Source organism: Rhodocista pekingensis (assembly GCF_042665545.1).
Classification (GTDB): Bacteria; Pseudomonadota; Alphaproteobacteria; order Azospirillales; family Azospirillaceae; genus Rhodocista; species Rhodocista pekingensis.
The window spans coordinates 110,987-168,657 of sequence record NZ_JBHTCM010000028.1 but is presented as its reverse complement, the minus strand read 5'-3'; the positions used below and the strand labels follow the sequence as shown (position 1 = coordinate 168,657).

The 57,671-nt window shown below is 71.3% G+C and carries 38 protein-coding genes (2 of these 38 running past the window's edge); 17 read left to right on the top strand and 21 right to left on the bottom strand.

Translation table 11 applies throughout. The features are described from left to right. The 6 genes in view from ACFQPS_RS19270 to ACFQPS_RS19245 are tightly spaced (at most 56 nt apart) and all read right to left on the bottom strand, a layout consistent with a single transcriptional unit that may run on beyond the window. Window positions 1-1,884, bottom strand: partial view of a hypothetical protein gene (locus tag ACFQPS_RS19270; RefSeq protein WP_377360864.1) — the 5' portion only. It extends 99 nt beyond the left edge of the window; 1,884 of the gene's 1,983 nt are visible here — the first part of the coding sequence; the start codon lies at window positions 1,882-1,884; its stop codon lies off the left edge, out of view. Beyond that, a complete protein-coding gene (locus tag ACFQPS_RS19265) occupies window positions 1,881-3,260 on the bottom strand; it encodes a glycosyltransferase (protein ID WP_377360862.1) in 1,380 nt (459 codons plus the stop codon). Before ACFQPS_RS19265 ends, ACFQPS_RS19270 begins: the two co-directional genes overlap by 4 nt. A gap of 44 nt (window positions 3,261-3,304) precedes the next feature. After that, the gene (locus tag ACFQPS_RS19260) at window positions 3,305-4,591 is read right to left on the bottom strand and encodes a putative O-glycosylation ligase, exosortase A system-associated (protein WP_377360860.1); all 1,287 of its coding nucleotides are present in this window, start codon (window positions 4,589-4,591) and stop codon (window positions 3,305-3,307) included. Window positions 4,592-4,647: 56 nt separating this feature from the next. Beyond that, entirely contained in the window at window positions 4,648-5,565 is a 918-nt protein-coding gene (locus ACFQPS_RS19255; protein WP_377360858.1) for a P-loop NTPase family protein, read from the bottom strand. Window positions 5,566-5,599: 34 nt separating this feature from the next. Next, a complete protein-coding gene (locus ACFQPS_RS19250) occupies window positions 5,600-7,186 on the bottom strand; it encodes an XrtA system polysaccharide chain length determinant (protein ID WP_377360856.1) in 1,587 nt (528 codons plus the stop codon). A 51-nt stretch (window positions 7,187-7,237) separates the two neighbouring features. Then, window positions 7,238-7,858: an XrtA/PEP-CTERM system exopolysaccharide export protein gene (locus ACFQPS_RS19245; RefSeq protein WP_377360854.1), complete on the bottom strand. Its 621-nt coding sequence runs from the start codon at window positions 7,856-7,858 to the stop codon at window positions 7,238-7,240. Between the two features lie 357 nt (window positions 7,859-8,215). On the opposite strand from ACFQPS_RS19245, the gene ACFQPS_RS19240 reads away from it, so the two are divergent. Further along, a complete protein-coding gene (locus tag ACFQPS_RS19240) occupies window positions 8,216-10,252 on the top strand; it encodes a TIGR03016 family PEP-CTERM system-associated outer membrane protein (RefSeq protein ID WP_377360852.1) in 2,037 nt (678 codons plus the stop codon). On the opposite strand, the gene ACFQPS_RS19235 is transcribed toward ACFQPS_RS19240, so the two are convergent. From ACFQPS_RS19235 to ACFQPS_RS19220, 4 genes are all read right to left on the bottom strand, one after another. Further along, window positions 10,249-12,579 carry a VWA domain-containing protein gene (locus tag ACFQPS_RS19235; protein WP_377360850.1) on the bottom strand — a complete coding sequence of 777 codons (2,331 nt, stop codon included), beginning with the start codon at window positions 12,577-12,579 and terminating at the stop codon, window positions 10,249-10,251. The two genes, ACFQPS_RS19240 and ACFQPS_RS19235, sit on opposite strands and share 4 nt — an antisense overlap. A 32-nt stretch (window positions 12,580-12,611) precedes the next feature. After that, the gene (locus ACFQPS_RS19230; RefSeq protein WP_377360848.1) at window positions 12,612-13,421 is read right to left on the bottom strand and encodes a CbbQ/NirQ/NorQ/GpvN family protein; all 810 of its coding nucleotides are present in this window, start codon (window positions 13,419-13,421) and stop codon (window positions 12,612-12,614) included. A gap of 93 nt (window positions 13,422-13,514) precedes the next feature. Beyond that, the gene (locus ACFQPS_RS19225; protein WP_377360846.1) at window positions 13,515-13,874 is read right to left on the bottom strand and encodes a ribulose bisphosphate carboxylase small subunit; all 360 of its coding nucleotides are present in this window, start codon (window positions 13,872-13,874) and stop codon (window positions 13,515-13,517) included. A gap of 31 nt (window positions 13,875-13,905) precedes the next feature. After that, window positions 13,906-15,324 (bottom strand): form I ribulose bisphosphate carboxylase large subunit, encoded by a 1,419-nt coding sequence (locus ACFQPS_RS19220; RefSeq protein WP_377360844.1) that lies wholly within the window; start codon window positions 15,322-15,324, stop codon window positions 13,906-13,908. A 170-nt stretch (window positions 15,325-15,494) separates the two neighbouring features. Here ACFQPS_RS19220 and ACFQPS_RS19215 point away from each other — a divergent pair, with 170 nt between their 5' ends. Beyond that, window positions 15,495-16,427 (top strand): LysR family transcriptional regulator, encoded by a 933-nt coding sequence (locus tag ACFQPS_RS19215; protein ID WP_377360842.1) that lies wholly within the window; start codon window positions 15,495-15,497, stop codon window positions 16,425-16,427. Between the two features lie 62 nt (window positions 16,428-16,489). Then, the gene (locus tag ACFQPS_RS19210) at window positions 16,490-17,278 is read left to right on the top strand and encodes an APH(3') family aminoglycoside O-phosphotransferase (protein WP_377361077.1); all 789 of its coding nucleotides are present in this window, start codon (window positions 16,490-16,492) and stop codon (window positions 17,276-17,278) included. Here ACFQPS_RS19210 and ACFQPS_RS19205 read toward each other — a convergent pair. From ACFQPS_RS19205 to ACFQPS_RS19180, 6 genes are read right to left on the bottom strand one after another with little or no spacing between them, the layout of a single operon-like run. Next, window positions 17,251-18,519 carry a glycosyltransferase gene (locus tag ACFQPS_RS19205; protein ID WP_377360840.1) on the bottom strand — a complete coding sequence of 423 codons (1,269 nt, stop codon included), beginning with the start codon at window positions 18,517-18,519 and terminating at the stop codon, window positions 17,251-17,253. The two genes, ACFQPS_RS19210 and ACFQPS_RS19205, sit on opposite strands and share 28 nt — an antisense overlap. Beyond that, window positions 18,516-19,676 (bottom strand): glycosyltransferase, encoded by a 1,161-nt coding sequence (locus ACFQPS_RS19200; RefSeq protein ID WP_377360838.1) that lies wholly within the window; start codon window positions 19,674-19,676, stop codon window positions 18,516-18,518. The genes ACFQPS_RS19205 and ACFQPS_RS19200 overlap by 4 nt, the downstream gene beginning before the upstream one ends. A 2-nt stretch (window positions 19,677-19,678) precedes the next feature. After that, a complete protein-coding gene (locus ACFQPS_RS19195; RefSeq protein WP_377360836.1) occupies window positions 19,679-21,601 on the bottom strand; it encodes an XrtA/PEP-CTERM system amidotransferase in 1,923 nt (640 codons plus the stop codon). Window positions 21,602-21,635: 34 nt separating this feature from the next. After that, a complete protein-coding gene (locus ACFQPS_RS19190; RefSeq protein WP_377360834.1) occupies window positions 21,636-22,727 on the bottom strand; it encodes a FemAB family XrtA/PEP-CTERM system-associated protein in 1,092 nt (363 codons plus the stop codon). Further along, window positions 22,691-23,578, bottom strand: a complete 888-nt coding sequence (locus ACFQPS_RS19185; RefSeq protein ID WP_377360832.1) for an XrtA system polysaccharide deacetylase — start codon at window positions 23,576-23,578, stop codon at window positions 22,691-22,693. The genes ACFQPS_RS19190 and ACFQPS_RS19185 overlap by 37 nt, the downstream gene beginning before the upstream one ends. Further along, window positions 23,575-24,465: an ExeA family protein gene (locus tag ACFQPS_RS19180; protein WP_377360831.1), complete on the bottom strand. Its 891-nt coding sequence runs from the start codon at window positions 24,463-24,465 to the stop codon at window positions 23,575-23,577. Before ACFQPS_RS19180 ends, ACFQPS_RS19185 begins: the two co-directional genes overlap by 4 nt. A 218-nt stretch (window positions 24,466-24,683) precedes the next feature. Here ACFQPS_RS19180 and ACFQPS_RS19175 point away from each other — a divergent pair, with 218 nt between their 5' ends. Beyond that, window positions 24,684-25,937, top strand: a complete 1,254-nt coding sequence (locus tag ACFQPS_RS19175) for a TIGR04063 family PEP-CTERM/XrtA system glycosyltransferase (protein ID WP_377360830.1) — start codon at window positions 24,684-24,686, stop codon at window positions 25,935-25,937. Window positions 25,938-25,976: 39 nt separating this feature from the next. Here ACFQPS_RS19175 and prsT read toward each other — a convergent pair whose 3' ends face one another. Further along, on the bottom strand, window positions 25,977-28,745 hold the full coding sequence (gene prsT / locus ACFQPS_RS19170) for an XrtA/PEP-CTERM system TPR-repeat protein PrsT (protein WP_377360829.1): 2,769 nt from the start codon (window positions 28,743-28,745) through the stop codon (window positions 25,977-25,979). Between the two features lie 497 nt (window positions 28,746-29,242). On the opposite strand from prsT, the gene ACFQPS_RS19165 reads away from it, so the two are divergent. The 3 genes from ACFQPS_RS19165 (at window position 29,243) to ACFQPS_RS19155 (ending at window position 34,098) form a co-directional block, all read left to right on the top strand. Next, window positions 29,243-30,523: a nucleotide sugar dehydrogenase gene (locus tag ACFQPS_RS19165; RefSeq protein WP_377360828.1), complete on the top strand. Its 1,281-nt coding sequence runs from the start codon at window positions 29,243-29,245 to the stop codon at window positions 30,521-30,523. Between the two features lie 192 nt (window positions 30,524-30,715). Beyond that, window positions 30,716-32,338, top strand: coding sequence for an FAD-binding dehydrogenase (locus ACFQPS_RS19160; protein WP_377360827.1), 1,623 nt, complete (start codon window positions 30,716-30,718; stop codon window positions 32,336-32,338). Window positions 32,339-32,364: 26 nt separating this feature from the next. Further along, window positions 32,365-34,098 (top strand): thiamine pyrophosphate-binding protein, encoded by a 1,734-nt coding sequence (locus ACFQPS_RS19155; RefSeq protein ID WP_377360826.1) that lies wholly within the window; start codon window positions 32,365-32,367, stop codon window positions 34,096-34,098. Here the strand turns inward: ACFQPS_RS19155 and ACFQPS_RS19150 are convergent. Then, window positions 34,028-35,002 carry a LysR family transcriptional regulator gene (locus ACFQPS_RS19150; RefSeq protein WP_377360825.1) on the bottom strand — a complete coding sequence of 325 codons (975 nt, stop codon included), beginning with the start codon at window positions 35,000-35,002 and terminating at the stop codon, window positions 34,028-34,030. The two genes, ACFQPS_RS19155 and ACFQPS_RS19150, sit on opposite strands and share 71 nt — an antisense overlap. A 170-nt stretch (window positions 35,003-35,172) precedes the next feature. On the opposite strand from ACFQPS_RS19150, the gene ACFQPS_RS19145 reads away from it, so the two are divergent. Then, window positions 35,173-35,334, top strand: coding sequence for a hypothetical protein (locus ACFQPS_RS19145; RefSeq protein ID WP_377360824.1), 162 nt, complete (start codon window positions 35,173-35,175; stop codon window positions 35,332-35,334). A 95-nt stretch (window positions 35,335-35,429) separates the two neighbouring features. Here the strand turns inward: ACFQPS_RS19145 and ACFQPS_RS19140 are convergent, their stop codons facing one another. Beyond that, on the bottom strand, window positions 35,430-36,176 hold the full coding sequence (locus ACFQPS_RS19140) for an SAM-dependent methyltransferase (RefSeq protein WP_377360823.1): 747 nt from the start codon (window positions 36,174-36,176) through the stop codon (window positions 35,430-35,432). 516 nt (window positions 36,177-36,692) lie between these two features. On the opposite strand from ACFQPS_RS19140, the gene ACFQPS_RS19135 reads away from it, so the two are divergent. From ACFQPS_RS19135 to ACFQPS_RS19125, 3 genes are all read left to right on the top strand, one after another. Next, the gene (locus ACFQPS_RS19135) at window positions 36,693-39,548 is read left to right on the top strand and encodes a cation-transporting P-type ATPase (RefSeq protein ID WP_377360822.1); all 2,856 of its coding nucleotides are present in this window, start codon (window positions 36,693-36,695) and stop codon (window positions 39,546-39,548) included. After that, the gene (locus ACFQPS_RS19130; RefSeq protein WP_377360821.1) at window positions 39,442-40,329 is read left to right on the top strand and encodes a universal stress protein; all 888 of its coding nucleotides are present in this window, start codon (window positions 39,442-39,444) and stop codon (window positions 40,327-40,329) included. Before ACFQPS_RS19135 ends, ACFQPS_RS19130 begins: the two co-directional genes overlap by 107 nt. 380 nt (window positions 40,330-40,709) lie before the next feature. Next, the gene (locus ACFQPS_RS19125; protein WP_377360820.1) at window positions 40,710-42,080 is read left to right on the top strand and encodes a TIGR03013 family XrtA/PEP-CTERM system glycosyltransferase; all 1,371 of its coding nucleotides are present in this window, start codon (window positions 40,710-40,712) and stop codon (window positions 42,078-42,080) included. Window positions 42,081-42,174: 94 nt separating this feature from the next. Here the strand turns inward: ACFQPS_RS19125 and prsR are convergent, their stop codons facing one another. Both prsR and prsK read right to left on the bottom strand, forming a co-directional pair. After that, window positions 42,175-43,581: a PEP-CTERM-box response regulator transcription factor gene (prsR, locus tag ACFQPS_RS19120; RefSeq protein ID WP_377360819.1), complete on the bottom strand. Its 1,407-nt coding sequence runs from the start codon at window positions 43,579-43,581 to the stop codon at window positions 42,175-42,177. A 4-nt stretch (window positions 43,582-43,585) separates the two neighbouring features. Beyond that, window positions 43,586-45,670 (bottom strand): XrtA/PEP-CTERM system histidine kinase PrsK, encoded by a 2,085-nt coding sequence (gene prsK, locus ACFQPS_RS19115; RefSeq protein ID WP_377361076.1) that lies wholly within the window; start codon window positions 45,668-45,670, stop codon window positions 43,586-43,588. A 215-nt stretch (window positions 45,671-45,885) separates the two neighbouring features. On the opposite strand from prsK, the gene ACFQPS_RS19110 reads away from it, so the two are divergent. The 6 genes from ACFQPS_RS19110 to ACFQPS_RS19085 all read left to right on the top strand — a co-directional run. Further along, window positions 45,886-47,181, top strand: coding sequence for a TIGR03087 family PEP-CTERM/XrtA system glycosyltransferase (locus tag ACFQPS_RS19110; protein ID WP_377360818.1), 1,296 nt, complete (start codon window positions 45,886-45,888; stop codon window positions 47,179-47,181). Between the two features lie 7 nt (window positions 47,182-47,188). Next, window positions 47,189-48,688 carry an exosortase A gene (gene xrtA, locus ACFQPS_RS19105; RefSeq protein WP_377360817.1) on the top strand — a complete coding sequence of 500 codons (1,500 nt, stop codon included), beginning with the start codon at window positions 47,189-47,191 and terminating at the stop codon, window positions 48,686-48,688. A 71-nt stretch (window positions 48,689-48,759) separates the two neighbouring features. Beyond that, window positions 48,760-49,740: an NAD-dependent epimerase/dehydratase family protein gene (locus ACFQPS_RS19100; RefSeq protein WP_377360816.1), complete on the top strand. Its 981-nt coding sequence runs from the start codon at window positions 48,760-48,762 to the stop codon at window positions 49,738-49,740. A 242-nt stretch (window positions 49,741-49,982) separates the two neighbouring features. Beyond that, window positions 49,983-50,654, top strand: a complete 672-nt coding sequence (locus tag ACFQPS_RS19095) for a PEP-CTERM sorting domain-containing protein (RefSeq protein ID WP_377360815.1) — start codon at window positions 49,983-49,985, stop codon at window positions 50,652-50,654. Window positions 50,655-51,103: 449 nt separating this feature from the next. Next, the gene (locus ACFQPS_RS19090) at window positions 51,104-57,319 is read left to right on the top strand and encodes a hypothetical protein (protein ID WP_377360814.1); all 6,216 of its coding nucleotides are present in this window, start codon (window positions 51,104-51,106) and stop codon (window positions 57,317-57,319) included. Between the two features lie 305 nt (window positions 57,320-57,624). Beyond that, window positions 57,625-57,671: the start of a lysophospholipid acyltransferase family protein gene (locus ACFQPS_RS19085; protein WP_377360813.1), read on the top strand. Its footprint extends 781 nt past the window's final position; only the first 47 of its 828 coding nucleotides appear in the window; it begins with the start codon at window positions 57,625-57,627; its stop codon lies beyond the right edge, outside the window.

The following is a 57,671-nucleotide window of genomic DNA, read 5'->3' as shown; positions in this document are numbered from 1 at the left end:
GGGACCGCCCAGCCGGTTCGTCACCAGCACGCCCTTGGGATGGCTGGAGACGATCCTGTTGCCGGCGATCTCCGCCCGGTTCTCGGCATGCTCCGGCGCCCGCGGGTCGCGGATCTCCAGCGCCAGCCCGATGGCGTCGCTGTTGCCGCCACGGTCGTGATAGAGCGTGTTGCCGGTGATCCCGATCACCCCGCCCTGCGGGATGTCGATGAGGCGGGAATAGGTCGCGCCGCGCCCGTCCAGCGTATTGCCCTCCAGCACGGTCCGGCGGGCCCGGCTCTTGATGTAGTGGCCCTCGTTGCGTTCGCCCGTGAAGCTGCTGGAGCGGACCACCAGCCGCTCCGGGCAGCCGCCCAGATGGTCGCAGGAAGAGTAGATGTTGTGGCCGAGATCCGCTCCCGGCCGGCCGATCCGGTCGAAGCGGCTGTCCTCGATCAGGGTGTCGCCGCGTTCCCCGGTGATCAGCACGCCCATCTCCGCGTCCGCGCAGTCGAGCCGCCGGATCACCAGATCGCGCCCCCGTTCGTTGAAGCGGACACAGGCGCCGTTCCCCCCGACCGCCACCTCGGCGACGGACAGGTCCTCCAGGGTCACGCCGCTCGCCTTGACCACGATCGTGGCCTTGGACTCCGCGACCGCCCGGCGGAAGCGCACCGTTCCCGGCGTCCGTGCCCGGACGGTCACGCCGTCGGCGGTGATCACCATGGGTTCGTAATAGGTGCCCGGCGGAATCTCGATCACGCTGCCGGGTGCCGCCTCCGCTGCCGCCCGGGCCGGGCTGAAGAAGGTCGGGTCGCGCCCGTCCCCGCCATCGGGCCGGTACAGCCAGACATTTCCCGCCGCCCGGGGATAGGCGACGAAGATGTCCGCCGCGGGCAGGTGGAAGAAGCGGGAATAGACGTGGGACTGCGGCGGCGGCCCGTCCTCCGGCGTATGGTCGCGCACGCTTCCCGTCTCTGGATCGATGCTGTGCATACGGCGGTCGCCGCTCCAGAGCCACAGGAGTCCGGCACGGTAGACAAGGCCGCCGGCCACGTTCAGATAGCCGGGAAGCTGCGCGATCACGCTGCGGACGGCACCGCTGGAGAGATCGACGGCCAGCAGGCTGCTCCCCGCCAGCAGGAACAGCTCCCCCCGGTCGGGCGCCAGTACGGCACTCCCGGCTCCCAGCCAGGGCAGTTCCGCCACCGGATGCAGGCGCCCGCCGGGCACGTCCAGCGCCACGAGGCGGGTCCAGCCGATCAGATACCAGCGCTTCGCCACCGGGTCGTAGGCGGACTTGATCTCCCCGGGCGACTGCCGGTCCGCGACGACGGTGGACCAGCGCCGGGTCGCCGGATCGAAGCGGTGGACTGCGTTGTCCGGGCAGTAGCTGTAGCCGTAGGAGCCGGCGACGTAGAGGATACCGTCGATCACCGCCATCCCGTCATAGGTATGGGTGCTCCGCGGGGCAGCGGGATCGGCGGGGCGGCCGGCGGTGTCGGTGGCAAGCTGGCGGGGGCAGGGCGGGTCCGTCGGGTCCGGCGCCAGCGCCGTCGGCATGGTCAGCCGCTCCCAGGCCAGCCGCTCCAGGTCGAAGCGGTAGACCTCGTTGCCGGAATAATCTGTGTGACCGCCGCCATGGAAGTACCAGAACCGGCCGCCGTCCCAGGCGGCCCCGCTGTAGGCGTCGATCGCGGCGTCCGAGCCCATCACCCCGCCGTCGAGCGGCGCCTGGTCGCGCGGCAGCAGCACGCTACGGGCGGAGGTGGCGGGGATTTCCGCCCAGTGGCCCGGCGCCGGCCGGTGCGCCAGCAGGGCGGAGAGGTCGGGCGGCTCCGCCCGCGCCGGAACCGCCGCAACGCAGAGGAGCAGGGCTAGGATCGTCCGCACGCAGGCCGTCATCGGGGGGAATCCTCCAGCAGCGGGGCAGGCCCGGCGGCCGCCGCACCGGCCGCCGGACCGGACAGGTGGCGCAGGCTGCGCAGGAAGGGGGCGATCCGGGCGAACTGTTCCGCCCGGCTGAACCCGGCTGCGGCGCCGGGCGGGGTCGGCGGGATGCCGGTGCGCCGCTTCTGCGCCAGCCAGAGGCGGAGCTGTGCCGCGATCGCCCCGACGCTCTCGCCCAGGATGCCGGCGCCGCGCTCGCGCAGGAGGGAGTCCGGCACGCCGCCCGCCAGCCCCAGCAGCAGCACCGGACGGCGGGCGCCGAGATACTCGAAGAACTTGCCGGGGACGTTGCCGTCCTCCCGCGGGTCGGGCCACTGCATCAGCAGCAGCACGTCCGCCGCCCGCTGGATCGCCACGGACTGCCGGTGCGGCACGGCGGGCAGGACCGTGACGCTGCCCAGGACGCCGTGCCGCTCTGCCAGCGGCCGCACCATCGCCGGGTCGGTGCCGTAGAACACCACCCGGACGGACGGCGCGTCGTCCCCCAGCGCGGCGATGGCGGCGAACAGGGGGGAGGGGTCGCGGCGGCCGGGATAGATGCCCCCGGTATAGACGATGGTCAGGACCGGTCCCGGTGGGGTCGGCAGGGGTTCGTCCGCGCCGTCCGTGCCGTCCGCGTCGTAGCCGTTGCAGACGACCTCCACCGGCCTGCCGAAGCGGCGCCGGTAGGCCGCGGCCCAAGGTTCGGAAACGGTGACGATCCCGGCCGCGCGGCCCAGCACCTGCCGCTCCAGCAGCCGGTCCAGCGCCAGACGCCAGCCCGGCGGCGGATAGTAGGGGTCGTCGGACCAGCGGTCGCGCATCTCGCAGACCAGCGGGGCGCCGGTGTGCCGGCTCAGGGCCAGCCCCGCCAGCAGGCCGGTGAAAGGCGGGGCGGTGGCATAGACCACGTCCGGATGCCAGCCGCGCACCAGCGCCTTTCCCGCCCGGACGGCCCCGGGCAGCCAGCCGATGCGGCTGTCCGGCAGGTTGGTGGCATGCTGGTAGACCTCTCCCGCCCAGCGCCGCAGCCGCCGGGCCGGCCCCGGTGCCGATGGAACGGCCGGCGCCTCCGCCGGGGGGCCCCCGGCAGCCCCCGGCCGTCCGCCCGACCGGCGGAGAAGCCGCTCCGGCAGGTCGTTCACGTCCCACCAGGGGGCGCGGGCGACGCGCGCTTCCGGCACCATGGGGTCCAGCGTGGCGGGACAGGGCAGGCCCGCCGCCGTCAGCACCCGGACATCGTGGCCCTCCGCCAGCAGCGCCTCGGCCATCCGCCCGATCCGCACGGCGGCGATCGTGTTCGCCGGCGGGAAGTACCAGGACACCAGAAGGATGCGCAGGGAACCGGTCATCGCATCGGGGCTCCTGTCGGAGAGGGCGTCCGTCGCGGAGATCATCAGGCCGCCGCGCGCAGCAGGGGGCTGGCGGGGGAAGCAGCCGCCGACCGGCCGGCGTCCGCCTGGATCGCCCCGGCGATGACCAGGATCGCCGCCACGTTGTAGACCAGGTCGAAGAACGCCAGATTCTGGAAGGCGCCGGAGACCGCATAGGCGACGAGGCTGACCTGCGCCATGCGGGCGAGGTCGCGCAACCATACCTGCTCCGGATCGCCACGGGCGCGGCGGACGATCTGTTCGGCCTTCAGCCAGCAGGCCAGCCCGAAGGCGGCGAACAGGCCCAGGCCGACGAAGCCGTGATCGCCCAGCACCTCGAAATAGACGCTGTGGTAGGCACGCACGCGCATCGCGTCGGGCACGTAGGCGCGCAGGCGCTCCTCGTCGAGGTAGGAGTGGAAGCCGCCGCCCAGGACCGGCCGCTCCAGCGCCAGCCGGTAGCCGTACTCCCAGGCCCAGAGCCGCTCCTGCGCCGACATGTCCTGTTCGTAGGTGCGGATGGTGTTCATGCGGTCCATCCAGCTCTGCGGCACGAAGGCCAGGGCGCAGAGGCCCAGGGCCGCCATGGTCAGCAGGCCGCGCACCTTGTGCCGGGTCAGCAGCACGTAGAAGACCGCCATGGCGACCCCGCCGACGAAGGCGCCGCGCGACTGCGTGCCGATCACCGCCAGCCCGATCAGGACGATGCCGACGCCCAGGGCCCGGCGCACCGCCTTCGATGCGCTGGAGAGCTGGAGGTAGCGCGCCAGCGGCAGCGTCATCAGCAGCGCCAGCCCCAGCGCGTTGTTGTCCGCGATGAAGCTGCCGGGCGGACCCCAGACCCGGTCGGCGCCGCCGGTCAGAAGCGTGAACAGCCCGCCCTTGATGCCGTAGAACCAGAGCGACAGGACCACCATCCAGACCATGGCCTGGAGGCGCTCCCGCGTGTGCATGACGGCGATCATCAGGACGGTGAAGACCAGCATCTTCATGGACTGGTCCCACTTCACGACCGCATCGTCGGGAAACAGGGCGAAGGCCGTCGTTACCGTGATCCAGGCCATGATCAGGCCGATGGTAACGGTGATGCCGTCCACCGGTACGCGCCTGGCCTCCCGCGACAGCAGGAAGCCCAGGATCGTCGCGGTCCCGACCAGCATCGCCAGCGGCAGGCTGTAGGCGAAGCCATAGGCCAGCCGGTGCGGGTTCATGTAGGCCAGCCAGCACCACAGCAGCACGCCGATCGACGGCCGCCAGATGATGAAGGGCAGCGACAGCCCAACGCAGCCGACCAGGAACAGGTCACGCATGGCCTGCTCTCCCGGCGCCTGTCGCCTGTCCGGCCGCCGTGCCGGGGCGCGTCCCGTCAGGTGCGTCCGTCACGGGGGCCGCCGTAATAGCTTTCATAGTCGTAGCCGTAGCGGCTGCCGGCGCCGCGTTCCCCGATGACGTGGCGGCACTTGTTCAGGACCAGCGAGACCTTCGCCGGGTCGCCCAGCAGTTCCAGCGATTCCGTGACGTCCCGGCCGCGCGTGGCGTTCGCCTCGACGACGAACAGCACCTCTGCCATGTGGTCGAACAGGGCTGCCGGCAGGGTCGTCGCCAGCACCGGCGCCGTGTCGAAGATCAGGACATGGTCGGGGAACCGCCGCCCGATCTCCGCGATCAGGTCGGCCATACGCTGACTGGTCAGCAGTTCCGTGCTCAGGGCGTGCGCGGGTCCCGGCGGCAGCAGCCGCAGGCCCGGGATGCTGGTGTCGCGCACACAGGACCCAGCATCCAGGGCCGCGTCCTCCAGCAGCGAACTGAGCCCGGGCAGGTCCGGTGCCTCGACGCCCAGCAGGCGCAGCAGGGAGGGGCGCGCAAGGTCGGCATCCACCAGCACGACGCCGAGGTCGCGTTCGTTGGCGATGCTGATGGCGAGGTTCGCGGCGAGCCAGGTCTTGCCCTCCCCGGGAAGCGCACTGGTCAGCATCAGCGCCTTGCCCGCCGGGCCGCCGTTCTGGGACAGGCGCGCCAGCAGCAGGCGCTTGATCAGGCGGACCTCCTCCGCCAGCCGGGTGCGCAGCCGGTCGGGGGTGAGTACGCCGGCCGCCTGGAGCACCGTGCGGTCCAGGTCCAGGAGCCCCGGCCGCGCCGTCGGTCCGCGGCTGCCGCTGCCGGTCGTGCCGGTGCCAGTTCCGGCCGCATCGGCTCCGGAGCGGATGCCGAAATCCAGGGCGGCCGCGGCGCGCTCGATCAGCGTGGGCTCCGGCGGCAGCGGAAGGGCGAGGGATCGGTCCATGGCGGATCTTCCTGAACGGGACGGGCAGCCGGGTTCACAGGCCCAGGGCGGCAAGCGCGCGGTGCAGACCGGGGCCCGGCCCGTCCTGCATCAGCAGCCCCCAGCCGAGCGCCCCCTCCACGGCCAGCAGTCCCGCGAACCCGGCCGCCAGGACCAGCAGCAGGCCGGCGAAGGCGGCGGGTTCCAGGTGCCGGGCCCGGCCGCCGCCGTCGGGCAGGGTGAGCGACAGCGCACCCACCACGGGCACCGTGTAGTGGCTGCGGAGCTGCCGCACGCTCATGAAGGTGTCGTCCACCAGGCCGCGCAGGAACGCGGCTCCAACGCCCGCCGCGCAGCCGGCCACCAGCACGGCGGGAAACAGCAGCAGCCGGTCGGGGCCCGACGGCATCAGCGGCACCAGGGGCGCCTCGATGGTGCGGAAGGAGACCTTGCCGCCGCTCGTCTCCCGGTTCTCCGACAGCCGGGCGGATTCCCGCCGCGACAGAAGCTCCTCGTACTTCTCCTTGATGACGCCGTAGTCACGGGTGAGCTGCATCATCCCGGTCTCGATCTCCGGAACCGACCGGCGCACCCGCTCCAGCTCGGCCAGATCCTCGTCCACGCGGGCGATCCTGGCCTTCGTCGTCTGCCCCAGGGAGGCGAGGCGGATCACTTCGAGCTGGAGCTGTCCGTAGGTCGGATTGGGCAGGCTGCCGGGTGCCGTCGGGGCCGGGGCGTCGCCCCGGCTCGCCGGCATCTGCCCGGCGAGCAGCGCGTCGAGGCGGCGCCGGGCGGTCACCACGTCGGGATGCTGCTCGGTGTAGCGCGACAGCAGCTCCTGAAGGGTGTGCTGCAACTCCATGATCTGGACGTCGGCATCGGTCGGCGGGCCGCTGCCGGCGGCCCCGGCATAGAATTCCGGCACGCCGCGCATCGCCTCGCGCATGGCGTCGTGCTGCGCCTGCACGTCCTTCAGTTCGGCTTCCAGCTTCTGCTTCTGGGCGCGCGCCGCCTCGATGCGGGCCTGGAAGGTCTGACCGCCGGCCAGCAGGTCGATGTGCTCCTGCTTGAACTCCGCAAGGCGCCGCTCCGCGAGGCTCAACTGCTCTTCGTACTCTTCGATCTGCCGGTTCAGGAACCCCTGGGCGTTCTCGAAGTCGCTCCGCTTGGCGCCGAGATTGTTCTCGACGAAGACGGTCATCAGCGCATCGACCACGGCCTGGGCACGCTGCGGCGACGGGGATTCATAGGAGATGGTGAACAGGTTGGACTGGTCGGCGCGGATGCGGACTTCCTTGCGCAGGCGGCCCAGCAGGTGCTCGTGGTCCTCCGGCCTGCGCGTCTCCAGGCCCAGGTCGGCCATGGCCACGACCTTCTCCAGGTTCGGCCGGGCCAGCAGCGTCCGCCGCATCAGGTCCACCTGGCCCGCCACGTCGCTGTCCACGGCCAGCCCGCTCAGAAGCGGGCGCAGCACGTTGCCGGTATCGACATAGAGGCGGGCGAAGGACTCGTAGCGGTCGGGCAGCAGGATGACCCAGCCCCAGCCCGCCAGCCAGACGGCCAGCGCCACCCAGAGCGCCAGCCAGCGGCGGCGCCACAGCCGCGTGACCTGCTCCAGCACGATCTGGATCTGCTCGTTCAAGGATGGCCTCCCGACGGGGACAGGGGCTGCGCGCGCCTCGGAAGAAGCGCTTCAGAAGAAGCTCTGGGGGATGATGACGATGTCGCCCGGCAGCAGCGCCACGTTGGCGTCGATGTCGCCGTCGCGGACCAGCCGGTCCAGGCGGACGCGGTACTTCGACTGCCCGTCGCCCTCGGTGCGGACCAGCACGGCCTCGTCGCCGGCGGCGAACTCGCTCAGCCCGCCCACGGCGATCATGGCGTCCAGCAGGGACATGTGCGCCCGGTAGGGGATCGCCTGCGGGTTGGCGGCGGCGCCGACGACGCGGACCTGCTGCGAGAACGGGCCGACGAAGTCGCTGACGACGACGGAGACCCGCGGGTCCTGCACATAGGCACCGAGCGCTTCCTCGATGTCGCGGGCGAGAACGGTCGGCGTCTTGTCCGCCGCGACCATGTCCTCGATCAGGGGGACGGTGATCCGCCCGTCGGGACGCACCCGCACCTCCGACGACAGCTCCTGATTGCGCCAGACGACGACCCGCAGGGCATCGCCAGGGCCGATCCGGTAGTAGGGGCTGGCCGCTGCGCCGTCGATGGACGCGGGTGGCGGCTCCATCCCGCTGGCGCAGCCGGTGAGCAGGGCGAGGGCGGCGAGGCTGCCCATCAGCCGTGTGCGACGCACGTCCGACACTGTCGCTTCTCCCCTGTGAGACGCCGCCGGCGGTTCCGCTCCGGTCTTCGGCGGCGCACCTGGACGGTGCTTGTCCGGCGACTATGGCGGCGGGCCGGGGCCGGTCCAAATGGGCAGATGGCGCCGGTCCGGTCCAAGGGCGGTTCCGCGGAAGGGGTAGGGGCGCGCGGGCGGGGAGCGCCGGAATCCGGCGGATTGTCCGGTGTCGGCGGCCGGTTCCGGCCGGGGCACTCCCGGCATTACCCCTTTCTTGCGGACGATCCGCCCCTGCGCGCGGGCGACGCCCGTGGCGGCGGGGATGTACAGGAAAGCGCAGGCAAACGGTCCCGTCTCCCGATCCCTCGGGGGCGGGCAACGATGACGGACAAGGGGGGCCACGCCGGCATGCAGCCCGATACCGGTCGCCCGCCCGCCGGGGCGCGGCGTGGACAGAGCGCTCCCGCCCGCGCCGCGCTGCGCCGGCTTCTGCCGGCCGGGATCGCCCTGGCCGCCGTCATGACCGTCCCGCTTCCCCCTCCGGCCGCAGCGGCGGCGGACGTCCCGGCGGGCTACCGCATCGGTCCGGGCGACGGGCTGGAGGTCGAGGTCTGGCGGCAGCCCGACCTGTCCACCGCCGTCACGGTCCGGCCGGACGGCTTCGTCACCCTGCCGCTGGTGGAGGACCGGCCGGCCGCCGGCCGCACGCCGGAGGAGCTTGCCCGCGCGCTGGAGGAGGCCCTGGCCGCCTATGTGCAGGAGCCGCGGGTCAGCGTCCGCGTCGTCGCCCTGGTCGGCGATCCCACGCAGCAGGTCCGTGTCGTCGGTGCGGGCGTGGCGCGGCCGCAAGCGCTGCCCTTCCGCGAGGGGATGACGCTTCTCGACGTCGTCGGCGCCATCGGCGGCCTGGGGCCCCGCGCCAGCGGCAACGCTGCGGAGATCCGTCGGCGGGAGGACGGCCGCACGGTGGTCGTCCCGGTCCGGCTGGCCGACCTGACGGAACGCGGCGACCTGGGCGCCGACCGGCCCCTCAGGCCCGGTGACGTGGTGGTGGTTCCCGCCGGCTTCCTCAGCGGCGACTGGCGGCTGGAGCAGGAGGGGCGGGTCACGCTCTCCTACACCGACAATGTCCGGCTGGCCCCGTCCGGGCAGCGGGACCCGGCCCTGATCGCGCAGGTGCAGCCCGTCGTCCGGCTGTCCGGGGACAGCGCGCGTCTGGTCGGGGCGTTGGAGGGCTCGCTCGCCCTGCGGCAGCGGCTGCTCCACGACTCCGACCTGGAGGTCGTGCCGCTGCTGGAGGCCAACAGCACGGCCGAACTGGTGGAGCGGACCCTGTTCCTGGATGCGGGGGCCAGCCTGCGCGAACAGTCGGACAGCCGGGACGATGCGGAGTCCGTGGTCGAAGGCAACGGCCGGAACCTGGGGCAGGTCCGCACGGTCTCCCTCAGCCCCTACCTGATCAACCGCTTCGGGCGGGTGGCGACCTCGACCGTCCGCTACACGGCCGGCCATGTCTCCGGCGAGACCGACGCTCTGGAAGACTCGCTGTTCCAGGAACTGTCGGCGCGGCTGGCCGCCGGCCCGTCCTTCCGGCGGTTGCGCTGGAGCCTGGACGGCCGCGCCTCCGTGCTGGAGCGTTCGGGCCGCGAGGACCAGACGCGCTACGAAGCGGAGGCATCCCTTGAGTATGCCCTGTCGCCGCGGCTCGATCTGCTGGGCAGCATCGGCTACGAGGATTTCGACGATGCGGACAGCGGCTTCAGCGGGGGGACCTGGCTGGCGGGCCTGCGGCTGGCCCCCCTGGCGAGGACGACGCTCTACGCCGCGGTGGGCCGGCAGGACGGGGACGATACCGCCCGCCTCGCCCTGGACTGGTCGCCGGGCGCCACCACCACCCTGTCGTTGAGCTACGATGAGACGGTGGACACGGGACAGGGCCGCCTGCTGCGTGCGATCCGCCCCCTCGATCCCGGCGCTCCGGGCGGCTTCCGGCCGGAAACCGGCCTGCCCGGTCAGGTGACCCTGACCGATGCGGCGACGCGGCTGGAGAGCTGGCGCCTCGCCGTCAGCACCCGGCAGGGCCGCACCTCGCTCTCGCTCTCCGGCCAGATCGTGGAGGAACGGGCGCTGTCCGGGGCCGGCCTGGACGAGCGGGACCGGGAAGTCCGGACCGACATCGCCCATGCCCTGAGCCCCCGCACCACCCTGACCGCCTCCGCCGCCTACGAGCAGACCCGGGAGCGGGGCGGCCTGCCGTCGGAGGACTGGCGGGTGCGGGTCCTTCTCGGCGTGCAGGTCCGCCTGTCCGAAGACCTGCTGGCCAGCCTCGGCTACGCCTGGCAGAAGCGCGACAGTGACCTGCCCGAGCGCGACTTCCGGGAGAACGGCCTGGTGCTGGGCCTGCGGATGCGGTTCTAGCGGGTCAGGGCGGCGAACAGGCCCGGCAGCCGTTCCGGCAGGCGGCGGACATGGTCGATCACCGTGTAGCCGTTGATGCCGAAGATGCGGGCGACATAGCGGTCGGCCAGCGGGTCCAGCGTCAGGCAGAAGGGACGGATGCCCTGGGCGCGCAGTTCCTCCACCGCCCGGCGGGCGTCCTGGCGCAGATGCTGCGGGTCGCGCTCGTCCACGTCGGCCGGCTCGCCGTCGGTGACCACCAGCAGCAGGCGGTGCGCCTCGGGGCGACGGCCCAGATGGTGCGCGGCGTGGCGCAGCGCCGTGCCCAGGCGGGTCGAAAGCCCGCCCTCCAGCCCGGCCAGCCGGCTCCGGGCGTCGCCGTCGAACCGCTGCTCGAAGTCCTTGATCCGGTAGTAGCGGACATCCTGCCGCCCGTCGGAGGCGAAGCCGTGGATGGCGAAGGGATCGCCGATGCCGGAGACGGCCGTCGCCAGCAGGGTGCAGGCGTCGCGGGTCAGCTCCAGGATCGTGGTGTCGCCGCCGCGCACGGGATCGTTGGTCGAGGCCGACAGGTCGAGCAGGACCAGCACGGCGAGGTCGCGCCGGTGCAGGACGGAGCGGCGGGTGATGCGGCTGTCGGGCTGGAGCCCGGCGCGCAGCATCACCATGGCGTCCACGGCGGGGCCGATGTCCAGCTCGTCGCCGTCATCCAGGCGCCGGCGCCGCTCCACGCCCTGCGGCCGCAGCCGGTCCACGATCCGGCGCACCTGCGCCGTCACGCCCCGGTGCCGCTCCAGCACCGCGTCGATGGTGGCGGGATCGCCCCGGGCCGGGCGGTGCTCGCGCAGCGTCACCCAGTCGGGCCGGTAGTGCTGCCCGCGGTCGTCCCATTCCGGGTAGCGGACGGGATCGGAGACGGGCGGCCGGCCCTCCCGCTCGTTGAAGGAGATGCCGTCATCCTCATAGGGGAACAGCTCGGTTCCCAGGACCCAGATCTCCTGCGCGTCCTCCCCGGCATTCTCGACGTCGGTCTCGTTGATGAACTCCATCAGGCCGACGCGGCGGCGCACCTGTCCCGACGCCTCCTCTCCGCCCGCCGGATCGGCGAATGTCTCGAACGCCTCCGCCGTCCAGAGCAGGTGGTTGTCGTCGCGGTAGGCGAGGCGGTGACTCTCCAGGATTCGCAGGCTGGGCAGCAGCCGGCGCGCCGAGAGAAGATCGTGCAGGTCATGGCCCAGGGTGAGGGCGAGCGTCTCCTCCGCCCCCGGCTGGCCGGCTCCGGCATGGAAGCGGTCGACCAGGGCGTCGAGTGCGGCATCGCCGGTGCGCCGGGCGGGGTCCAGCAGGGCGCGGGCCGCGGCCTCCACCAGATCCATGCCGGGATGGCCGGGGAAGGGAGGCAGGTTCGCGGCCAGCAGCGGCGCCCAGAGGCGGCGCAGGCCGGGGAAGCGGGCCAGGGCCTCCCGCTCGACCCGGGCATCCTCCACCAGCCCGACCATGAAGCGGGCGGCCGGGGCGGACCCGTCCACCGGCAGCGGCCGGCGCCGGTAGAGCAGATGGGCTGCCATGTGCGCCGCCATGGCGCGCAGCACGTCCAGCCCGCCCAGACCGCCGGCCGCGTCCACCGCGTCCGGCAGGTGCAGGGCGCCGGCATCGACGAAGGGGCGGAAGCCGGGGCTGTCGGATGCCGCCGGCCGCAGCCGGAAGTCGCGGCCCCAGAGGGCGCGCAGGAAGGCGCTCAGCCGGCGCTGGCTGTCCACGAACTGCGTGCCGCGCCGTTCCCGTTGCAGCACCGACCGGCTTTCCGGCGAGGTGAGGCCGAAATAGGCGACCTGCGCCGCCACGTCGCCGCGGTGGGTCTCGGCCCCGAACTCCACCCAGCGGCGCAGGCCGGAGAGCGTGAGCCGGCCCAGCAGCTCGTCCAGCACCCCCAGCATCGGGCGCAGGCCGCGCGGTGCCCGCGCCGCCAGCCGGTGCAGGACCTGCATGTAGGCGGCCAGCAGGTCGGCGTCGCCCAGCCGGGCCGCGGCCGTCGGCAGGGTGGCGAAGACCAGTTCCAGAACCTCGCCCGAGGTCATGGAGGCCAGCTTCATCGCGGCATGCCGGCAGTCGCCCACCGCATCCTCGCCGCAGTCGCGGGCAACCTGCGGCATCGCCGCCAGATAGGCCGCGGGCAGACGGCTGCCCCGGCCCAGGCGGGCCAGCGCCAGGGCACCTTCCAGATAGTCGCGCCGGCCGGCCGGGGACATGAGGCGCGACATCTCGTGCAGGGGGACGGCGAGCGTACCCGCCAGATCCGGCGCGGCCGCGACCAGCTCCCGCCGGAGGTCCTCAAGGTCGGTGGACATGGAACGTCGATCCTCGGGCTGCGGTCGGCCGGTCAGCCGAACAGGGTGTCGATGGCGGCGTCGAGCGTGTCCTGCATGTCGGGATCGTCGGTCAGGGGCCTGACCAGCGCCATGCGACAGGAGTCGGCGGGGGGGATGCCCTGCACGATCAGGCGCCCGGCATAGATCAGCAGGCGGGTGGAGATGCCCTCGTCCAGCCCGTGACCCTTCAGGTTGCGGGAGCGGTGGGCCATCTGCACCAGCTTCGCCGCCAGGGCGGGGGCGACGCCGGATTCATGCGCGACGATCTCGGCCTCGATCTCCGGCAGGGGATAGTCGAAGGCCATGGCCCCGAAGCGCTGCCGCGTGGACGGCTTCAGCTCCTTGTTCAGGCTCTGGTAACCGGGGTTGTAGCTGATCACCATCTGGAAGTCGGGATGGGCGGCCACCAGCTCGCCCTTCTTGTCCAGGGGCAGCATGCGGCGATGGTCGGTCAGGGAGTGGATGACCACCAGCGTGTCCTGCCGGGTCTCCACCACCTCGTCCAGGTAGCAGATGGCACCGATGCGGGCCGCCACCGTCAGCGGCCCGTCCTGCCAGCGGGTGCCGTTCAGGTCCAGCAGGAAGCGCCCGACCAGGTCGGCCGCCGTCATGTCCTCGTTGCAGGCGACGGTGATCAGCGGCCGGTCAAGCCGCCAGGCCATGTGCTCGACGAAGCGGGACTTCCCGCAGCCCGTCGGGCCCTTCAGGATCAGCGGCATGCGGGCGGCGTAGGCGGCCTCGTACAGCTCCGTCTCGTTGCCGACCGGGCGGTAGTAGGGCATCGCCGCGACCCGGTACTGCGCGGCGTCGATCTCGCTCATGGATGTCATCCTCGGGAAAGGGCGGCAGGGACGGGGCCGGCGGCGGAATGGGGGAGACCGCCGGCCCCTGCGGGCAGGGCGACGCGCGCCGGATCAGCGCGCCACCGCTGCCCGGTGGACGACCATGCTGGTGCCCTGGCTCTGCTTGATGTTGTCGTAGCCGATCAGGCGGATGTGGTGGCCGGGGTTGGCCTGCCGGCACGCCTCGATCTCGGACAGGACGCGGTCGACATCCGTCTCACCGAACAGCGGCAGCTTCCACATGTACCAGTAGTGGCTGGCGGCATGCTCGGGTTCGGTGTGCTCCAGGGCCGGGTTCCAGCCCTTGGCGACGATGTATTCCACCTGACGGCGGATCTGCGCCGCATCCAGCGGCGGCAGGTAGGAGAAGGTGCCGAGCTTACGGCTGCCCGGATCGGAAAGACGGGAAGGATAGTCCTGCATCACGCTCATGGTCGGGATCTCCGGTTCTGGAAGGGCGGGGTCAGCGGTGGACGACGTCGAGCTTGTCCACCACGTCGAACTCGAAGCGGACCTCCTTCCAGGTCTCCATCGCCATCTTCAGCTCGGGGCTGTGGCGGGCGGCGGCGGTCAGGATGTCCTTGCCCTCGCGCTCGACGTCGCGACCCTGGTTGCGCGCCTCGACGCAGGCTTCCAGTGCCACGCGGTTGGCGCAGGCACCGGCGGCATTGCCCCAGGGATGGCCCAGCGTGCCGCCGCCGAACTGGAAGACGGCATCGTCACCGAAGATCGAGAGCAGCGCCGGCATGTGCCAGACATGGATGCCGCCCGAGGCGACCGGCATGACCGGCGCCATGTGGCCCCATTCCTGGTCGAAGAAGAGGCCGCGGCTGCGATCCTCCTTCACATGGCGCTCGCGCATCAGGTCCACCCAGCCGAGCGTCGCCTCGCGGTCGCCCTCCAGCTTGCCGACGACGGTGCCGGAATGCAGGTGGTCGCCGCCCAGCAGGCGCAGCAGCTTCGCCAGGACCCGGAAGTTGATGCCGTGCCGCGGGTTGCGGTCGATGACGCCGTGCATGGCGCGGTGGACGTGCAGCAGCATCCCGTTGTTGCGGCACCAGCGCGACAGGCTGGAATGGGCCGCCCAGCCGATCGTCAGGTAGTCGCTCATGATGATCGGCGAGCCGATCTCCTTGGCGTACTCGGCCCGGCGGTAGATCTCCTCCATGTTGGGGGCGGTGACGTTCAGGTAGTGGCCCTTGCGCTCGCCGGTCTCCGCCTCGGCCTTCTCGATCGCCTCCTGGCAGAACAGGAAGCGGTCGCGCCAGCGCATGAAGGGCTGGGAGTTGACGTTCTCGTCGTCCTTGGTGAAATCCAGGCCGCCGCGCAGGCATTCATAGACCGCCCGGCCGTAGTTCTTCGCCGACAGGCCGAGCTTCGGCTTGATCGTGCAGCCCAGGAGCGGGCGGCCGTACTTGTCCAGCTTGTCGCGCTCGACCTGGATGCCGTGGGGCGGGCCGTCGCAGGTGGTGACGAACCAGAGCGGGAAGCGCACATCCTCCAGCCGCAGGGACCGCACCGCCTTGAAGCCGAAGACGTTGCCGACCAGCGAGGTGAAGACGTTGACGATGGAGCCTTCCTCGAACAGGCCCATCGGATAGGCGACGAAGGCATAGAACGCCTCGTCGTCGCCCGGCACGTCCTCGATCGCGTAGGCCCGGCCCTTGTAGTAGTCGAGGTCCGTCAGCAGGTCGGTCCAGACCGTGGTCCAGGTCGCGGTGGAGGATTCGGCGCAGACGGCCGCCGCGGCTTCTTCGCGCGGGACCCCCGGCTGCGGGACCACCTTGAAGCAGGCCAGGATGTCGCTGTCCTTCGGCGTGTAATTCGGGTCCCAGTAGGTCTCGCGGTACTCTCTGACGCCTGCCTGATAGGTCTTGCCCATCCTGTGCTCCTCTTGTCCCAGGTCCCGCCACTGCCGGCCTCGGTGGCGACCGGGGCAGCGGCGTTGTTGCGGCTTGACCCTAGAGGAGCGGGAATATAGATAAAAACTAATATATCTAATCGTCAGTATTTACTCCTGTTTATTGACGGCCGGATGGTGGGACCCCTGTCATGCATCTGACCCTTCAGCAGCTCCGCCTGTTCGAGGCGGTGGCGAGGCACCGGAGCTTCACCCGCGCCGCGGAAGAACTGCATCTGACCCAGCCGGCGGTCTCCATCCAGATCCGCCGGCTGGAGGAGAATGCGGGGGCGCCCCTGATCGAGCATCTGGGCAAGCGCTTCTTCCTGACCCCGGCGGGCGAGGCGATGTACGCCACGGCCTGCGACGTCCTGACACGGCTGAGGTCGCTGGACGACGAACTGGACGAGCTGGCCGACACGCTGCGCGGCCCGCTGCGGCTGGCCGTGGCGACGACGGCCAAGTATTTCACGCCGCACCTGCTGGGCCGCTTCGTGGCGGACCATCCGGCGGTGGTGCCGCGGCTGGTCGTCACGAACCGGGCGCGGCTGATCCAGCGGCTGGGCGAGAATCTGGACGATTTCGTCATCATGGGGCAGGTGCCCGACGACCTGCCCCTGGTCGCGCACCCGATCATCGAGAACCGCCTGGTCGTGGTCGCGCATCCGCAGCACGCCTGTGCGGACCGGGCGGGCCTTTTGCTGCCGGACCTGGCCGGGGAGCGCTGGCTGATGCGCGAGCCGGGGTCCGGCACGCGCACGTCCTTCGAGCGGGAGCTGGCGGGGCAGGGCCTGAGCATCGAGCCCTACATGGAGCTGGGCAGCACCGAGGCGATCAAGCAGGCGGTGATGGCGGGGCTGGGGCTGTCGGTGCTGCCGATGCACAGCATCGAGCTGGAACTGGCCGCGCACCGGCTGGTGATCCTGGACATCGCCGGTTTCCCGCTGTGCCGTCGCTGGAATGCCGTGCATCTCCAGGGCAAGACGCTGTCCCGCGCGGCGCGGAGCTTCCTCCAGTTCCTGAGGGAGACGGCGGATGCGCCGTTCGGGACCATCCCGGCGGCACTGCACCCGCTGCCGGCGTGACGGACGGGCGGAGGAGAGACGACATGCAGGCAGGAGATCACGGAACCCCCGGAGCGGGCTGGATGCCGGAGCCGCCCGCCGGCTGGCTGGCGCGACTGGAAGGCTACGCCTGGACACGGCCCTCCGAGGGCTGCTCCGACGCCGCCGTGTTCCGGCTGGACGCGCCCGGACGGCCGGCCCTCTACGTCAAGACGGAGCCCGTGGAGCCCTTTGCGGAACTGCCCGGAGAGGTGGCGCGGCTGCGCTGGCTGGCCGGGCAGGGCATTCCCTGTCCGGCGGTGCTGGCCGCCGTCGAGGAGGCGGGGCGGCACTGGCTGCTGATGTCGGCCCTGCCGGGCCATGTTCTGGAGGATGCGCCGGATCTCGACACCGGCCGCCGGATCGCCCTCTATGCCGGAGCCCTCCGCGCCCTGCACGCGCTGGACGTCGCCGCCTGTCCCTTCGACCAGCGGATCGGCGGGCGGATCGAGCAGGCCGCGGCGCGGGTCGCCGCCGGTCTGGTGGACGAGGAGGATTTCGACCCGGTGCGGCAGGGCCGGAGCGCGGCCGATCTCCTGGCCGAACTGCGGGCACGGCGCCCGGTGCGGGAGGACCTGGTCGTGACGCATGGAGACGCCTGTCCGGACAATCTGATGGTCGAAGGCCCCATGGTCGAAGGGGGGCGCTTCGCCGGCTTCATCGACTGCGGCCGGCTGGGGGTGGCCGACCGCCACCAGGACCTCGCGCTGGCCTGCCGCAGCATCGCGGACGACTGGGGCGAGGCGTGGATCGAGCCCTTCCTGGCGCAGTACGGCCGTGCGGCCGATCCCGACCGCCTGGACTACTACTGCCTGCTCGACGAGTTCTTCTGACCGGCTTCCGCCCTGTCCGGAACGCGGCCGGCGAGGATGCGGCGGAAGAGGGCGAGCTGCCCGGCCGTCGTCGCCTCCCAGCCGAAGCGCTCCGCATGGGCGCGGGTGGCGGCGCGCGGCGGCGGGGCGGCCAGAAGGGCGCGCGCGGCCGCTGCGATGGCGGCGGGCGTCCGGTCCGGCAGCAGGGAGCCGGCGGCGGGCGTGATGACCAGCTCCGACGCCCCGCCCACGTCCGAGGCGATGACCGGCGTGCCGCAGGCCATCGCCTCCAGCAGCACGTTGGCGCAGCCCTCGCTGGCGGAGGCCAGCACCAGGGCATCGGCGGCGTTGTACGCCCCCGGCATGGCGGCGTGCGGCAGGGCGCCCAGCAGGCGCACCCGCTCCGCCAGCCCCAGCTCCGCCGCCAGCCGGCGCAGCCTGTCCTCCTCCGGCCCCTTGCCGGCGATGGCGAGGGTGACGCCCGGCAGGTCCGTCAGGGCCCGGATGACGCGGTCGTGGCCCTTGCCGGCGACGAGATTGCCCGCGGACAGCAGGAGCGGCCCGGACAGGCCGAGCGCCCGGCGGGCCGCGGCCCGGTCGGACGGGCTGAACTGCCGCAGATCGACGCCGTTGCGCAGCACCAGCGGATCGGGGGCGGCAGGGGCGAGGTCGCGCAGCCTGTCGCGCAGGGGGCCGGCGACGGCGATCAGCCCGTCCGCCCGCTCCGCCGCCCGGCGGATCAGCCGGCGCGGCAGCGCCAGGGTCGGGAAGTGGTTGATGTCGGTGCCGCGGGCCGTGACCGTGACCGGCAGGCCCAGTGCCCGTCCCAGCAGCACGGCCGCGACCCCGTCCGGATAGAAGTAGTGGGCGTCGATCAGGTCGAAGTGCCGCCCCTGACGGATCAGGCCGCGGAGGAACGGCAGCAGGGCGGCGGCCATCAGTCCGGGCGACAGGGCCGTGCCGACCTTCGGCAGCGCCGGGAAGCGGGGATGCAGCACCTCGATCCCGTGGCGGAACTCCCGCGCCGGCACCCGCGCCAGCGCGCCGTAGCGCCCGAACCGCGGGGAGGCCAGGGGGAACCAGGGCACCGGGGCCACCACGGTGGCCTGGACCTCCCCCGTGGCGCAGAGCTGGCGCAGCCGGTTCTCCACGAAGACGCCGAAGCCCGGCTGCTCCCGGTTGGGATAGAGGCTGCTGAAGGTCAGCAGCCGGATCGGCGCCGCGCGGTCCGGGGCGGACGCGATCTCCGCGAGCGCCGTCACCGCGACGTCTCCAGGAGGGGGCGTTCCGCCGGCAGCAGGCGCGCGACCAGCCCCTCATAGGCGGCCAGCATGCGGTCCAGCCCGTACCGGGCGGCGACGTGCCGGCGGTTCTCCGCCCCGGCCGCGGCGCGGCGGTCCGCGTCGTCAGCCAGCCGCAGCACTGCCGCGGCCAGCGCCGCCTCGTCGGTCTTCGGCACCACCAGCGGCCGGGCGGCGGCGGGCAGCATGGCGGCGATGTCCCCGACATCGACGGACGCCACCGCCCGCCCGGCCGCCATGGCCTGGAGCAGGGCGTTGGGCATCTGTTCGGTGTCGGAGGTGATGACGAACACGTCGATCAGGCCCAGCACCGTCTCCACCCGCTCGACATTTCCGGCGAACAGGATGCGGGCGGCGATGCCCAGCTCCGCCGCCAGCCGCTCCAGACCGGGCCGCTCCGGCCCGTCGCCGACGATCAGCAGGCGCAGGTCGCGCTCCCGCGGCAGGGCCGCGAAGACGCGCAGGAGCCGGCCCAGGTTCTTCTCCGGCCGCAGTGGCGCCACCGTCCCCACCACCACCGCTCCCGGTTCCACGGCCAGCCGGCGGGCAAGGTCCGTGTCGGCGGGGGCGGAGAAGCGGGCGCAGTCGATGCCGTTGGGGATGTGCAGCAGCGTCCGCGCTGGCACCCGCCAGCTATCGCGGGCGATGCCCAGCAGCCGGTGCGACGGCACGACCACCCCGTCGGCCCGCGCCAACGCCAGCCGGCGCAGCAGGTCCCGGCGGGGAAGCCGTCCGTCCGCCTCCTCCGGACCGAAGCCGCTTTCCAGGTGCAGGTGGGCGGACCGGCGGCGCAGCGTGTTCGCCAGCGCCCATTCCACGGCCCCCCAGTTGTAGGTCAGCAGCAGGTCGGGCCGGAGGTCCCGCAGCTCCGCCCCGATCCGCCGCAGACTGCCGGCGATCCCGTAGCGCGGCAGGGTGAGGGGACGCAGCTCCAGAGGCACGTCCGGCGCGATGCGGGAGGCGGCGTCGAACCGGCCGTCCAGGGCCACCACCGTATGCCGTGCCCGGCGGCCCAGATGGTTCATCACCGTGGCGATGCGGATGGGCACACCGCCGATGCCGAAGCTCGGGAAGATGTGGACGAGGTGCGGCGGCAGCGCCGGGATCGTGCCGTGCATGGTCACTCGGCCGCCAGTGCGGGTGCGGGCGCCGCCCCGACCCGGCGCAGGAAGCCGTCGAACATGACCAGCGCCCAGAGGGCTGCGCTGTGGTCGGAGAGGCCCGACAGATGCTCGTCCGCCAGCGTGCGCAGCGTCCGCATCTCGAACAGGCCGCTGTCCGCCAGCACCTCCCCGGTCACGGCGGCGCGCATCCGCTCCCGCAGGGGGCCGCGGAACCACTGCGCCAGCGGCACCGCGAAACCCATCTTCGGCCGGTACATGACGTCGTGCGGCAGATACGGCTCCATCGCCTTCTTCAGCAGGACCTTGCCCTCGCCGCCGCGCAGCCTGAGGGAGGCCGGCAGGGTCGCCGCCCATTCCAGCAGCTCATGGTCCAGCAGCGGCTCGCGCACCTCCAGCGCGTGGGCCATGCTGGCGCGGTCCACCTTGGTCAGGATGTCGCCGGGCAGATAGGTCATCAGGTCGGCGTACTGGACCTGCGCCAGCGGATCGTCCGCCGGCGCCGATGCCATGGCGCCCCGGATCACCTCGGCGGCGTCGTAGCCCTGGAGTTCCGCGCGGAAGGGCCGGGCGAACAGGCGCCCGCGCACCGATGCCGGCAGCACGGAGACGGTGTGGAAATAGGCGTCCGCCGTGTCGCGGGCCAGCGCCTGCAACGTGGTCCTGGCGCGCAGGGGCCGCGGCGCCCAGTCCAGCTTGGGATAGAGCCCGCCCAGAAGGCCGAACAGCGGGCCGCGCAGGGAGGGCGGCAGACGGCTCCGTACCCGCTCCTCGGCGGCGTGCCAGCGGTAGCGGCGATAGCCGGCGAAGACCTCGTCACCGCCATCGCCCGACAGCGCCACGGTGACGTGGCGCTTCGCCAGGGCGCAGACCCGGTAGGTCGGGATGGCCGAGCTGTCCGCGAACGGCTCGTCATAGAGGCCGGCCAGTCGGTCCACCAGGTCGAAATCGTCCGCGGCGACGCGCTGGACATGGTGCGCCGCCCCGTAGCGCCGGGCCACCGCCTCGGCATGGTGCAGCTCGTCATAGGCGGCGACGTCGAAGCCGATGGAGCAGGCGTCCACCGGCTTGCCGGGTTCCAGCCCCGCCATCAGGGCGACCACGGCACTGCTGTCCACCCCGCCGGAGAGGAAGGCGCCCAGCGGCACCTCCGACACCAGCCGGATGCGGATGGCCTCGCGCAGGCGCTCCGTCAGCTCGGCCGCCGCGTCGCGCTCCGTCAGGGTGCAGGTCGCCGCGAAACGGACGTCCCAGTAGCGCCGCGGCGCCGGAATCGGGGCATCGCGGCGGAGCGTCAGGGTGTGCGCCGGCGGCAGCTTGCGCACGGCCTGGAAGATGCTGCGCGGGTCGGGCACGTAGCCGAAGGCGAAGTAGTCCTCCACCGCGCGGGCATCGAGCGCCCGCGGCAGGCCGGGGTGGCAGAGCAGGGCCTTCAGCTCGGAGCCGAAGAGCACGGTCCCGCCCGCCAACTCGGCGTAATAGAGGGGCTTCACGCCCAGCCGGTCGCGCGCCAGGAACAGGGTGCGGTCGCGGGCGTCCCACAGGGCGAAGGCGAACATGCCGCGGAACCGCTCGACGCAGCGCTCGCCCCATTCCTCCCAGGCGTGGACGATCACCTCCGTGTCGCAGCGGGTGCGGAAGACGTGCCCGGCGGCGGTCAGCTCGGCGATCAGGTCGGGGAAATTATAGATCTCCCCGTTGAAGACGACGCAGACGCTGCCGTCCTCGTTGAACAGGGGCTGGTGCCCGGCGGCGATGTCGATGATCGAGAGGCGCCGGTGCCCGAGCCCGATGCCGGGCGCCACATGGACCGTGCCGGCGTCCGGCCCGCGGTGGGCGACGCTGTCGTTCATCCGGTGCAGCAGCGCGCGGTCCACCGGCGCCTCGCCGGAGCGGTGGAAGATGCCGACGATTCCGCACATGCTGGTCTGTCCTCTTCTTGCCTCGGACCCGGCGTCAGCCGAGGTCGCGGGCGATCCAGGGGCCGATCGTGTTGGCGAGCGGCAGCGGCAGGCGCCGCCATGCTGCCACCAGCAGCCGGTACCGGGGATTGGTGGGGTTGGTCTGCGGCCGCTCCGCGCGGCCGAACAGGCGGTATTCGTAGGCGAGCGGGGCCGGTTCGAAACCCCAGTTCTTCTTGAAGGCGAAGGCGCCGGTTCCCCGCTTGCTGCGGCCGAAGTCGAAGACCCGGTAGCCGCGGGCGGCGGCGCGGGCCATCACCTCCCAGTACATCCGGTCGTTGGCGCCGCTGGTCCGCGCGGCACGGGTCCCGCCGCCGTAGTAGGGCAGCACCTCGTCCCGGAAACGGAAGTTCAGCACCGCCGCCACGGCCTGCCGCCCGTCATGCACGGAGACCACGTCGCAGTCGCCGGGGAAGGCGTCGCGCAGGGCGCGGAACCAGCGCCGGGGAAAGACAGGCGTGCCCAGGTTGCGCACGCTCTCGGCATAGATCCGGTGCAGCAGGTCCACATCGTCGTCCGCGCGGGCGGTCAGCCCGTTCTCCAGCGACTTGCGCACGACCGCCCGCTGCTTGCGCGGGATCGCCTTCAGGTTCCTCTCCGGATCCTCGTGCAGGGTGCGCCGGAAGCTGGCGTAGAGCGTATCCTCGCAGGGCCAGTCCGGCCGTTCCCGCCCGCGCAGCCGGTATTCCAGCATCCCCGCGCCCAGCCGGCAGGCGAGGTCGAGCGCGGCCGTGTCCAGGGCGTCCCGTGCCGCCCCGTCCCGGCAGGCCGGGCCGCCAAGCACGGCGAAGGCGTTGGACAGGAGCGCATTGCCGAACAGGGGGCTGCGGATGTGGGTCAGCGGCAGCACGCCCCGGATGCCGCGCGCATCCTCGGCATAGAGGAAGTGGCAGCGGTGTCCGAACGCGCCCTCAATGGCGCGTTTCCAGCCGGTCCTGTGGAAGAAGGTCGCCTCGGGCGTCGTCTCGACGAAGCGGTCCCAGGCGGCGACGGTCGCCCTGTCGTCCAGGTCGAGCACGCGGACGACGGGGGGCGGCGTCTCCGCCGGCCTCAGTCGGTCGGGAAGATACGGTCCATCCGGTCCCATGCGAATCTCCCCAGCATCTTCACAAGGCGGCCGCGCATGGCGGACAGGTTCACGGAATGGCGGAAGCGCGCCTTGGCGGAGGCGCCGGCGGGGCGCGGCTGGCCCGGGTCGATCTCCCAGGGGTGGAAGTAGAAGACGCAGCGGCCGAGCTGCCGCGCCGCCTTGCGGAAGGCGAGGTCGGAGACGGTCAGCGGCAGCAGCCGGAAATAGCCGCCGCCGGAGCAGGGCAGGTTCCGGCCCAGAACCCGGCAGGTGGTCGGCGGGATCTCCAGCAGGGCGCCGCCGGCGACCCGGTAGGGTGTGCGCGGCGCGTCGGGCGAGCCGTAATGGTCGTGCCGCACCGGGTAGACGCTGGAACTGTAGCGGTGGCCCTCCTCCGCCAGCACCTCGTGCGCCCAGGGCGTGTGCGCACCGATGGAGAAGCTGGGCGCGCGATAGCCCGTCACCGCCACGCCCCCGATGTCTTCCAGCAGCCGCTTTGCCCGGCGCACGTCGGCGCGGAAGCGGAAGGCGTCCAGCTCGTGCAGCGGGTGGTGCGCATGGCCGTGGCTGGCCAGTTCATGCCCTTCCGCCACGATGCGGCGGATCAGGGACGGGTGGCGCTCCGCCACCCAGCCGAGCGTGAAGAAGGTGGCCCGCGTGCCGTGCCGGGCGAACAGGTCCAGCACGGCGTGCGTGTTCGTCTCCACCCGCCGCGGCCGGCCCTCCCAGGTCGCGCGGTCGATGAAGGGGGCGAAGGCCTGGACCTGGAACCAGTCCTCCACATCCACGCTCATGGCGTGCGCCCCGGCCGCGGCGGAGGCCGGCAGCCGCGCGTCGTCGGGACCGGGCAGGATTTCGGCGACGCTCACGGGCGGCCTCCCATGCGGCTGCGGAAATGGACCAGGGTCTGCTGCGGCGCTTCCGGCAGGCGCGGCGCTGTCATGGCGGGGGCGGGCAGTTCGGCTTCCAGCTCGCGGGCGGCCTGGGCGACATCCGCCGCCGTCAGCCGCCGCCGCTCCAGCAGGGCGAGCAGCAGCAGCCGGTCGCACAGCCGGTTGATCCGCCGCGGCACCCCGCCGGAGGCGGCATGGACCACGTCCAGCGCCTCGGGCTCCAGCAGCGCGTCCGTCTCCGGCCGGCCGGCCACGGCCAGACGGTGGGCCACGTAGCGCCGGGTGTCCTCCGCATCCAGCGGCACCAGATGGTGGGCCGCGGCGATGCGCTGGCGGAGCTGTTCCAGCGCCGGTCGGGCCAGGAGCGTGCGGAGCTGCGGCTGCCCGACCAGCAGGCATTGCAGCAGGGGCGTGGGGCCGGCCTGGAGGTTGGTCAGGATGCGCAGCTCCTCCAGCGCCTCGGGCGACAGGTTCTGCGCCTCGTCCACGATCAGCAGGGCGCCCAGCGCCTCCGGCCGGCGCAGCGCCCCGTCGAGGCGGGCATGCAGCTCCGTCTGGTCGCCGCTGCGGTCCAGGCCGAAGGAGCCCGCGGTCATCCGCAGGGCGCCGAGGGCGTCGAGGCGCGGGGCGTTGAAACGGCCGACCTTGCGCCGGCCGGTGAGGCTGCCGCCCAGCAGATGGTCCAGCAGCATGGTCTTGCCGGCCCCGATCTCCCCCGTGAGCACAGCGAAGCCCTGGCGCTTGCACAGCGCGAAGCCGAGATAGGCCAGCGCACGCTGGTGCGGCACGGCCGCATAGAAGAACCGCGCATCGGGCGCCATCTCGAACGGCGGCAGGTCGAGCTTCAGGTGCTCGTCATCCATGAGGAACGCGGCCCCCTCCCGCGGCGACGCCCTGTGCCGGGCGCTCAAGATCCCGGCGGAGGGTCGCATCGGGGGCGGGCAGGGTGAAGGCGCTCTTTGGGCGACGGCTGGCACCCCGACGTGTACCCCTTTTTAGCGGACATCCGGGGCATGGCTGCGCGTTCGGACCGGGTCTAGGGTGGCATGATCCTCGGGACTCCGGCCGGGACCCTCGCCGCATGCGCATCCTGCACGTCTTCGACCATTCCCTGCCCTTACAGAGCGGGTACGTCTTCCGCAGCCTGGGCATCCTGCGGGCGCAGCGGGCCCTGGGCTGGCAGACCTTCCACCTGACCACACCCCGCCAGGGGGACCGGCTGAACGCGGTGGAGAGCGCCGACGGCTGGGACTTCCTGCGCACGCCCGTCCCCACCGGCGTGCTGGCGCGGCTCCCGGTCGTTCGCTACGGGGCGGAGATGCGCGCCACCGCGCACCGCCTCGACGCCCTGGTCCGGGAGCTGAAGCCCGATATCCTGCACGCCCATTCGCCGGTCCTGAACGGGCTGCCCGCCCTGTCCGTCGGCCGCCGCCATGGCATTCCCGTCGTCTACGAGGTGCGCGCCTTCTGGGAGGATGCGGCCGTGGACCTGGGCAGCGCCAACGACGGTGGCCTGCGCTACCGCGCCAGCCGCTGGCTGGAGACGCGGGTGCTGCACCGGGCCGACGCGGTGGTCGCGCTCTGCGAGGGGGTGCGGACGGAGATCGTCGGACGTGGCGTGCCATCCGCCCGCGTCACCATCGTGCCGAACGCGGTCGATCCCGGACCGTTCGCCGGGGACCGCCGGCACGACGGCGCCCTGGCGGCGGAACTGGGGCTGGACGGGGCCGAGGTGATCGGATTCATCGGCTCCTTCTACCATTACGAAGGGCTGGACCTGCTGCTGCGGGCGCTGCCGGCCGTGCGGGCGCGGCGCCCGCGGCTCAGGCTGCTGCTGGTCGGCGGCGGCGACCAGGAAGCTGCGCTGCGGCGTCTGGCGGCGGACCTGGGGCTGGAGGGATCGGTGGTGTTCGCCGGGCGGGTTCCGCATGCCGCGGTGAAGCGCCATTACGATCTGATCGACCTGCTGGTCTATCCGCGCTGCCGCATGCGCCTGACGGATCTGGTGACGCCCCTGAAGCCGCTGGAGGCGATGGCGCAGGGGCGGGTGGTCGTCGCCAGCGATGTGGGCGGCCACCGCGAGCTGATCCGCGACGGGGAGACGGGTTTCCTGTTCGCCGCCGACGATCCGGCGGCCCTGGCCGCCCGCCTTGTCGCGGTGCTGGAGGCGCAGGCGGCCTGGCCCGCGATCGGAACGGCTGCCCGGCGGCAGGTCGAGCGGGAGCGCACCTGGACCACGGTGGCGGCCCGCTATGCCGGTGTCTACCGTGCCGTCCACCCCGGCCGGCCCGGCGGGGCGGGGGCGCTCCCGGACGGTCTTACTGCCGCTGAGTGACGGACCGGCTCCGGTGCGGGGGCCGGTGGGGCACGCCGGTCAGCGCAGGCCGGCCAGCAGCGCCGCCGCGTCGTCGCGCCCGTCGAACTGCGGCGTGCCGGCCAGCAGCGCCTCCAGCCGCCTGCGCGCCTCGGCCCCCCGGCCGGCCTTCGCCAGCGCCCGGGCGTAATTGACCTGGACACCGGCATTGTCCGGCAGCGCCGCCGCCGCATCCGTCAGAAGATCGAGCGCCCGCCCGGTCTCCCCGCGGTCGAGCAGGATGACGCCGAGCGTGTCCTTGACGGCCGGGTCCTCCGGAACAAGCCGCAGGGCCGCTTCCGCCCGGACCGCGGCATCGTCCAGCCGGCCGCTCCGCCACAGGACATGGGCGAGGTTGTTGAGCACGGCCGCATTGTCGGGGGCGATCGTGACGGCCGTCTCCAGATCCCTGCGCGCCCCGTCCAGGTCGCCGTCGATCATGCGCCCGACCGCGAGGTCGAAGCGGCCCGGCAGGTGTGCGGGGTTGCGGTCGGCCCAGCCCTGAAGGGTCTTCAGGGCGGCCCCGCGCTGGCCGGCCGCCCATTCGGCCCGGGAGAGCTGGCGCGCCCGTTCCCAGACGGGTTCCAGGGCATAGGCGGTGCGGAACTGTTCCAGGCTCTCCGCCCCGCGGCCGCTGCGGGCCAGTATGATGCCCCGGATCTCCGCCGTGTCGGCGGTCCTGCCGCTCCGGTCCTCGATCCGTTGCACCTCTTCCGTCGCGGCGTCCGCTTCACCCGCAAGGGCCAGGGCGCCGGCCAGCATGACGCGGGCCTGGGTGTTGTCCGGCGCCAGCTTCAGCGCCTCGCGCAGGGGAGCGACGGCGTCGGCCGGCCGGTTGCCCGCGATATGGGCCCGGGCCAGGGAGATGCGCGGCCGCACCGCGTCCGCATGCAGGCGGATCGCCTTCTCCAGCGCGGCCAGCCCCTTTGCCGTGTCGCGGCGGGACAGGTAGGCGCGGCCGCCGACATCCAGCACGGCGGCCTCGTCCGCCTTGTCCGCCGGCACGCCGGAAAGCAGCGCCAGGGCGGCGTCCGGATTGCCGCGGTCCAGGTGGAACTCCGCGAACAGGAGCCTGGGCCCCAGCGCCGACGGATGTGCCTCCAGCGCCGTCTCCAGCAGGCCCCGCGCCCGGTCGGCATCGGCCTGCGCCAGCTTGGTGACCGCCGTCAGCAGGCGACGGTCGTCGGGGTGCGCGAGGAAGGCCGGCCGCAGCAGCGCCTCGGCCTCCTCCGCGCGCTTGGTGGCCGCCAGGAGCTGCGCCAGCACATTGACGAAATCGACATTCTCCGGCGCGAGCCGGTGGGCGTCGCGCAGGGCCTGTTCGGCCGGGCCCGGCTGGTTCGTGCCCAGCAGGGCCAGTGCCTCCAGCAGCCGCGCCGACATGTCCGCGGGGTCCTTCCCCCGCAGCGCCCGGGCCGCGGTCAGCGCCTCCGTGTGCCGGCCGGAGAGCAGCAGGGCCAGCGCGATCTGCGGCGCCTCCGTCATCAGCTCCGGCCTGTCCTGGATGTCGCGGGCAAGATCGCTGACCGAGGCGCTGCCCCGCTCCACGGCCGTGCGGGCCAGATAGACCCGCGCCTCCGTCTCCTGACTGTCGGCGGCGGAGGCGGCCTTCGCCAGCACCTCCCGGGCCTTGTCGCGCTGCCCCAGTTCCAGCGCGAAGGCGCCGATGCCGGACAGATAGTCCGCGTTGCGGAGCTGCGCCTCCGGCGCGTCGCTCAGGGTGGCGACGGCGCGCTCCTTGCTGCCCAGGCTGGCCTGGGCGAGGGCCAGCAGCTTGCGTCCCTCGATATGGTCGGGGTGCGACCGCAGGAAGACGCCGAGATGGTCGTGCGCCTTCTCGACGGCCCCGAGCTTCAGGTTCGACAGGCCGGCGATCAGGCGGGCACCGGCATTCTCCGCCCCCATGGACAGGACCGCTTCCGCGGACTGCCGGGCCATCTGCCAGTCCTCCATGCCGGCCGCGGCAACGGCACGGGCCAGCCTGACCTCGGGGAACTCTGCCAGCCGCTCGCCGCCGTCGTCGAGGATACGCACGGCTTCCGCCGGTTCGCCGTTCAGCATGAGCGCCCGCGCCAGCCCGAAGCGGGCGTCGATCCGCCCGGGGGCGAGTGCGAGCGCCTCGCGGAAGCTGGCGGCGGCCCGCACGGTGTCCCGTGCCGCCAGCGCCGTCTCACCGACGACGGTCAGGATCTCCGCATTGTCGGGATGCCGCTGCTGCGCTTCCGCCGCCCGCTCCCAGGCCAACGGGACGTCGCCGCCGGCGAGCGCCGTCCGGACCAGCCCGACCCGGGCCTGTGGCCGGACGGCCGCGGCCTTGAAGGCGGCAGTGGCCTCGGGGAGCCGCCCCCTGGTCAGCAGCGCATAGCCGATATGGGTGTTCAGCTCCGCCGCATCCTTGGCATCCTCCGGCAGGGGCCTGTCCCCGAACTGCGCCAGCAGCGCGTCCACCTGCCCCTGGCCGATCAGGGCGCGGGCCCGCAAGAGGCGCAGCGTCTCCGGCGCGGCCCCGGCCCGTACCGCCCGGTCCAGGTTGGCGGCGGCACCCGCCGCGTCGCCCGCTTCCAGCAGCAGCTCGGCCAGCAGCGTGCGGGCGGCCGGGCTGTCCGGTGCGGCCTGAACGGCATTGCGCGCCTCGATCAGGGCGGCGGCACCGTCGCCTTGTTCGATATGGGCGCGGGCGCGCGTGATGTGGTCGGCCGCCGTCGTCGGCTGCCCGCAGGCCGAGAGGCCGACGGCAACGACGAGACCGAGCACGGGGGCAAGCAGGGGGCGTCCGGGTCTCGCAGCCATGGGGTGAGGTCCGCCTGTTCTTCTGGAGGGCGGAACTCTATCCGTCCGCCCCGGACCGGCCAGGGTTCTTGCGGAGGGACGGCCGTATCTCCGGAAGGGGCCCGGTCCATCGGGGCGTGACGGACGGTCGGTCGGCACGATCGGGCGGGCTAACCCCGGGGAGGGCAAGCCATCCCAGGCACCATGCCTGTATCGGAGGTGGGATATGGCGCCATCCGGAAGGAAACGCCGCATTCGCCGCCAGTTTCCGGCAGTACCGGCCCTGTCCATATCGGTTGTGCCCCGCGCCACGACAGGATCTTCCCGGGTGAGCGGCAATCGACGCTGGACGAAGATTTCCGGCGTTCGGGGTAGGTCCACGGACCGGCCGGCCTTTTCTCCTGCGCAGGCGCGGGCCGCGCGGTGCCGGGGGCAGAGTGGGCGCTCCTTTCGATCCGGCCGCCTCCGGGGCATGCCAGCCTGCTGGCCGAGGCGGTCGATCCAGCACGGAGACGGCCATGGTTCAGAACGAGTGCGTCGGCGTGATCGGCCTCGGCTATGTGGGGCTTCCGGTGGCGCTGGCCTTCGCCTCGCGGTTCAGGGTGGTGGGCTTCGACATCGACCGGCGGCGGGTCGAGGCCCTGCGCCGGGGCGAGGACTGGACCGGGGAGGTGACGGCCGAGGCGCTGCGGACGAAGTCCCTCTTCCTCACCGACGATCCGGCGGCGCTCCAGGACGCGACGTTCTTCGTCGTCACCGTGCCGACGCCGATCGACCAGGACCGCCGGCCGGACCTGCTGCCGCTCCTGTCCGCCTGCGAGACGATCGGGCGGGCGATCCGCCCGGGCGCCGTCATCGTCTTCGAATCCACCGTCTATCCGGGCGTCACGGAGGAGATCTGCGGTCCCGCCATCGCCAGGGCGTCGGGCCTGAAGCAGGGGCGGGACTTCAAGCTGGGCTATTCGCCTGAACGCATCAATCCCGGCGACCGCGAGCACACCATCGACCGCATCGTGAAGGTGGTCGCGGGCGAGGACGCGCCGACCCTGGAGCGGGTCGCCGCGGCCTACGGCGCCGTCATCCCCGCCGGGGTCCACCGCGCCTCCAGCATCAAGGTCGCGGAGGCCGCGAAGGTGATCGAGAACACCCAGCGCGACATCAACATCGCGCTGATGAACGAGATCGCCATCATCTGCAACCGCCTGGACATTCCGACCCGCGACGTGCTGGAGGCGGCGGGCACCAAGTGGAACTTCCTGCGCTTCAGCCCCGGCCTGGTCGGCGGGCACTGCATCGGCGTCGATCCCTACTACCTGACGGCCAAGGCGGAATCCCTGGGCTACCATCCGCAGGTGATCCTGGCCGGGCGCCGCATCAACGACGGCATGGGCACCTACATCGCGCAGCAGCTCATCAAGCTGCTGGCGCGGGCGGGCAAGGGCGGGCGCGACGTGCGCGTCGGCATCTTCGGCCTGACCTTCAAGGAGAACGTGCCGGACCTGCGCAACAGCCGCGTGCCGGACATCGTGGCCGAGCTGCGGTCGTTCAACCTGGAGCCCTTCGTCCACGATCCCCTGGCCGATCCGCATGTGGCGCGGGAGGAGTACGGTCTGGACCTTTGCCGGCAGGGGCAGATGGCGGACCTGGACGCGGCGATCCTGGCCGTCTCGCACCGCGCGTACCTGGACGAGCCGCAGCGTCTCCTGGGCGCGCTCAGGCCCGGCGGCATCCTGGTGGACGTCAAGGCAGCGCTGGCGCCGGAGACCATCCCCCTGGGCATCCAGCACTGGCGGCTGTAGCCCCGCCGACCCTGTGCGATAACCTCCGGTTATCGGTCGGGGAAGATAAGTCATTGGACAGTCGCCACCGCCGCTGCCGATAGTCCTCGGGAAAGGTGTCGGTCCCTCCTGCCGCCGTGCGAAAGTCCTTTTCGCACTGCGGCATGATCCGGGCCGACCCCTCCTTTCGACGGACGGGTCGGAAAGCGGCGGATGCAGCAGTATCAGAGCGATGTTCTGGTGATCGGGGGCGGTCTGGCCGGGATCGTCACGGCCCTGGAACTGCTGTCGGCGGGGCGCAGCGTCACCCTGCTGGACCGCGACGGGGAGGACGCCTTCGGCGGTCAGGCGAAGGAGAGCTTCGGCGGCATCCTGCTGGTGGGAACGCCGGAGCAGCGCCGCACCGGCATCCGCGACACGCCCGACCTCGCGCTGCGCGACTGGCTGTCCTTCGGGGCGTTCGGCGGCGATGCCGAGGCCGAACTCTGGCCCCGGCGCTGGGCCGAAGCCTATGTCCATGAGAGCGAGGGGGAGATCTACCGCTGGCTCAGGGCGCGGGAGATCGGCTTCCTGCCGGTGCCGCTCTGGGTCGAGCGGGGCGAGCACGGCAACGGCAACTCCGTTCCGCGCTGGCACGTCACCTGGGGGACGGGGCACCGGCTGGCGACGCGGCTGGCCGGCCTGCTGCTGGAGCATCCGCGGCGCGACGCCCTGACCCTGCGCTTCGGCCACCGGGTCGAGGCGTTGACGGCGGCGGCGGGCCGCGTCACCGGCTGTACCGGCATCATGACGGGGGAGGCGGAGCGGCCCTTCACCGCCACGGCCGACTGCGTTGTCGTTGCCGCGGGCGGCATCAACGGCTGCCTGGAGCGGGTGCGCCGGCACTGGCACGCCGACTGGGGCCGGCCGCCGGAGACGATCCTGAACGGCTCCCACCGTTTCGCCGACGGCCGCCTGCACGATGCCGTGGAGGCCGTCGGCGGGGTCGTCTCCGGCCTGGACCGGATGTGGAACTATGCCGCCGGCATCCGCCACTGGCGGCCGCGCAAGCCCGGTCACGGCCTGTCGCTGGTGCCGCCGAAATCGGCGCTCTGGCTGAACTGGCGGGGTGAGCGGATCGGACCGGCGCCCTTGGTCGGCGGCTTCGACACGCGCGAGCTGGTCACCCGCATCTGCGCGCAGGAGCGGGCCTGGTCCTGGCAGCTCCTGAACCACCGCATCGCCTTGAAGGAGCTTGCCATCTCCGGTGCCGAGTTCAATCCGTCGCTGCGCGAGCGCAACGCGGCCGGCTTCCTGCGCGACACCCTGTTGGGAAACCGCTGGCTGGTCCGCGAGGTGACGGAGAACAGCCCGGACACCGTCACCGCCGCGGACCTGCCCGAGCTGGTGGAGAAGATGAACGCGCTCCAGGGCGATGGTGCCGTGGAGCTTGCCGCCGTGCGCGCGGCGGCGGAGCGCTACGATGCGGAGATCGCCCGCGGGCCTGCCCTGCACAACGACCCGCAGCTCCGCCGCATCGCCCATCTGCGGCGCTGGCGCGGCGACCGGATGCGCACCTGCGCCTTCCAGCCGATCCTTGATCCCGCGGCCGGCCCCCTGATCGCCATCCGCGAGTTCATCATCAGCCGCAAGAGCCTGGGCGGCATCCGCACCGATCTGGACAGCCGTGTGCTGGACGCGGACGGCGAGCCGCTGCCCGGTCTCTACGCGGTGGGGGAGGCGGCCGGCTTCGGCGGGGGCAGCATGAACGGCCTGCGCTCGCTGGAGGGGACGTTCCTCGGCGGCTGCATCTACGGCGCCCGGCGCGCCGCCCGGTCCATCGCCGGCCGGAGCTGAACAAAGACGAAGGGGAGGGAGCGCGGATGAAGAAGACGGCGGCCTGGCTGGCGGTCCACGCCATGGAGCAACTCGGGATCAGGTTCACCTTCGGCATCCCCGGTGTCCACAACACCGAGCTGTACGACGAGCTGAACAGCAGCGAGGCGGTGACGCCGGTCCTGGTAACGCATGAGGGCGGCGGCGCCTTCATGGCCGATGCCGTCAGCCGGGCCGCGGACGACACGGTCGGGGCGCTGGCCATCGTGCCGGCCGCGGGCATCACCCACGCCGCGAGCGGCATCGGCGAGTCCTTTCTGGGTGGCATCCCGATGCTGATCTTCTCCGGCGGCATCCGGACGGACACCGGCCGCCGCTTCCAGCTCCACGAGATCGACCAGCTCCGCCTGATCGGGCCGCTGACCAAGGCGGCGTTCCGGGTGGAGCGGCACGAGGACGTGGTGCCGACGATCTACGAGGCGTACCGGATCGCCACGGGCGGCCAGCCCGGCCCGGTGCTGGTGGAGATCCCGGTCAACCTCCAGCTCTTCCCCGGCGAGGTGGGGGAGCTGCCGCGCTGGACGCCCCCGCCGCCGCCAGCATCCCCCGACCCGGAAGCGGTGCGCCGGGCCGCCGACCTGCTGCTGGCGGCCCGCAGGCCGGGCCTGTTCGTCGGCTGGGGCGCGCGCGGGGCACAGGCGGAGGTGGCGGCCATCGCGGAGTTCCTCCAGGCGCCGGTCAGCACCACGCTCCAGGGGCTGGCGAGCTTTCCGGCGGACCACCCGCTGCATGCCGGCTTCGGCTTCAGCCCCTCCGCCGTGCCGGCGGCGCGCAACGCCTTCGAGGGCTGCGATGGCATGCTGGCCGTGGGCACCCGCTTCGGGGAGATCCCGACCGGCAGCTTCAGCGCGGAGGTGCCGGCGGGGCTGGTCCATGTCGATATCTGCGCGGACGTGATCGGGGCGAACTATCCGGCCGCGGTCGGCATCGTGGGCGACGCCCGGACGGTGCTCGCCGCCCTGCTGGACGAGCTGCGGGCGCGCGGAACGCCGGTGCCGGACACGGGGCTCGCGGACCGGCTGGCGCGCGACCGGCGTGCCTGGCGGGAGGAATGGTACGCGCATGACAGCAAGGGTCGGGTCAACCCGGCGCGCTTCTTCGACGAGTTGCGCCGGCAGATGCCGGACGATGCCGTCACCGTGCTGGACGACGGCAACCATACCTTCCTGACGGCTGAGCTGTTCCCGATCCACCGCGGCGGGCGGCTGCTGACGCCGACCGACTTCAACGCCATGGGCTATGCCGTGCCGGCCGCCATCGGGGCGAAGCTGGCGCAGCCGGAGAAGGAGGTGTTCGCCATCGTCGGCGACGGCTGCTTCCTGATGACCTGCATGGAGATCATGACGGCGACGGCGCGCGGCCTGGGCGTGATCTACTTCGTCTTCAGCGACGGGGAGCTGTCGCAGATCGCCCAGGCACAGGAGATCCCCTACAACCGCAAGCCCTGCACGGTGCTGGCCGGCCCCGACCTCGCCGGGGTGGCGCGCGCCACCGGGGCGGCGCATGTGGCGATGCAGAACGGCGACCGCATCGCCGACGCCATCGCCGAGGCGCGCCGGCTGGCCGCGACCGGCCGGCCGGTGATCGTCGATGTCGCCATCGACTACAGCAAGCGCACAGCCTTCACCGCCGGCACGGCGAAATCCACCTTCAAGCGGTTTCCGCTGTCGCAGCGGGTGCGCTTCGCGGGCCGCGCGCTGCTGCGGCGGGTGACGGGCTGACCGGCGGGGGCAGGGCGGCGCATTCCAGGATGGTGCGCTTCAGGAGTTCCGCCGAGGGGGAGAGGCCGCGGTCCCGCCGCCAGACGATGGCGAAGTGCGTCTGCACCTCCACCGGCAGGGAAAGGTCCAGGCGCACCAGCTCGCCCCGCCCCGTCTGATCGCTGACGGCGCCGGGCGGGGCGAACAGCAGCAGGTCGGACGCGGCCGCCACCGTGCGCAGCAGGCCGAAATCGTCGCTGCCCACGGCGGAGCCGCCGCCCACCGGCAGGTCCGGCAGGTCGCGCAGCACCCGCTCCAGCCCCTTGGGCAGCCGGGTCAGGCCGGCGGCATCAAATCCCCGCAGGTCGGCGGGCGTCAGCCCCCGGCGCCCTGCGAGGGGATGGCCGGGCCGGGCGAAGGCGCAGATCGGCTCCACCGGCAGGCGCGCCAGCTCGAACTCCGCGATGTCCTCCAGGTCGCGGGCGTCCGCCACCAGGAAGTCGATCTCCGCGTTCAGCAGCATGGTCTTCTGGTCGTCCCAGTATCCCGCGCTGACGATGCCGCGGATGCTGGGGGCCACCTCGCGCAGGCGGGCGAGGCTGCGCGGGATCAGCGACGCGCAGAGCACGGTGCCCGCGGCGATGCGGACCTCGCTGCCGGTCTGCCGGCGGATCAGCTCGATCTCGTTGCGGAGCTGCCGCGCCTCCGCCAGCAGGGGCACGGAGCGCGACAGCAGCCAGGTTCCCACGGGCGTCAGCCGCAGGCCCCGGGGCAGGCGGTCGAACAGGACGACGCCGAGATCCTCCTCCAGCGCGCGGATGCTCTTGGACAGGGCGGGCTGCGAGAGGTTCAGCCGGGCGCTGGTCCGCCGCACGCTCCCCGTTTCCGCGAGGGCCACGAAATGCTGGAGCTGGCGGAGGTTCATCGGCGCGCCTCGGACGTTATCCCATGGCTACCGGCCGCTCCGCCGGGATTCAACCGGGAACGTCCGGCTGACCGCGGACCGGAAGCGGACCGGGCTGGACGGGGGCGGGTCCGGTCGGTAATCGTCGCAATGGTGCGTAAGCTAAGGATCGGGCCGGATCGGAGATCGGGATGACCGGAGAAAGAGACCCTGTGCAGCGGACAAAGCTCGACCGTCTGGCCGGGCGGATGGAAAGGGATCGCCCGACCCGGACCCGGAGCTTGCAGATCATCCTGCTGCTCAGCCTGCTGTCCTGGCTGCCCGTCATCCTGCTTCTGCTGTGGATATTCTGACCTGCTCCTCGCTACTGCCGGCGGCTTGCCCCGGCAGGCCGGCCCGTCCGATCCGGTCCGGGCTGTGAGCCGCACCGGGGGACGGGCCGGACGCCTTACCGCGGCATCAGCGCGAACACACCCCAGCCCAGATGGTCCCGCGTGTAAGCGGCGTAGCGCACGGGTTCCGTAGTCAGTCCGGCCCGGACTTCTTCCGCCATCTCGTCGTCGGGGTTGGCCTCAAGCCATCGGCGCATGGTGAGCCATTTCGCCGCCTCGTACCGGTCCCAGCCATCCTGGTCGGCCAGGACCATCTCGACGACGTCGTAGCCGAGGCCGCCGAACGAGGCGAGAAGGTCGGGCAGCGTCAGGAAGTCGGCGATGGCGGTGGCGAGACACCCCTTGGCGATCTCCTCCGTCGGCGGCACCTGTCGCCAGTAGGGCTCACCGATCAGGATGATCCCTCCGGCGCGCAGGCTGCGCGCCAGAAGCTCGATGGTGCCGGCAACCCCGCCGGCGATCCAGGTGGCGCCGACACAGGCTGCCACACCGACCTTCTCCTCTGCGACATGGCCGGCAGCGTCGCCATGGATGAACGTGACCCGATCGGCGACACCGAGTTCCAGGGCACGGCGTTTCGCCTGCTCGGTGAACAGCCGGCTCATGTCGATGCCGGTGCCGGTGATGCCGTGATCGCGTGCCCAGGTGCAGAGCATCTCCCCCGATCCGCTGGCGAGGTCGAGGATCCGGGTCCCCGGTTCCAGACGCAGCGCCGCGCCGAGAGTGGCAAGCTTGTCGGCTGTGATCGGATTGTGAATACGGTGGGCGCTTTCAGTGATGTTGAATATGCGAGGGATGTCCACTGTCCAATATTTCCTTGGTGGGATGTGAATATTATGGAGATTGACCAGCGGTGCGGCCGCGGAAGGCCGGCAGGCGCGGGGACGCACGGGGACGCACGGGATTATGCGGGCACACGCACTTTAGTCCGTCCGGCAGTGCGATGACAATTACTGTTGAAATACAACTTATGGGTTTTTGATTCCCGAAAAATTCGGATTCATGGTGCGACTTTCTGGCTCTCGTTCGGATGAAATTCGTGAGTGGGACGTTATCCCTCACTGGTCGAATGGAATTGTGCGCAGATCGCATGTCCGACATCCATGATCTCTCGCCCCGTTGCCTGGAACTGTCCATTCGTTTTTCTGATCGGATTAGAGGACAGCGTCATGTGGGACATGTGAAGACGGATGATGTCTGTGAAATCATTGTGGTGTGGGGATCTGGCTGACGCGGAACAATTACAGCAACAGTATTTATATTAAGGCGATCTGAAGCCTCCGGTCCGTTCAAGCCAACAGCGAAGCCTGCCCATGAAAATGAAGCTGACTGCCGACCGACCCGATGCTTCCGCACCTCCCCAGTGGCATGCGATCCCCCAGGCCCAGGTCGAGCAGGCGCTTCAGACCGGAGCGGCTGGTCTGAGCGAGGCGGAAGCCCGGCAGCGCCTTGCGCAGCACGGCCCGAACCGTCTCGCCCCGCCGAAGCGGCGCGGCCCGTTGCTGCGTCTGCTGATGCAGTTTCATAACATCCTCTTGTATGTGATGATGGCGGCGGCCGTCATCACGGCTCTGCTCGGCCATTGGATCGACACCGGCGTGCTGATGGCGGCCGTGGTGATCAACGCCATCATCGGGTTCATTCAGGAAGGCAAGGCGGAATCGGCGCTCGACGCCATCCGCGCCATGCTGTCGCCCCATGCCATGGTGATCCGGGACGGACGACGGCGGGAGATCGACGCTGCCGGGCTGGTGCCCGGCGATCTGGTGGCGCTCACCTCCGGCGATCGGGTTCCGGCCGATCTGCGGCTGGTCACGGTCAACGCGCTGCGCATCGAGGAAGCCGCCCTGACCGGTGAATCGCTGCCGGTGGAGAAATCCGTCGACGCCGTGGTCGCCGATGCCCCGCTGGGCGATCGCTACAGCATGGCCTACTCGGGAACGCTGGTGGTCTATGGTCAGGCCAGCGGGATCGTGGTCGCCACCGGCACGGCCACCGAGCTGGGCAAGATCAATCAGATGCTGTCCGGCATCCGTGAGCTGACCACCCCCCTGCTCCGGCAGGTGGACCGTTTCGGACGGATGCTGGCACTGATCATCCTGGGCATGTCGGCCGCGACCTTCGTGCTCGGCATCTGGTGGCGCGGACAGCCGCCCGCGGACATGTTCATGATGGTGGTGGCGCTGGCCGCCTCGGCGATCCCCGAAGGCATGCCGGCGATCATGACCGTCACCCTGGCCCTCGGGGTGCAGCGCATGGCCCGCCGGAAGGCCATCATCCGCCGGCTTCCGGCGGTGGAGGCCCTCGGTTCGGTGACGGTGATCTGCTCGGACAAGACCGGCACGCTGACTCGCAACGAGATGACCGTGCAGCGCGTGGTCTGCGCCGGGCATGTCGTCGATGTGGGGGGCATCGGCTATGCCCCGGTGGGCGATCTGAGCATCGACGGACGCATCATCGCTCCGGATCATTATCCGGCGCTGGCCATGGCGATCCGTGCCGGCGTCCTGTGCAACGATGCCCGCCTGTGCGACGAGGACGGCCTGTGGCGGGTGGAAGGAGATCCCACGGAAGGGGCCCTGCTCGTGCTGGGCAGCAAGACCGGCTTCTCCCGGCAGGGTGGCGAGGAGGCATGGCCCCGTCTGGGCGTGATTCCCTTCGAATCACAGCACCGCTTCATGGCCACCTATCACCGCGACGGTGACGGTGAGCCGTGGATCTTCGTCAAAGGCGCGCCGGAGCGCATCCTGGACATGTGTTCCGCGCAGTTGGGCCATGGCGGCGAGCGGGCGCTGGATGTCGATCACTGGCGGCGCATGGCGACGGATACGGCCGCCCAGGGCCTGCGCCTGCTGGCGCTCGCGTACAGGCGGGCGGCCCCGCTGGAGGATCGCCTGAGCTTCGCCGACACGGAGGCGGGTTACGTGCTGCTGGCTCTGGTCGGCATCATCGACCCGCCCCGCGAAGAGGCGATCCGGGCCGTGGGCGAGTGCCATCGCGCCGGCATCCGCGTCAAGATGATCACCGGGGATCACGTCGAAACGGCACGCGCCATCGGTGCCCAGCTCGCTGTCGGCGTCGGCAGGCCCGCCATCACCGGTGCTGAAGTCGCTGTGATGGACGATGCCGCCTTGCGTCGTGTCGCCTGGGACGTGGACGTGTTCGCGCGGGCCAGTCCGGAACACAAGCTGCGTCTGGTCAAGGCGCTCCAGAGCCATGGCCAGGTGGTGGCGATGACCGGCGACGGGGTGAACGATGCCCCGGCGTTGAAGCGTGCCGACGTGGGCGTGGCGATGGGCATGAAGGGCACCGAGGCGGCCAAGGAAGCCGCCGACATGGTGCTGGCCGACGACAACTTTGCCACCATCGCGGCGGCGGTCCGCGAAGGCCGGGCGGTCTATGACAACCTGAAGAAGTTCATTCTCTTCATGCTGCCGACCAACGGCGGCGAGGCGCTGGTCGTGATCGCCGCGATCCTGTTCGAGCTGCCCCTGCCGCTCACGCCGGCGCAGGTGCTGTGGATCAACATGGTCACCTCCAGCACGCTGGGTCTGGCCCTGGCCTTCGAACCTGCCGAGCGCGGCATCATGAACCGCCGGCCACGACCGCCCGGCGAGGCGCTGTTGTCGGGTTTCTTCGTCTGGCGGGTGCTGATGGTCTCCGTCCTGATGATGATCGGGGCGCTGGGCCTGTTTCTCTGGGAGCTGGACAACGGGACGAGCATGGAGACAGCGCGGACGATGGCCGTGAATGCGGTTGTGGCGGCCGAGATGTTCTACCTGATCAACAGCCGTTTCATTTTCGCTCCGGTCGTCAGCCGCGAAGGGCTGACCGGAAACCGCTATGTGCTGCTGGCCATTGCCGCCTGCATCCCTCTCCAGATCGCCTATACCCATGCGCCGGCCATGCAGTCCGTTTTCGGGTCGACCGACCTGACGCTGCTGGAATGGGCCAAGGTCGTGGCGGCAGGGCTGCTGGTATTCACCGTGGCCGAGTTTGAGAAGCTGGTGATCCGCCGGACCCGTCTGGCCGCACATTTCAGCCAGGTCGCCCTTCAAGGAGACAGCCATGAGCGTCCATCCGTCCGCCGATGCCATGCCCCGGCATCTCCTGCTGGCCACCGACCTGAGTGCCCGCTGCGACCGGGCCTTGGACCGAGCGGCCCAGCTGGCTGAAGAATGGCGGGCCGAACTGACGGCGCTCAACGTCCTGGACCCCACGGCATCGCCGGATCAGGCAATAGCGTGGGCCGGCGGAGCCGGCGACGAGCAGCTTCTGCAAGTGGCGTGGCGTCAACTCGCCCGCGACCTCAAGGCGGTCAAGGTTCCGGTCAGGCTCTGCATCAGCCGCAGCGGGGATGCCGCGGCAGCCATTCGCAGAACGGCCGCCGACAGGCAATCAGGACTGATCATCACCGGTGTCTCCCGTAGCGAGACCCTGGGCCGGTTCCTTGTCGGATCAACCGTCGAGACTCTGGCCCGCTCCCTGCCGGAGCCCCTGCTGGTGGTGCACAACCGGGTGCATGAACCGTACCGGCGGATCGTCGTGGCGACCGACTTCTCGGACTCCTCCAGTCATGCCCTTCTGGCTGCTGCGCGGTTCTTCCCCGGACGCGAGCTGATCGTGTACCACGCGCACGCGTCTCCGATGGCAGGGCTGGCCGGCGCTTCCGTCAGTTCGCGCCTGAGCGCGAGCATCAAGGAAAATGAATGCGCCGCCTTTCTGGCGGCAACCGCCATTCCCGAGGGGACGAAGCTCAGGACGGTCGTGGAGCACGGAGCCATAGAATCGACGCTGACCCGCTACGTGCGCGAGCACGAGATCGATCTCGTCGTCATGGGCAGCCACGGTCGTAGCGGGATCATGAGCCTGTTGCTGGGGAGTACGGCCGCAAGGCTGCTAGACTGGCTGCCTTGCGACATGCTGCTCGTTCCCGACCCGCGTGCCAGACAGTGATTCTTGCAGCGGGCCGGTGCGAGGTCTGCGGGGCCGGGGGCGCCGAGGAGGCGCACAGGTCGAGCCTGTGTTCGGTATGGCTCTGACGTCCCGAAATAAAGGATAAATTTGCACGAAAGACTACCCATCCCCCGACCGGCGGGCAGCGCGGATCGACCGTCTGGTGATCCTCTCCCAAGCCGGCCCATGGGCCAATGCGTGCTTACCAAGGAACCGGTACGCGCCTACCCTCGGCGGCGGTCGTCGGAAACCGGATTGTGACCTTTTTGGGCTTCGACCCTCCAGGTCGCCACCCCGGCCGCACCGACGGACGGCGCGCGGACCGGGGCGGAAACGAGCCGCGGCGCAGGACGATCAACGAGCCTGTTCCTGGGGGGAGCATGATCCGGGTCTTCAACCTGTTCGTGCCGGCCGGTGCGTTCATCCTTCTGATCACCGACCTCGTGCTGTTCGAGGGGCTGCTGCTGGCGGCGTTGGCGCTGGGCTACGGCACGCTGGCCCCGGCGACGGAGCCGCAGGCGGCGGACCTGCTGCTGCCGACGGTCGTGTTCCTCACGGTCCTCTGCGCCACAGGACTCTATGAGCGGCGGTTCCTGGGCGATGTCCGTCAGATGGCGGTGCGCGCCTTCACCGGTGCCGTCCTGACGCTTGCGGCCCTGCTGGCCCTGGCCCTGATCCGGCCGCAGGCGTGGGAGAGTGCGCCGGAGGTGGCGGCAGCCGTTCTGGGCTCGGCCCTGGGTGCGATGCTGCTGCGCCACGCCTACATGCGGCTGTCCCGGCTGGAGGCTCTGCGCGGGCGCGTGGTCGTGGTGGGCGGGGCGGAGGGGGTCGGGCAGATCGCCGGGATCGCCGCGACGCGGGCGACGCCGCGCTTCTGCCTGACCGGCTTCGTGCCGCTGGACGGCACCACGGCGGCCGGTGTGCCGACGGTTCCCGAGACGACCCTGCTGGAGTTCTGCCGCACCGCGCGGGTGACGGAGGTGGTCGTCGCCCCCGACCCGGCCGGTCCCGAACCGCGGCAAAACCTTCTCGTGGGGTTGCGCGAGGCCGGTATCCGGGTGCTGGACCGCGCCACCTTCCTGGAGCGCGAGGCGAAGCAGATCGACGTGGCGATGCCGTGCCCGCACTGGGCGCTCTATTCCAGCGGTTCGGCCGGGGAAGGGGTGGCGGCCGCGGCGAAGCGGGTCCTGGATCTGGTTGCCGCGTCATTGCTGCTGCTGCTGACCCTGCCGCTGATGCTGATCACGGCGGCGGCCATCCGGCTGGAGGACGGTGGCCCCGTCTTCTACCGGCAGGAGCGGGTCGGCCGGCACGGCCGCAGCTTCATGCTGATCAAGTTCCGCAGCATGCGCGTGGATGCTGAGAAGGACGGCGTCGCCCGCTGGGCCGTCTCGCGCGACCCGCGGATCACCCTGATCGGCAGTCTGATCCGGCCGATCCGGGTGGACGAGATCCCGCAGGTGCTCAATGTGCTGCGCGGGGAGATGAGCTTCGTCGGCCCGCGGCCGGAGCGTCCCGCCATCGTGGCGGAGCTGGAGCAGCGGATGCCCGCCTATGCCTGGCGCCATATCGTGAAGCCGGGGATCACCGGCTGGGCGCAGGTGAACTATCCCTACGGCGCCTCCTTCGAGGATTCGCGGGAGAAGCTCAAGTACGATCTCTACTATGTGAAGAACCGCTCGCTGATGATGGACCTTCTCATCATTCTCCAGACGGTGCGGGTGGTGCTGTTCTCGGAAGGGGGGCGCTGACGGGCGGTCCTGCCGGCACCCTTTCCCGATACGGAAACGGAGGCGCCGTCCTGGCGCCTCAGTCGGCGTTTCAGCGTCCTGTTCGGGGGCCGCATCAGGCCCCGTCCAGCGCCTCCTCTTGCTCCGCATCGGGTGCCTCGGGGTCGGCGGCGTCGCGCAGCCCGTGCTGGCGCATCAGACAGTAGAGGGTCTGCCGGCTGACCTGGAGCAGGCGGGCAGCCTGGGAGATATTGCCGTCCCCCAGCAGCAGGGCACGGCGCAGCGCGTCCAGTTCCGCCCGCTCGCGCACGTCGCGCAGCGGCAGGGGCGGGGCTGCCGTCGCCGCATCCGGGCGCTTCAGGCCGAGATCCTCCGCCGTGACCAGGGGCTCGCCCGCCAGCAGGACGGCGCGCTTCACACGGTTCTCCAGCTCCCGGACATTGCCCGGCCAGGGATGCCCCTCGATCGCGGCCAGCGCCTCGGCCGAGAAGCCGCGGACCTGGCTGCGCCGCTCGCGGGTGATGCCGGCGAGGAAGCGGTGGGCCAGCAGCACGGGGTCGCCCGGGCGCTCCCGCAGGGACGGGATGTCCACCACCAGTTCGGCCAGCCGGTAGAACAGGTCCTCCCGGAAGTCGCCCCGGAGCATCTGGTCGTGCAGGTTCTGGTTCGTGGCGGCCACCACCCGGACATCGACCGGGATGGGGCGGCGGCCACCGATGCGTTCCACGACCCGTTCCTGGAGGAAGCGCAGCAGCTTGACCTGGAGCGGCCGGGGCAGGTCGCCCACCTCGTCCAGGAACAGGGTGCCGCCGTTGGCTGTCTCGATCCGGCCGATGGTCTGCTTGACCGCCCCGGTGAAGGCGCCGCGCTCATGCCCGAACAGCTCGCTCTCCAGCAGCCCTTCCGGAATGGCGCCGCAGTTCAGCGCCACGAAGGGGCGCTCCGCCCGCGGACTGAGCCGGTGCAGGGCGCGCGCCAGCAGCTCCTTGCCGGTACCGCTCTCGCCCAGCAGCAGGACGCCGATGTCGGCGTCCGCCGCCCGCTCGATACGGCGACAGACCTCCAGCATGGAGGGTGCGGCCGTGACGATCCGGTCCAGCACCGGCGCCTCCTGCTGCCGGCGCAGGCGGCGGTTCTCCTCCTCCAGCGCGTGGGTGCGGAAGGCGCGGTCCACGATGATGCGCAGCAGGTCGGGATCGACCGGCTTGGGGCAGAAATCGTAGGCGCCCAGGCCGATGGCGCGCACCGCGTTCTCCCGCCCGTCGTTACCGGTGACGACGATGACCTTGGTGCGCGGCGCGATGGAGAGGATCTCGCCCAGCAGCGACAGCCCCTCCTTGGGCGTGTCGGGTTGCGGCGGCAACCCCAGGTCCAGGGTGACGACCGGCGGGGCGTGCCGGCGCACGGCCGACAGTGCCTCCGTCGCGTCGCCGGCCACGATGGTCCTGATCGGGGACAGCGTCCAGCGGAGCTGGCGTTGCAGGCCCGCGTCGTCGTCCACGATGAGAAGCGGTCGCTCCATGGTCTCAGTCCAGTCCTGCCGCCTGTTTCAGGGGATGGTCGGATGCGCCGTCGGCGGGCAGCACGAGGCGCATGGTCGTGCCCTGGCCGGGGCGGCTCTCGACCTCCAGCCGGCCGCCGGCGCGGTGGGCGAAGTCGCGTACCTCGAACACGCCGATGCCGTAGCCGCCCGGCTTGCCGCTGCGGAACGGCCGGAACAGCCCGTCGCGCAGGAACTCCGGCGACATGCCCGCGCCGTCGTCCTGCACCTCGATCACCACCGCGGTCTCCTGCCGGCGGCCCAGCACGACGATACTGCCGCGGGGGCCGGCGGCCTCCACCGCGTTGGCCAGCAGATGGTCCAGCGCCGCCGTGAACTCGGCCACGTCCACCCGGACCATGGCCTCCACGCTGCCGGCCAGCCGGACGCCGCGTCCGCCCCCCCCGGCGCGGCGGACGGCCTGGCGCAGCGCGTCGGCGACGGCGGCGGGCTCCGGCGCGCCGTTGCCGTCCAGCCCGCCGCCGATGCGGCGCAGCAGCACGTCGGCGCGGTCCACGGCATGGCGCACGGTCTCCAGCATGTCCGCGATGAAGGCGGGGTCGTCCTTGCAGCGGCGGGCATTGTCCAGCAGGAGGGAAAGCTGGGCCGCGACGTTCTTCAGGTCGTGCGTGGCGTAGGTGACGCGCCGCGAGAAGGCCGCGAAGCGCCGGACCTCGGCCAGTTCCTCCCCCAGTGTCCGTTCGGCAAGGTAGCTGCCGGCTTGCCGCCCGAGCAGCAGCAGGAGCTGGCGGTCCTCCTCCGTCAGCCGGGTCGGGACGCGCGGCGTCCCCAGGACGGCGAAGCCGACCAGGGCATCCCGGTGGACCAGCGGCACCGCGATCCAGGCGCGGCGGACCTGGGCGAGCCAGTCCGGCCGCTCTGCTTCTCCCAGCTTCGTGAGGTCGTGCAGCGCGCGCTCCCGCTCCAGCCGGGCGACCAGGGCATCGTCCGGCGGCAACTGCATCGCCGCGCCGTCCAGCCGCCAGCGGGAGATGTTCCAGGACGCGGCCAGGGAGACGCCGTAGGGCGTGCGGAGCCAGAGGCCCCCCTCCGGCACCTCGAAGATACCGGCAATGGCGCGGATCACGCGCTCGCCCAGATCGGCGCGGTCGCCGTCCTGCGACAGCGCGTCGATGAAACGCCGCCATTCCTGCCGGTAGTCGTGCCGGTGGCTGTAGAAATGCTCGGCCAGGAAGCGCCGGGCCACGGCCCGCGCCCGGCCCGAGGCGGCCAGCACCGCGAACAGGCCGATGGCGCAGAACAGCACCAGGACGCCGAGAAAATCGCCCCAGTCGCCGCCGACCCGCCGGGCGTAGAAGCCGGCCGCGGCCATCACCAGCAGATAGCAGCCGGCGACCAGGAACGACATGGAATAGAAGGCGATCCGGCGGGAGACATGGATGCGGGGCGCCCAGCCGGCGCTGCGGGCGACGGCCACCCCGATGACGGCGAGCGCGAGCGCCGCCACCGCCCCGCGCGCCAGCGCCAGTTCGGTGCTCACCCGGACGAACAGGGCGGCGTCGGCATAGAGCAGGAAGTCGTAGAGGAACAGGCCGCCCAGGCCGATGGCGAAGTACTTCGCCGCCCAGCGGAAATCGGGCGGGCAGTTCAGCACCATGTTCTCCACCAGCAGGATGCCGGCGAGCGCCAGGGCGAGCTGCGCCACCGGAACCAGCCGCCCCAGCACCTCCGGCGGCAGGGGGAAGGTGCCGCTGCCCAGAAGCAGCAGCCCGGCGAGCGCAAGCCCGGCGGACAGGCCCGGCAGCCAGCGCAGCAGCGCCGGCAGCCGTCCCGGCCCGTCCGCGCCGAGGTAGAGGATGAGGCGTTGCAGGAACAGGCACCAGGCCAGATCGCGCGCGATGCCCAGGAACTCCGGCAGACCGCGGATGCCGAACCAGCTCCAGCCGACCAGCCCCGACCCGGCCCAGGCCAGCCCGGCCATTCCGGCCAGCAGCAGCAGCCAGGTCAGCGGATGCCGCCGCCAGTTGGCGAGGATCAGCACCGTCAGCAGGACATGCGCCAGGGTCGCGGCGCCATAGCTGACGGTGAGGATGAGGGAGAGGGGGACCATCGCCTGCACCCGCGGTTCCGGCCGGCGCCGCCCCGGTCCGGCCCGGGGGACGGTCGCGGCCTGCACAGGCCCAGTCATAGCGGGGGGACCGCGGCAAGCTCTATGTAGCGCAGGTCGAGTCATCCGATCTTACGGATAACCACCTTGGCACGGCTTCCGGCGCCGGTCCCCCTCGGCCACACTCCGCGCCGCCTTCCAGAGCCGTCCGGTGAACCATGACCGAAGAGCGCGGGGCCGCCTCCACAGCCCGCACCGACCTGGACGCGGTGATCCGGGACGCCGCTCCGGGGCGGGAGATCCTGTTCCTGGCGCACCGCATTCCCTATCCGCCGGACAAGGGCGACAAGATCCGCTCGTGGCACCTGCTGCGCCACCTGCTGCGGCGGGGGCCGGTGCGGCTGGGATGCTTCGTCGATGACAGGCAGGACTGGCAGCATGCTGACATGCTGCGATCGCTCTGTGCCGACTGCCATGTCGAGCCGTTGCCGCGGGCAGCCCTTCCCCTTGCGGCGCTGTCCGCCCTGGCGCGGGGAGAGGCGCTGACGGTGGCGCACTACCGCTCGCGGCGGATGGCGCGCTGGGTCGATGCCGCCTTCGCCAGCGGGCGGGTCGGCACCGCGGTCGCCTTCTCCGGCGCCATGGCGCCGTACCTGATGCGGCCGGCGGCCGTCGCGGCGGGCGTGCCCCGCCTGCTGGATTTCGTGGACGTCGATTCCGCCAAGTGGTCGGACTATGCCGGCCGGCGGCGCGGCCCGGCCCGCTGGCTCTACGCCCGCGAGGCGGACCGCCTGGCCCGGTTCGAGACAGCCGCGGCGGCGGCGGTGGACGCCAGCATCCTGGTCTGCCGGCGCGAGGCGGAGCTGTTCCAGGCGCGCAACGGCGGTGCCCGTCCGCTGATCGTCCGCAACGGTGTGGATCTGGACTATTTCCGGCCGGGCGATTTCCCGGACCCTTTTCCCCGTGGCGGCCTGCCGCTTGTCATGACGGGGGCGATGGACTACCGGCCCAATGCCGACGGGGCGCAGTGGTTCGCGCGCGAGGTGCTGCCGCTGCTGCGGGCCGGCTTTCCCGAGGCCTGTTTCTGGATCGTCGGCAACAATCCTTCGCCGGAGGTCCAGCGGCTCCAAGGGGCCGGCGTGCGGGTGACCGGCCGCGTGCCGGACATCCGCCCCTATCTGGCCCACGCGGCCGCGGTGGTGGCGCCGCTGCGCATCGCCCGCGGCGTCCAGAACAAGGTGCTGGAGGCGATGGCGATGGCGCGGCCGGTCGTCAGCACCCCCGCCGCCGCCGCCGGGATCGAAATCCGGCACGGGCGGGACGGGCTGGTCGCCGATACCGCCCCGGCCTTCGCCTCCGCTCTGGCAAGCCTGCTGGTGGACGGGGACGCCGCGGCGGCGCTGGGGCGGCGGGCGCGTCTGCGGGTCGAGACGGAGTACAGTTGGCCGGCGGCCCTGGCCGCCCTGGACCCGCTGCTGGAGCCACCGTCCGTTGCGACCCGCCGGGTGGCCTGACATGGTGGTGGCGACGGTTGCAGTGGATACGCTACCCGCGATCCGCCACGCGCCGGGCTGGCGGCCGGCCCTGCTGCTGCTCCTGGGGGGCGTGCTTCTGGCCTGCCTGACGATGGCGGAGGCCGCAAGATCCCTGGTCGGGGTCTGGTCGAGTTCGGCCACCTTCGGCTACGGCTTCCTGATCGCACCGGCCGCTCTTGTGCTGGCATGGCAGCGCCGTGGCAGAATGGCATGCCAGATACCCAGACCCTGGCTCTGGGGGCTGCCGGCGATCCTGCTGCTGTCGCTGGCCGGCGGGGTAGCGGCGCTGATCGACCTGCGGATCGCCGGCCACGCCGCGTTCGTGTTGACGCTACAGCTTCTGGTCCCGACCGTGCTGGGCCTGCGCATCGCCCGCACGCTGGCCTTTCCCCTGGGCTTCCTGATCCTGATGGTGCCGGCGGGAGAGGGGCTGGTGCCGCTGTTGCAGACGGTGACGGCGGAGATCGCCGTGGCCGGGCTGCGGCTGACGGGCGTGCCTGTGTTCTCCGACGGTGTCTTCATCAGCATCCCGGCCGGCCGGTTCGAGGTGGCGGAGGCCTGCGCCGGCCTGCGCTTCCTGGCCGCCACGCTGGTGGTGGGGCTGGTGGTCGCCAACAGCTTCTTCACCACCTGGCGCCGCCGGGCGCTGTTTCTGGCGCTCTGCCTGCTGGTGCCGGTGGCGGCCAACGGGCTCCGGGTGATCGGCATCATCCTGCTGGCGCACCATGTCGATCCGGCCCTGGCGGCCAGCACGGATCATGTCGTCTATGGCGGTGTGTTCCTGGGGGCGATCCTGGCGCTGCTGCTGCTGCTGGCCTACCGGATGCGGCAGGACCCGGCACCGGTGCGGCCGGTTCCGACACCCGGGGTCCCGGCGGTGCGCGGGAGCCTTTGCGCCCTTCTGGCGCCGGCCCTGGCGGCGGTGCTCGCCGCGGGCCTGCTGCCGTCTGCGCTGCTGCCCGCCGGTCCGGGCGACACCGCCGCGCCCCTGTCAGCACCCGCCGCCCCGCCGGGCTGGCGCGCGGTGGAACCCTCCGGTCTCTGGCGGCCGCGCTTCGTCGGGGCGGATGCGGAGGTTCTGGCCGCCTATCAGGACGGCGGCCGACGGACCGTGGAGTTGCATCTGGCCCGCCAGCGTCCGGGAGCCGGCAACAGTCCGACCCCCGAGGGCTGGCGCCGGGTGGAGACCCGGGCGCGGCCCCTTGATCCGGCGGGCGGCCGCCCGGTCGCCGTCCGCGAGGACCGGATCGTCGGGAACGGGCGCGAACGGCTGGTCTGGCACTGGCTGGTGGTGGACGGCACCCCCGTCACAGGCGGCGTGCGCACCCTGCTGCTGGAACTGCGCGGACTGCTGCACGGACGGCGGGAGGCGATGTCCGTCACCCTGGCCGTGGAGACGGAGGGCGCTCCCGCCGAAGCGGCGGCGGTTCTGACCGCTTTCCTTTCGGGGGTCGCTCTTGCGGCACCGGCGGACGGACGATACTAGGTCGGATGGGGCCACGCGGGTCCGGGACGGCGACGGTCGCCCCCGGTCGGCGGTTGCAGGCGAGGATGGGCATGAAGGTACTTGTCACGGGCGTCGCCGGGTTCATCGGCTTCCATCTGGCTCAGCTTCTGCTGGACCGCGGCGACACGGTCGTCGGCGTGGACAATCTCAACGACTACTACGCCACCGCGCTGAAGGAGGACCGGCTGGCCCGGCTCCGGCAGCGGGAAGGGTTCCACTTCCAGCGTCTGAACATCGCCGACCGCGACGGCATGGCGGCCCTGGCGGCGGCGCACCCGGATATCGGGGCGATCGCCCATCTGGCCGCCCAGGCCGGCGTGCGCTATTCGCTGACCAACCCCTTCGCCTATGTCGAGTCGAACCTGATGGGCCATGTCGTCGTGCTGGAGACGGCACGGCGGCTGGAGGGGCTGCGCCACCTCGTCTATGCTTCCTCCTCGTCCGTCTACGGCCTCAGCGAGGCGCATCCCTTCTCCCTCGACGACCGGGCGGACCGTCCGGCCTCGCTCTACGGAGCGACCAAGCGCGCGGATGAGCTGATCAGCCATTCCTACAGCCACATCCACCGCATCCCGCAGACCGGCCTGCGCTTCTTCACGGTCTACGGCCCCTGGGGACGGCCCGACATGGCGCTGTTCCTGTTCACCCGCGCCATCCTGGCCGGGGAACCGATCGAGCTGTTCAACGAGGGCAGGCTTCAGCGCGACTTCACCTACATTGACGACATCGTCGCCGGCGTCGTCCGCGCCATCGACCGGCCGCCGGCCGTGGAGGACGGGGCGGTGCCGCACCGGGTGTTCAACCTCGGCAACAACACGCCCGTGGAGCTGGAGCGGTTCGTCGCGGTGCTGGAGGATGCGTTGGGCGTGAAGGCGCGGCGGCACCTTGCCCCGATGCAGCCCGGCGACGTGCTGGCCACCCATGCCGATATCGCGGAAAGCCGGCGCATGCTGGGATTCGAGCCCAGCACGCCGATCGAGGTCGGCATTCCGCGTTTCGTGGACTGGTACCGGACCTACTACCGGGTCTGATCCATCTCCCGCCCTTCCGCGCCCGTCCCCCGGGCCGGCTGCCGCCCTTTGGAGCGTCATGGGGCGGTGCGGGGTGTCCGGACGCTTGACAGGTCGCCGCCGTCAGTGTGGGGCAGGGACCTGCGATGGTCGGCCAAGCTTCTGTTCTGAATGGACTTTCCCGTTCCGGCACGAGGTTTGCTCAGAAGCGGGGGACCCGGTCCCGCACGGTGCTGGGCCGGCTGACCCGGAGGGAAAGACCCATGAAGAGACTTCTTGCCGCCAGCGTTGCCACGGGCGCCATCCTTGCCGCCGGGGTGGCGCAGGCGGCGCCCACCCTGCGTCTGACCAGCGGTGTGGATACCGTCACCGTTCAGGACGGCGACCCCTTCGATGCCACCCCGCTGGCCGGGGCCGTCACGTTCATCGGCAGCATCGGCAGTTTCGCGCTGAACGTCACCACGGGGCAGACCAAGCCGTTCATCGGCACGCCGGTCTTCCCCGTGCTGGACCTCAATGATGTCAGCACCAGCAGCGTCGCCGGCGGTTCGATCACGATCGAGTTCTCGGAGACGGGTTTCAACTCGACGGCCGCGACCCTGAACTTCATCACCGCCATCGGCGGCACGACGCAGGGCATGTTGTCCTACGAGGTCTTCATCAACGACAGCGACACGCTGTTCGCCCGCGAGACGCAGATCGCGGATTTCGACTTCGACACGCTCGCCTTCTCCGGCACGCAGACCCAGTCGCTCCTGGGGCCGCTCGGTGATTATTCGATCACCCTGGTCGCCACGATCACCCACACTGCCAACGGCGTGACCAGCTTCGACGGCTTCACCAGCGTGCCCGAGCCTGCGACCCTGGCACTGGTGGGGCTGGGTCTGCTGGGGGCGGGTTTCGCCCGGCGGCGCCGGCCGGCCTGCGCCGTCTGACAGAGCCGCTTCGGTCTATCGCCGTTCCGATCCGTCGCGTTCCGATCCGTGCGGACAGGCCGCGCGTCCCTCCAGGGCGCGCGGCTTCTGCATGGACGGGCTCCTCCGCTACGCCTTTACACAGCCGGCTTCTTCGCCTGCGCCCGGACGGGGCAGCGACGCCTTCCTGCCTTCCTGCGATTTAGAGGTATAGAAAAAGCTATCTACCTCTTTAGATCGAATAAAACAATGAAAATGGATGCATTCATCAACGATAACCAAATGCAAAGACAATAATTAGTGCGCTCAAACGCACTAAACATAAAGAAAGCGGTAACCTTCTCTGCGTAACGCTTCTGCTCATGCGGAGTTACGCCGAGAGGGGGTCTTCAACCATGGCAACGTCGTCACCCAGCCGGAGCAACGGACTGGCCAGTCTCCTGGAGATCGTGGGACTTCAGGGGACAACCGTGCCTGGCTATGCCGCGCTGCCGCGCGCCACGATCCGGGGTACGGGGGCCAGCGAACGGCTGGCGGGAACCCGCGGCGCCGACACGCTGGACGGGGGCTCCTGGGGTGTCGACACGCTGGCCGGCGGCGCCGGCGACGACGTCTACTACGTCACCGGCGATGAGGTCGTGGAGGCGGCCGGGGCGGGCATCGACACGGTCTTCAGCTACTACGGCTACCGTCTGCCCGAGAATGTCGAGAATCTACAGATCATGGGTCGGGAGGCGGGCTATCTCTACGGCAACGCCCTGAACAACCGGCTCGGCGGCAGTGACGGCAGCAATGTCTTCGAACCCGGTGCCGGCAACGACACGATGACGGGTTACGGGGGGGCCGACCTGTTCGTCATCCGCCGTGGCGAGGGGTCCGACACCATCACGGACTTCACTCCCGTCCAGGGCGACAAGGTTCTGTTGCAGGGCTTCACCTTTCCGACCTTCGAGTCGGTGCGGAGCGCCATGCGGCAACAGGGGGCGGATGTCATCCTCACGCTTGCCGGCAGCCAGACGCTGACCTTCAAGAACCAGCAGATCGGTCAGTTCAAGGCGGACGACTTCCAGGGCTATTCCAGTTGGGGGCTGCCGCCGTCGCCACCTCCGCCGCCGCCGGCGCCAGTGGTGCCGCGGCTCACCGTCGCCGATGCGGCCGGCAGCGAGGATCAGGCGGTGGCCCTGTCCCTGTCCGCGACGCTGGCGACCGGCGACAACCGCGCCCTGTCGGTCACGGTGCAGGGTCTGGCGACGGGCTTCTCCCTGTCCGCCGGAACGCGCAACGCCGACGGAAGCTGGGCCCTGACGGCGGCGCAGCTTGCGGGGCTGAAGGTCATCACGCCCAAGGACTATTCCGGCAGGTTCACGCTCACCGCTACGGCCACGGCCACCGATGCGGCGGGAGCCACGACCAAGACGAGCGGCAGCTTCGCCGTCGCCGTGGCGGGTGTGGCCGACACCCCGATCCTGGCCGCGCCTGCGCTGCTGACGGCCACCGCCCCGGCCACGGGAGGGACCGCGCTGCCGCTCGGCATCGGGGCCGCCCTGACCGATCTGGACGGGTCGGAGGCCCTGGGTATCGTGCTGCGGGGTGTGCCGGCCGGCTGGAGCCTCAGCGCCGGCACCCGGAACGCCGACGGGTCCTGGTCGCTGACCGGCGCGCACCTGTCCGGCCTCCTGCTCCAGGTCCCGGCAGGGGCTGCTGCCGAAGCGACCCTGGGGGTGGTGGCGACCGCGACGGAGACAAACGGCAGCACGGCCCAGGCCGGGGCGACCATCCAGGTCCGCATCTCGGCGCCTGCCCCCCTGCCGCCGGTCCAGAGCACCTCCGCGCCGGCGTTCGCAGACCTGCCCCGGGCGACCATCGTCGGCACCGGGGCGGACGAGACGCTGGTCGGTACGGCCGGGGCCGATACCCTTTACGGCGGGAGCTGGGGTGTTGACACGCTGGCCGGCGGCGCCGGCGACGATGTCTACTATGTCACTGGCGACACCGTGATCGAGCATGCGGGGGAGGGCATCGACACGGTCTACTCGGTCGGGGGCTTCCGGCTGCCCGAGCATGTCGAGCACCTGTCCCTGACCGACGACATCGGTGGCTATCTCTACGGCAACGGTCTGGACAACCGGCTTGGCGGCAGCAACGGGGAGAATGTCTTCTTTTCCGGTGGCGGCAACGACACGATGACCGGCTATGGCGGACCGGACATCTTCGTCATCGTCCGCGGCGACGGCTCCGATACGATCACCGACTTTACTCCCGGGCAGGGCGACAAGGTCCTGTTCCAGGACTTCGCGTTCGCCTCCTTCGACGTGCTGAAGACGCTCATGACGCAGCAGGGGACGGACGTCGTCCTGTCCCTGGGCGGCGGCGAGACGCTCACCTTCCGGAACAGGCAGATCTCCGACTTCAAGGCGACCGATTTCGAGGGCTATTCAAGCTGGGGCAGCCAGCCGCCCCCGACGCCGACCGATCCGTCTCCCCCGACCACGCCGCCGTCCCCCCCGCCGGCCGGACAGCCCGCCGACGGGCTGGTCCGGGCGCCGACACTGTCGCAGCCGTCCGCTGCCGGGGATGTCGTGGCCCTGCGTCTGGTCAACACGTCCGGCACGGCGGAGGCGTCGAAGGTCGTCACCTTCGGCCATGTCTTCGCCGCGGGCGACGTGCCGGCCGGGACCTCTCTGGTGGCCCTGGTCAACGGCCAGCAGGTGCCGCTCCAGATGGAAGTGAAGGCGACGCATGAGGACGGTTCCGTCCGTCATGCGATCCTCAGCCTCAAGGCGCCGGCGGTGGCGGCCGGCGGCCAGGTGGACGTGATGCTGGCCAAGGGCACGGCCGCGGCCGGCGGCACGACCGTGGACCTGCACAAGGTGCTCGCCGACGGCTACGACCTGACCCTGACGCTCTCGCTGCACAATGCCGACGGCAGCCTCACGCCCCATACGGTGAAGGTCGCCGACCTGCTGGCGGGCGCTCTGGCGTCGGGCAAGGCGGATGTCTGGATCGACGGGTCGCTGGCGACGGAGGTCCGCGTCTCCACGAAGATCGACGGTTCGCTGAACGCCCGCTTCGACATCCGGGCAGACGCCGACGGCACCGTCCGCACCGCCGTCACCGTGATGAACGACGGCAGCTACAGCAGCGACGCCCTGCGCAATGTCACCTACGACCTGCGGATCACGGAAGGGGGGCGGACACTCTATTCGCAGAACAGCCTTAACCACTACCACAATGCAGGCTGGACGGAGGAGTTCTGGACGGACGGCACGCAATCAAGGTTGAGCACGATCTTCGACAGCCGTTACCTGATGGCGACGGGGGCCCTGCCCACCGAGGACCTGAGCGTCGGCATGACCGACGCCGTCCTTCAGAAGATCCATGCCGACTACCTGAAGGCGGCCAACGGTCCGATGGGGGCGTCCCTCATCGAGCAGGCGATGCCGATGGCCGGCGGGCGCGCCGACATCGGCCAGATGACGAGCTGGACCGCCAACTGGCTGGTCACCCAGGACCCGCGCGCCCTTGAGGTCATGCTGGGGATCGCGGACGCCGCGGCGAGCGTGCCCTGGTACTTCACCGATCCGGCGACCGGCCGCGCCGTCTCCATCGACCGCCATCCCAACTTCATCGTCTATGACGAGACGATGAAGCAGTATTTCGGGTCGGATGCGCTGGGCGGCTCCGCCGCCGGAACGGGCTGGAATCCCGACGTGGCGCACCAGCCGCAGCTCAGCTACGCGGCCTATCTCGTCACCGGCGACCGCGCCTATCTGGACAACCTGCAACACCAGGCGAACTTCGCCCTGGTCAGCATGAATCCGAGCTACCGCAAGGGCAGCGAGGGCATCATCGTCGACAATGGCGAAGCGCGCGGCAAGGCCTGGGCGCTGCGGGCCATGGCCGATGCCGCCTACATCTCCCCCGACGGCGATCCGCTGAAGGCCTACTTCGAGGACAAGCTCCTCAACAATCTGGACCGCTGGATCGACCGCTACGTCGTGAAGGGGGAGCTTGACGGGGCGGGCGAGGTGGAAGGCTGGCTGCCCGGCTATCCGAATGCCGGAACCGAGGCCGGCTGGATGAAGGACTTCATCGTCACGTCCGTCAGTCAGATCGTCCGCCAGGGCTATGAGCAGGGCGTGCCCCTTCTGGACTGGATGGCGAACTACACGACCGGCCGCTTCCTGAACGGGGACAACGGCTTCGACCCCGTGTTCGGCGCCGCCTACCAGCATGCGCTGTGGCAGGGCACCTACTCCGTCGAGTCCGGCGACGCCGTCCTGTTCAACACCTGGGCGCAGGTCTTCCAGGCGACTTTCGGCTCGAACCCCGATCCCTCGGGGGAACTTGCCCGCTATTCCTACGCCGATGCCTATCCGATCATCGCACAGGCGTCGCTGGCCAGCCTGTTCACCGTCACGGCCGATCCGCGGGCGATCGAGGCCTACGGCTTCATCGCCGGCCTGCTGACGGCGACGGAGGAACTGCGCGGAAATCCGAAATGGAACATCGCTCCGGTGATGCCGGACGGGACGCCGCTGGCGACCGCCGACATCCATGTCGAGACCGCCTCGCCGGGGACGAAGTATGCCGGCGTCGCGCGGCCCCAGATGATCCACGGCCACGCCGGGAACGACAGCATCGTGGGCGGTTCAGGCAGCGACGTGCTGTTCGGCAATGGCGGCGCCGACACGCTGGAGGGCGGGAAGGGCAACGACTTCCTGTTCGGCGGGGCCGGCGGCGACACCCTGCGCGGCGGTGCCGGCGACGACGTGCTGAAGGGCAACAGCGGCGCCGACCGCTTCATCATCGCGGCGGGCGAGGGGGCGGACCGCATCCTCGATCTCCGGCCGGGCGAAGGGGACAGGGTCCAGCTCGACGGCTTCGGGTTCGCCAGCGTCGCCGCGGTCAGAGCGGCGATGACGCAGGTCGGCGATGACGTGGTGCTCACGCTGAACGGCCAGCAGAAGCTGACCCTTGAAGGGGTGAGGATCGCCGAGCTGACGGATGCGGTGTTCAGCCTGGGCGGAAGCCCCACGCCCGCACCGACGCCGGACCCGGCTCCCACGCCGACACCGACGCCGACTCCCGGCCCGACTGTCCCCGACGCCTCCTCCATCGGCGGGCTGGGCGAATTCCGCCAGAAGCTGGCGGGTGTGCCGGAAGGGTCCTGGGTCGCGGTGAGCACGAACACCTTCAGCGAGGTCTGGACGCCCGGCGCCCTCCAGCCCGCCTCCTCCGGGTCGCCGGGGATGGTGCTTGCCGCCTGGGGGGCGATGGCCTGGGACCCGAACCGCGGCGACCTGATCTTCTGGGGCGGCGGCCATGCCGACTACAGCGGCAACGAGGTCTACCGCTGGCGGGCCTCCACCCTGGAATGGGAGCGGGCCTCCCTGCCCAGTGCCGTTGTCAGCGTGAGCGCCGGCAGCGCCACCGTGCAGGAGGCGAAGGACGGCATCTTCAACGCGCCGATCGCCTCCCACACCTACGACAACAACGAGTTCCTGGCGATCGCCGACCGCTTCGTCACCTTCGGCGGGGCCGCCTGGAACTCCGGCGGCGCCTTCATCGACCATACGGACAGAACCCTGACCGGCCCCTATTTCTGGGACCCGGACAAGGCGGATGGGGGCAAGGTCGGCGGCACGACCGGATCGGGCGTGAACCCGTCCACCCTGGGCGGGCAGATGTGGGAGAACCGCGACAGCATCGAACTGCCCGGCCGGAATCCCGGCGACACCGGGTACGGCTTCGTCAACGGCACCACCGCCTATGCCCAGCAGAACGGCAAGGATGTGGTCTTCATCAATGACGGGTCCGCCGGCAATCTCTGGAAGTACACGGTCGGCAGCACGCCCGCCCAGGACACATTCGAGATGGTGGGGATGTACTGGGGCGGCTACGACGGCAAGGGGGCCGGCGCCTACGACCCGGTGACCAACGTCTTCGCCCGTACCAGCCCGCAGGGCATCGTCTTCTGGGACCTGGACAAGGCGGGGTCCGGCAACCACAACCAGATGGCGGTGGTGAAGGACGCGAGCGGCAGCTTCCCCTGGGCGAAGCTGGCCGGTTTCGGCATGGACTACGACCAGGTGCGCAAGCAGTTCGTGCTCTGGGACGGCGGCAAGGATGTCTGGGTGCTGAAGCCGCCGGCCGACGCCGCGGCCGACGGCTGGGTGCTGACGAAGGCCGCGGCCGGCGGGAGCGGCGTCCCCACCTATAACCTTGCCAGCGACCTGGGCGTGCTGGGTAAGTGGAAGTACGCTGCGGGGCAGGACGTCTTCTTCGGGGTGACCGACCACAACAACGGCACCGTCTGGGCCTACAAGCCCACTGGCTGGTCGCCGGTCAACAGCCTGCCCACCCTGGCCGCCAAGGACGGGCCGGGAAGCCCGGTCGCGGGGCAGTCGGTGGCGGTCCGCGACCTGCTGACCTGGGGCGACAAGGATGGCGACATTCTGAAGTTCACCATCCTGGACAGGACGGCCGATGCGGCATCCGGCTACTTCAGGCTGGATGGCGTCCGGATGGCCGCCAACCAGGCATTCACCGTGACGGAACAGGACCTGACGGACGGCAGTCTGGTCTGGGTCGCCGGGACGGGGGCGGACATCGTCACCGTCGGCGTCGCCGATCCCTTCGGCGTCGGCCCGACGCTGACCGTCAACGGCACCTTCTGGAGCTGACCGGACGCTGATGCCGCTCGGACTCAAGGCCGCCGGGGGATCTCCTCCGGCGGCCTGTTGTCTTTCGGGCTCCGTCACCCATCTCCCTGGCCGATGTCCGGGGCGGGCCAAGGCGTCGATGACCGGGGCCATGGGGCTGCCGGGATCATTGATGGCGGGACCGTCACGTCCGGCATCGGAGCCTCGATGCTTGCGGACCCGCCTCATGTGGACAATCCTCTGCTCCGTACCTTGCCTTTTCCCGTGGCCGGCTCCGGAAGGGATAGCCGGCCGGACCTGCCCGACGCCCGGACGGGGACCCGCCCTTGCCGACTGATCTTCCCGATCCGGACGCGCTGCGCTCGCCGCTGCT

Excerpts from the sequence above, each read along its gene's own strand:
- ACFQPS_RS19265 (WP_377360862.1), bottom strand. The coding sequence starts at position 3,260 with ATGACCGGTTCCCTGCGCATCCTTCTGGTGTCCTGGTACTTCCCGCCG.
- ACFQPS_RS19260 (WP_377360860.1), bottom strand. The coding sequence starts at position 4,591 with ATGCGTGACCTGTTCCTGGTCGGCTGCGTTGGGCTGTCGCTGCCCTTC.
- ACFQPS_RS19255 (WP_377360858.1), bottom strand. The coding sequence starts at position 5,565 with ATGGACCGATCCCTCGCCCTTCCGCTGCCGCCGGAGCCCACGCTGATC.
- ACFQPS_RS19240 (WP_377360852.1), top strand. The coding sequence starts at position 8,216 with ATGACGGACAAGGGGGGCCACGCCGGCATGCAGCCCGATACCGGTCGC.
- ACFQPS_RS19235 (WP_377360850.1), bottom strand. The coding sequence starts at position 12,579 with ATGTCCACCGACCTTGAGGACCTCCGGCGGGAGCTGGTCGCGGCCGCG.
- ACFQPS_RS19230 (WP_377360848.1), bottom strand. The coding sequence starts at position 13,421 with ATGAGCGAGATCGACGCCGCGCAGTACCGGGTCGCGGCGATGCCCTAC.
- ACFQPS_RS19225 (WP_377360846.1), bottom strand. The coding sequence starts at position 13,874 with ATGAGCGTGATGCAGGACTATCCTTCCCGTCTTTCCGATCCGGGCAGC.
- ACFQPS_RS19220 (WP_377360844.1), bottom strand. The coding sequence starts at position 15,324 with ATGGGCAAGACCTATCAGGCAGGCGTCAGAGAGTACCGCGAGACCTAC.
- ACFQPS_RS19215 (WP_377360842.1), top strand. The coding sequence starts at position 15,495 with ATGCATCTGACCCTTCAGCAGCTCCGCCTGTTCGAGGCGGTGGCGAGG.
- ACFQPS_RS19210 (WP_377361077.1), top strand. The coding sequence starts at position 16,490 with ATGCCGGAGCCGCCCGCCGGCTGGCTGGCGCGACTGGAAGGCTACGCC.
- ACFQPS_RS19200 (WP_377360838.1), bottom strand. The coding sequence starts at position 19,676 with ATGCACGGCACGATCCCGGCGCTGCCGCCGCACCTCGTCCACATCTTC.
- ACFQPS_RS19195 (WP_377360836.1), bottom strand. The coding sequence starts at position 21,601 with ATGTGCGGAATCGTCGGCATCTTCCACCGCTCCGGCGAGGCGCCGGTG.
- ACFQPS_RS19190 (WP_377360834.1), bottom strand. The coding sequence starts at position 22,727 with ATGGGACCGGATGGACCGTATCTTCCCGACCGACTGAGGCCGGCGGAG.
- ACFQPS_RS19180 (WP_377360831.1), bottom strand. The coding sequence starts at position 24,465 with ATGGATGACGAGCACCTGAAGCTCGACCTGCCGCCGTTCGAGATGGCG.
- ACFQPS_RS19175 (WP_377360830.1), top strand. The coding sequence starts at position 24,684 with ATGCGCATCCTGCACGTCTTCGACCATTCCCTGCCCTTACAGAGCGGG.
- prsT (WP_377360829.1), bottom strand. The coding sequence starts at position 28,745 with ATGGCTGCGAGACCCGGACGCCCCCTGCTTGCCCCCGTGCTCGGTCTC.
- ACFQPS_RS19165 (WP_377360828.1), top strand. The coding sequence starts at position 29,243 with ATGGTTCAGAACGAGTGCGTCGGCGTGATCGGCCTCGGCTATGTGGGG.
- ACFQPS_RS19160 (WP_377360827.1), top strand. The coding sequence starts at position 30,716 with ATGCAGCAGTATCAGAGCGATGTTCTGGTGATCGGGGGCGGTCTGGCC.
- ACFQPS_RS19155 (WP_377360826.1), top strand. The coding sequence starts at position 32,365 with ATGAAGAAGACGGCGGCCTGGCTGGCGGTCCACGCCATGGAGCAACTC.
- ACFQPS_RS19150 (WP_377360825.1), bottom strand. The coding sequence starts at position 35,002 with ATGAACCTCCGCCAGCTCCAGCATTTCGTGGCCCTCGCGGAAACGGGG.
- ACFQPS_RS19145 (WP_377360824.1), top strand. The coding sequence starts at position 35,173 with ATGACCGGAGAAAGAGACCCTGTGCAGCGGACAAAGCTCGACCGTCTG.
- ACFQPS_RS19135 (WP_377360822.1), top strand. The coding sequence starts at position 36,693 with ATGAAGCTGACTGCCGACCGACCCGATGCTTCCGCACCTCCCCAGTGG.
- ACFQPS_RS19130 (WP_377360821.1), top strand. The coding sequence starts at position 39,442 with ATGAGCGTCCATCCGTCCGCCGATGCCATGCCCCGGCATCTCCTGCTG.
- ACFQPS_RS19125 (WP_377360820.1), top strand. The coding sequence starts at position 40,710 with ATGATCCGGGTCTTCAACCTGTTCGTGCCGGCCGGTGCGTTCATCCTT.
- prsR (WP_377360819.1), bottom strand. The coding sequence starts at position 43,581 with ATGGAGCGACCGCTTCTCATCGTGGACGACGACGCGGGCCTGCAACGC.
- prsK (WP_377361076.1), bottom strand. The coding sequence starts at position 45,670 with ATGGTCCCCCTCTCCCTCATCCTCACCGTCAGCTATGGCGCCGCGACC.
- ACFQPS_RS19110 (WP_377360818.1), top strand. The coding sequence starts at position 45,886 with ATGACCGAAGAGCGCGGGGCCGCCTCCACAGCCCGCACCGACCTGGAC.
- ACFQPS_RS19100 (WP_377360816.1), top strand. The coding sequence starts at position 48,760 with ATGAAGGTACTTGTCACGGGCGTCGCCGGGTTCATCGGCTTCCATCTG.
- ACFQPS_RS19095 (WP_377360815.1), top strand. The coding sequence starts at position 49,983 with ATGAAGAGACTTCTTGCCGCCAGCGTTGCCACGGGCGCCATCCTTGCC.